This is a genomic window from Streptomyces sp. NPDC000404 (assembly GCF_040300365.1).
Taxonomy (GTDB): domain Bacteria; phylum Actinomycetota; class Actinomycetes; order Streptomycetales; family Streptomycetaceae; genus Streptomyces; species Streptomyces ramulosus.
Genome location: NZ_JBEPDN010000007.1, coordinates 57,672 through 115,342 on the forward strand (window position 1 = coordinate 57,672; position 57,671 = coordinate 115,342).

Here is a 57,671-nt window from a genome sequence, read left to right on the forward strand (position 1 = left end):
ATCGTGGCGGCATGGATCTGCGGCGGCTGTCTTCTTTTCTGGCGGTGGTCGAGGAGGGCCACTTCGGCCGGGCCGCGGCGCGGCTGTTCCTGTCACCGGCCGCGGTGACCGGGCACGTCCAGCAGCTGGAGCGGGAATTCGGGACGCGGCTGCTGGAGCGCGGCCGGGGCACGGTGGTGCCGACGGCGGCGGGGCGGCGGCTGGTCTCGCACGCCCGGACGCTGCTGGCGGCGGTGAACGCGGCGGTCGAGGACGTCAGCGAGGTGGCCCTCGGCAGCGGTCCGGCCGCGCGGGGGCTGCGGGTCGGGGTGATGGGCCACGGTTCGGGCGAGGTGACGCCCGCCGCGGTCAACGCCTTCCGGCGGGCGCGGCCCGAGGTGGAGCTGCGGCTGGTCCAGCTGAACTTCACGGAGCACTGCAGCGCGCTGCGCGAGGGCCGGGTGGACGTCGCGTTCGTCCGTCCGGCGTTCGAGGCGGAGGACATCGAGGTGGACGTCCTCACGACGGAGCGGCGGATCGTCGCGGTGTCGGCGGGTTCGGTGTACGCGGACGCGCAGCGGGAGGGGCTGCGCGTCGCCGATGTGCTGGATCTGCCGTATCTGCGGCTGCCGTCCCACACCCCGCGGCCGTTCACGGACTACCTCTACTTCGACGCGGGCGAGCGGCGGGCGCCGGACTGCGCGCTGACCCCGCAGGACGTGCTGACCAGCGTGGCCGCCGGGCGCGGGGCGGGCTCGGGGCTGGCGTCGTTCGCGCGGTACTACCCGTGGCCGGGGGCGGTGTACGTACCGGTGCTGGACGCGGCGCCCGCGCACAGCGTGCTGGCGACGCGGGCCGGGGATCCCCATCCCGAGGTGCGGATCTTCCGGGCGCTGACGGTGGCGCTGGCCCGCGAGATGGCGCCGTTCACGGAGCGGGGGCCGGGGCCGGAGCCTGGGCTGGAGTGAGGGGCCCGGCCCCGCGCGCTCACGGTGTCAGTCCCGCTTGCAGATGCGGTCGAGGAGGTTGGCCGTGGCGCGCTGGATGCGGGGGTCGACGTGGCCGGGGCGGTCGAGCGCCGGTGACCAGGCGAAGGTGCCGGAGGCGAAGACCAGGGCGCCGCTGGGGGCGCGGTGGAGCGAGGTCTCCTGATGGCGGCGGTGGCCCTCGGTGTCGCGGTACGGGGAGTGGGCGAGCAGCACCCGGTCGGTGTGCTCGGGGAGGCTGGTGCGCGGGAAGTAGCGGTCGGCCTCGCCCGCCACCAGACCAGGGAGCTTGTCGCCCTCGCCGGCGCCGGTGGCCTCCCACAGCCAGTGGGCGCCGTTGCGGACGACGAGCGGCGCGGGCTCCGGCACCCGGCCCGCGTACTGGACGCCCATCAGCCGCTGCTCGGGGTCGCCCGCCTCGCGCCAGAGGGCGGGGCGGCCCGGTCCCTGGCGTTTGCGGCAGCTGAGCAGCGCGTCCGGGCCGGAGGGCGACGGGGAGAGGTCGACCTTCCAGTACATGGTGTTGGCGGAGAGGAAGACCAGCGAGGTGCCCTGGTCGCGGGCGCGCTCGACGGTGCGGCGCATCGGCGTCGTCCAGTACTCGTCGTGGCCGGGGAAGATCAGGCCGCGGTAGCGGGACGGGTCGACGCGTCCGGCGTGCAGATCGCGGGCGTCGGCGTAGGCGAGGTCGTAGCCGTACCGCTCGGCCCAGCGGATGAAGTCGTAGGCGTGGCCGACGTGCAGGGGCAGTCCGGCGCCGGCGTAGGGGCGGTCGAAGGAGACGGTGGTGGCGGCGTCCTGCTCGCCGAGGAGCGCGCCGTCCTCGTCCCAGGCGTGGTAGAGGCTGGCGCCGGTGCGGCCGTCCTCCGGGTAGAGGTTGTACGCCTGCCAGGTGATGTCGGGCAGCAGGAGCAGCAGGTCGGCCGGGTGGTCGTCGCGGACGGTGAAGGGGATGTGGCTGCGGTAGCCGTCGGCGGTGGTCAGGACGGCCACGTAGGCGCCGAGGTTCCAGTACGCGGGGACCTGGAGGCGCCAGGAGAGCCACCAGTGGTGGCAGGAGACGGTGCGCTCGGCGGCGAGCGGGGCGGGCTGGACGATGCCGGAGAGCCGCGGGCTGGTGGTGATCTTGAAGGCGCCGGCGCCGCCGTAGTGGCCGATGCGGTAGATGTCGATGCTGAACGGCTGCGGCGGGTCGACGGAGACCCGGAAGTCGATGGCCTCGCCCGGGGCGACCGCGCCGGTGGTGGCGAACCCCTTGATCTGGCGGTGGACGTCGTCGGCGGTGCGCGGGCCGTTGTGCTTGCGGGGCGGCGGGACCCGCGGGTCGCCGTGGGCGGTGGCCTGCTCGACGTACCAGGGCACGAGGTGGCCGGAGTCGAAGTAGCTCTCGCCGCCGCGCAGCCAGGGCAGCGGGCCCTGTCCGAACGGGTCCGTAACCGCGTGGGCGAGGGCGCCGGATTCCCAGCGCCTGATCTGATCCGTCCCCACCATCAGCTCCCCTCCCGCGTCCCCCGTGGGCCGGCCTCGTTCCGTACACCGCCGGTCGGGCACCCGCGGCGGGCCGGCGTCGCGGGCCGCCCGCACAGGGCCGCTACGGCGTGCGGGACCGGCGCCGCGGGGTTCCTCCGAACCGGCGCGGCCACTCCCAGCACATCACATTAAGCACTCAGTTCGTCACCCTTCGTCGCGAATTCAACGGACTTGACGAGAGAAACAACCCGACAGGTACACGGAACGGATCTTTAGGGGGTGTCGGGGAAAAGACGTTCGGATCGGGGCGGCCATTCGGGGAGGGGTGGGAGGTCGGGGGGCGAGGGTCGCGGGGCCGGTGCCGTGGGGCCGGTGCCGTGGGGCCGGTGCGCCGTGGGGCGGCGGTGCGGTGGCCCGGGGTGCCGGGCGGGGCGCCTGTGGGTCGGTCTCGCCGGGCGGTGGGCGGCCGGGGCGGCTGCGGTGCGGGGCCGGGCGGGCCGGTCCGGCGTGCGGCCGGGGGCGGGTGCCACGGGAGCGGGGCCGCTGCGGGCCGTCGGGTGGCGCCGGGGCGCGGAACAGGCCGGAGGGCCAAGGGAGCGAGGCTCAGGGTTCGGGGCTCGGAATTCGGGTTCAAGGTGTGGACGTCGGATCGGCGCTCGGGGCTTCGTGCCCGGCGCTCCCGGTGTGCGGCGCTCAGGGCAGGCGAACCGGTTTTTCGGGTCGGGCGCCTATGGTCGCGAGCCAGGCGCGGAGCGGGGCGGCGTCGCCGTCCTCGACGAGGCTGCGGACGGGGGTGCCGAGGTCGGCGCGGCGGGCGCCGTCGATCAGCAGGGCGGGGCCGTCCAGCCAGTCGAGGCCGGGGGCCGCGCCCGCGGTGTCCACGGCGGCGCAGCAGACCATCGCCGTGACGTGGTCGGCGAGCAGCTCGCGGCCGGTGCGGGGCGGCTGGAGCGGGAAGAGCGGCAGCTCGCCGTCGGCGAGGCCGTCCGCGCCGTCCGGCTCCGGGAGGGCGGGCGGCTCCGGCAGGGCGGGCGGCTCGGTGCGGTCCGCCGCCGGGGAGCCGGGGCCGTGGGCCGCCTCGGCGGGGCCGGAACGATCCGCCGCCCCGGGGAGGCCGGAACGGTCCGTCGTCGCCGGGCGGGTGGGCGCGTCCGCCATCGGGGAGGCGGGCGCGTCCGTCGCCGGGAGGGCCGCCGTGTCCGTCGGCTCCGGGTGGGACGGGTGCCCGGGAGCGGCGCCCTCGGTGGCGGCGGTGCGGGCCTCGCGGGCCAGCTCCGCGTCCAGGCGGGCGGCGACGAGGTCGCCGGCCGCGGTGTCACCGGACAGCCGCTCGATGACCCGCTCCAGCGTCGGGCCCAGGAACGCGGCGGCCGGCGCCGGGGCGGTGGCCAGGGCGGCCGGGTGGCGGACGGCGCCGCCGACGGCCGTGCCACCGACGGCGGTGCCGCCGGTCCCGGTGGCCGCCGCGGGGCCCGCCACCGGGGCGGCCGGCGCGGGGCCGGGCTCCGCGGGCAGGGCGTCGGGGCCCGGGCCGGCCACGGAGGCGTCCGGGCGGCGGTCGTCGGGGCCGGGCGGGGGTGTGGCGGGCAGGTCGTCGAGGACGCGGTGGAGGCGGGCGGCCTCCAGGCGCCAGGTGCGGTCGACGACCTCGTCCGGATACTCGCCCCAGCCGACGGGCGACCAGCCCGGTCCGGCCGTCGCCGGGCCGCCGTGGAAGAGCCGGGCGGCCAGCAGGGACGTCGCGCCGTCGATGACGCCGGGCTCCTCCAGGAGGTCGCAGGCGGGGCGCTCGCCGAGCCGGGCGGTGAAGCCGTCGGCCAGGCGGTCGCGGCGGGAGAGCTCGGTGAGCGCGGAGACCACGCCGGAGTCCAGGTGCGAGGGCCAGCGGCCCAGCCGCCAGGCGGGCAGCGCGACGCGGGTCAGCAGCCGGTCCCAGCCCGCGTAGGCCAGGCCGACCTGCTCCTGGGCGACGGTCCGCAGGCGGTGGTCGACGTCCTGGGCGCGCTCGGACGCGGCGGCGGCCACGGCGCGCTCCATGAGCGTGGCGTGGTCGCGGCAGGCGCGCAGCATCAGCCGGGCCACCCGGCCGACGAGGCGGAGCACGGGGGCCCGGACGCCCCGGGCGCGGGCGGCGACGGCGACCGCGGCGTCCAGCCCGCGGATGAAGCGGCGGGCCGCGGCTATGTCCGGATCCGCGGCGGGGCCGGTGCCGGCGACGACGGGGGCGAGGAGGGCGCGCAGCTCGCCGACGCGCATCCACCACAGGAACGGGGAGCCGATGACCAGGACCGGGGCCGTCGTCCGCCGGGCGGCGCGGCGGACGCCACGGGGCGGGCCGAGCGCGCGGTGGGTGCGGTCCTCCAGCCAGCTGTCGCAGTCGGGGGTGAGGGCCAGGGCGGACGGCGGGGGGACGTCGAGGCGGTCGGCCAGCTCGCGGACCAGGCGGTGCAGGTCGGGCGCGGCCTCCTCGGAGACCGGGACGGAGGGGCTGAGCGCCGGCCTGGCCCCGGCGACGACCGCGCCGACCAGCGCGGCGAACGCCAGCGCCAGCACCGCGACGCCGCACACGACCAGCCGGGCCAGGCCCCAGCCGGAGCCCGCGGCGGCGTCCGGCGCGCCGAGGCGGCCGGTGGCGCCGCCGACCAGCAGCACCACGGCGACGGCGGCGGGGAGCAGCGCCACGGCGAGCGCCGCACCGCGGATCCGCAGCACGGCCAGGGCACGGGAGCGCGCCGCGAGGGCACCTGTTTCCGGACCAGCCATGAGCCTGCACACCCCCTGCTGTCCTCGTGGAGACGGACGGAGACATCGGAGAGATCACGCGTATCGAGCCGAACATCGGGAGCGCCCGGCGCCTTGGGCTCGCACGGACACCGTGCCCGAGCCGTCGCGCGCTCCCCACCACTGTGGCACCGGCCACTGACATCGCAACGCCGGTGAGCCACTTGCCGCACGTCCCCGTGACCGCCGTACCGGAGAGCAGCACGGCGCGCACAGAACGCTTGCGCGGCACCCTAGTTGGGGGCCCGGCTCCCGTCAGCAGGTCGCCGGATCGGTCACTCGATGGTATGGCTTTGGGCAAAGCCGGGAACTGCCTCCGGGGCGGGCCCGGAAAGCGGCGGGCGGCAACGGCCCAGCCCGCCCCGGACCGCTCCGGTCCCGCTCCCGGCCCCGCCCCGGCGCGCGCCCGGCGCGCCCCGCACCGCTCCCCCGCCGCCGTTTCCGCCCCCGGACCCGCGGGCGCAGGACGGGCCGCCGGGCCGAACGGACCGAGCGGTCCCGAACATGCCGACGGCCCCGGTGCCGCCGCCGTGGCAGGCGGGCGCCGGGGCCGTCGGGTGGTGCCGGGCGGGAGCGGGGTTACGCCGTCGCCCCCGTGTTCGCCGCCCGAGCCGCGTCCGCCGCGGCCTTGCGGGCGATGTCCGTGCGGTGCTGGGAGCCGTCCAGGGAGATCCGGCCGACGGCGCGGTAGGCGCGGTCGCGGGCGGCGGTGAGGTCGGCGCCGGTCGCGGTCACCGACAGCACCCGGCCACCCGCGCTGAGGACCGCGCCGGACGCGTCCTGCTTCGTGCCGGCGTGCAGCACGTACGCCTTGGGGCCGTCCTGCTCGGCGACGGCGGCGAGACCCTCGATGGGGTCGCCGGTGCGCGGGGTGCCCGGGTAGTTGTGCGAGGCGATGACGACGGTGACCGCGGCGCCGTCGCTCCAGCGCAGCGGCGGGAGGGCGGCGAGCGTGCCCGTCGCGGCGGCGTGCAGCAGCCCGGCCAGCGGCGTCTTCAGGCGGGCCAGGACCACCTGGGTCTCCGGGTCGCCGAAGCGGGCGTTGAACTCGATGACCCGCACCCCGCGCGAGGTGATCGCCAGGCCCGCGTAGAGCAGTCCGGAGAAGGGGGTGCCGCGGCGGCGCAGTTCGTCGACGGTGGGCTGCAGGACGGTGGCCAGGACCTCGTCGACGAGCTTCGGGTCGGCCCAGGGCAGCGGGCTGTAGGCGCCCATGCCGCCGGTGTTGGGGCCGGCGTCGCCGTCGAGGGCGCGCTTGAAGTCCTGGGCGGGCTGGAGCGGCACGACGCTCTCGCCGTCGGTGACCGCGAACAGCGACACCTCGGGGCCGTCGAGGAACTCCTCGATGACGGTCTGCCCGCCGCCCTCCACACAGGCCAGCGCGTGCGCCCGGGCGGCCGCGACGTCCTCGGTGACGACGACGCCCTTGCCCGCGGCCAGCCCGTCGTCCTTGACGACGTACGGGGCACCGAAGGCGTCCAGCGCCGCGTCGATCTCCTCGGCGGTGGTGCAGACGTAGCTGCGGGCGGTCGGGACGCCCGCGGCGGCCATCACGTCCTTGGCGAACGCCTTGGAGCCCTCCAGCCGGGCGGCCTGCGCCGAGGGGCCGAAGACCGGGATGCCGCGCTCGCGGACCGCGTCGGCGACACCTGCCACCAGCGGCGCCTCGGGGCCGACGACGACGAGCCCGGCCCCCAGTTCGGCGGCGAGCGCGGCGACGGCGGTGCCGTCGAGGGCGTCGACGGAGCGGAGTTCGGCCACCTCGGCGATACCGGCGTTGCCGGGGGCGCAGTACACCTTGGTGACGTCGGGGTCGAGGGACAGGGAGCGGCACAGGGCGTGTTCGCGGGCGCCGCCGCCGATGACGAGGACCTTCACGGGTGGCAGCCTAGTCGTCCGGGGTGCCGGCCCGGCCCGGCGCCCCTGCGGGCACGCTCCCCCGGCAACTCCGCGCCCACGGGCGCGGCACCTCTTTCGGGTGAGGGGCCCGGTTGGCCTATACCCGATGGGCGGCGACTTCCTGCCGGGAATCCCGTGATCTTGGGGGCAAACCCCACCGTTCGGCGGTAGGAAGGGGTGTTCGCGCATCCGCTTTTCCTACGCACCGGGCGCACCGTACGTAGCCGCAACGAGGGAGTCCACGGTTGAGTCAGCCGGAGATGCAGCCGGAGGGGACGCCCGGGGACGGCGGGCGGGGCCAAGAGCCGCGGCGCGCCTGGCAGCGGGCCGCCGCCCTGCTCGGGTCCCGCTCCCAGGGGCGCGGGCCCGGCGACCTGACCGGCCGGCCCTTCCCGCACGGCGACTGGGGCGAGCCCGCCGACCGGCTGGACGCGCTCTACGCGTGGACGGAGGAGAGCGCGCTGCGCGCCGCCGACTGGTATCTGCGCGACCGGCGCGGCAAGCGGCGCGCGGCGCGGGCGCTGCGCGCCGGGGTCGCCGCCGGGGTCTCGGTGGGCGCCGCGCTGCCGCTGATCGATCTGGCGGGCGGCTGGCACGGCGGGGCGCCCTGGGGGTACGCGGCGCTGCTGATAGCCGCCGTCTGCGGGGGCTGCGACCGGTACTTCGGGGCGACGGCGGGCTGGATGCGGGACGTCGCGACGGCGCAGGCGATCCAGCGGCGGCTTGAGGCACTGCAGTTCGACTGGGCGTCGGAGAGCGTGCGCGAGGTGCTGGGCCCGGCGGAGGGCACGGCGAGCGAGGCGGCGGAGCGCTGTCTGGGGGTGCTGCGCCGCTTCCACGAGGACATCGGGGAGCTGGTGCGGTCCGAGACCGGCGACTGGATGACGCAGTTCCGGGCCGGGTCGGTGCCGCGGACGGACCGGTCGGCGCCGCCGTGGTCCGGGCCGCGGGCCGCGGAGGCGCCCGGGCAGCCGGGCGGCGGGCGGTTCACGCTGCCGCCGGGCGCCCGGCCGAACATGCCGCGGCAGCGGCCGCCGGAGCCGCCGCGCTGACGGCCGACGGAGGCGCGCCCGTCGGCCGGGCGCGCCTCCAAGGCCGGTGGGCGCGTCAGCTGAAGACGATCATGGAGCCCTGGCCGAGGCTGCGGGTCGCGGCCGCGTGCAGGCCGAGCCAGACGTGGCGCTCCCGGGCGAACGGCCCGTCGCCGGCGGGCGGGCTCACCGACCGCTCCTCCAGACCGGTGGGTCCGGACGGCGGCGCGGGCGGGGCCGGCGGGTTCGCCGGATCGATGCCCAGGGCGGGGGCGACCAGTTCGAGGTCGCGCAGGAGTCCGTGGGAGGAGCCCAACGGGCCGCCGCCGTCGAGGAGTTCGTCGGTGGACAGCGGGTGCGGGAAGTCGACCGGGACGTACGCCCCGGCGTGGTCGTAGTGCCAGACCAGGTGCGACTGCTGGGCCGTCTGCTCGAACATCTCCAGCAACTGCTCGTAGTCGCCGCCCAGTTCGTCGACCGGGGTCACCTCCAGGCCGCACAGGCGCAGCAGGTAGGCGCGGCGCAGGAAGTGCAGCGCGTCGTAGTCGAAGCCGGCGACCGGCGCCACGTCGCCGGAGAGGCCCGGCATGTAGCTGAAGACGGGGACCGGTGGCAGACCGGCTTCCGTCAGGGCCTTGTCGTAGGCGGCGATCTCTTCGGAGAAGGGGTTGTCGGGGCTGTGGCACAGCACATCGACGAGGGGTACCAGCCACAGGTCACATGCCACGAGTGAGTGCTCGCTTCCGGTCGGGGCCACTGGCACGGGCGCGCGTGTTGCGAAGGGGGCGGACGGGGTCGGGGACGGGGAGCGTACGGGTGGGGCGGTCCGCGGTGGCGGAGGCTTCGGCCGACGGTCGGGACAGCGTAGTGCTACCCGGGCGTTCCCACGAGGGTGAGGGCGTGCGCGTTGTACTCCGCGATCAGCCGTTGTGCCTCGGCCGGATCGTGCCGGGCGACGGCCTCGGCGAGGGCGCGGTGGCCCTGCCACAGGAGGCCGCGCAGCTCGTGCCGCTCGCGCAGCAGCGGGACGGCGAACATCCAGGTCTGCACCCGGAGGCGGTCCAGGAACTCCCGGATGTACGCGTTGCCGACCAGGCCGCACAGCTCGCGCCAGAAGCGCAGGTCGTAGCCGATGAGGACGTCCAGATCGCCGGCGCGGGCGGCGCGTTCGGCCTCCTCGGCGCGGCGGCGCAGGGAGAGCAGGTCCTCGTCGGGCGGGCGCGGTACGTGGACGCCGGGGCCGCGGAAGATGCCCTCGACGACGAGGGTGCGGGCCTCGACCATGGCGCGGTAGTCGTCGGCGGTGAAGGCGCGCACCCTGAAGCCGCGGTGTTCCTCGACGTCGAGCAGCCCTTGGGCGCAGAGGTCGAGGAGCGCCTCGCGGACCGGGGTGGCGGAGACGCCGTACTGTTCGGCGATCTCCTTCACCGTGAAGCGGTGGCCGCACGGCAGCCGCCCGGCCAGCACCTCGTCGCGCAGCGCATCGGCGATCTGCCGGCGCAAGGTGTTGCGCCGTACGACCGTGCCGGGCCAGTCAGCGGCCATGGTGTCCGTCCGTCCCCTTCGACGACCTGGTGCCGCGCGGCGGGCGGGCGGCCCGTCCACGATAGGCGAGGGCCGTCCTGACCTGGCCGGGGGCCGGTGCGGGGGCGGTTTCGGAGACCGCGCGCACGGGGCGCGTACGGTCCGGGCGCGCGCCTCCCGGCGCAGGGGTGCGGCGGGAGGCGGCGCCCGTGGGGACCGATGTGCCGTCAGACCGTGTGCGCGTCCGCGGTCTCCAGGGCCGTGTCGAGGATCGCCAGGCCCTTCTCGGCCTCGGCGGCGGTCACGGTGCAGGCCGGAACGACGTGGGTGCGGTTCATGTTGACGAAGGGCCACAGGCCGCCGCGCTTGCAGGCGGCGGCGAACTCCGCCATCGGCGCGTTGTCGGCGCCCGACGCGTTGTACGGCACCAGCGGCTCGCGGGTCTCCTTGTTGCGGACCAGCTCGACCGCCCAGAAGGCGCCCAGGCCGCGGACCTCGCCGACGGACGGGTGGCGCTCGGCCATGGCGCGCAGCGCGGGGCCGATGACCGTCTCGCCGATCTCCGCGGCGTTCTCCACGATCCGCTCCTCGGCCATCGCGTTGATGGTCGCGACGGCGGAGGCGCAGGCCAGCGGGTGGCCGGAGTAGGTGAGGCCGCCCGGGTAGGGGCGGGTCTCGAAGGTCGCGGCGATCTCGGCGCTGATCGCGACGCCGCCGAGCGGGACGTAACCGGAGTTGACGCCCTTGGCGAAGGTCAGCAGGTCGGGGGTGACGCCGAAGTGGTCGGCGGCGAACCAGTGGCCGGTGCGGCCGAAGCCGGCCATGACCTCGTCGAGGATGAAGACGATGCCGTGGCGGTCGCAGATCTCGCGGACGCCGGCGAGGTAGCCGGGCGGCGGGACCATGATGCCCGCGGTGCCCGGGATGGTCTCCAGGATGATCGCGGCGACCGTCTGCGGGCCCTCGAAGGCGAGGGTCGCCTCCAGGTGGGCGAGGGCACGCTCGCACTCCTGGGCCTCGTTCTCGGCGTGGAAGGGCGAGCGGTAGAGGAACGGGCCCCAGAAGTGGACGACGCCGGCCGACGCGGTGTCCGAGGGCCAGCGGCGCGGGTCGCCGGTGAGGTTGATCGCGGCGGCGGTGGCGCCGTGGTACGAGCGGTAGGCGGAGAGGACCTTGGCCCGGCCGGTGTGCAGCCGTGCCATGCGGACCGCGTTCTCCACGGCCTCCGCGCCGCCGTTGGTGAAGAAGATCTTGTCGAGGTCGCCGGGGGTGCGCTCGGCGATCAGCCGGGCGGCCTCGGAGCGGACGTCGACGGCGAAGCCCGGGGCGATCGTGCAGAGCTTCGCGGCCTGCTCCTGAACCGCCGCGACGACCTTCGGGTGCTGGTGGCCGATGTTGGTGTTGACCAGCTGCGAGGAGAAGTCGAGGTAGCGGTTGCCGTCGTAGTCCCAGAAGTACGAGCCTTCGGCGCCGGCGACGGGCAGCGGATCGATCAGGCCCTGTGCGGACCAGGAGTGGAAGACGTGCGCGCGGTCGGCGGCCTTCACGGCCGCGCCGGTGGCGGCGGAGGGGGCGGGGGGCGTCGTGGTCACGGTCAGTACCTCGGATCGGTCGCTCGGGTCCGCCGGGGACAGGCGCGGCGAACCTCTTCACCCTAGGGATCACCGCCCGCGCGCCGGTACCGACAGTCTGTACGGCAGCCGGGGCGGGCGCGGACAGTGTGTCGACGTGGGGAGGGGCCGCCGGCGGGGCGGATGAGCCGGGGCGCGCGGGTGCCGGGTGCGCGCCGGGGCCGGGCGGGTGCGCGCCGGGGCCGGGGCGTTCCGCCGTGGCGAGCCGGCGGCCCGCCGCCCGCCGGTCCCGCTCCGCCGCCCGCCGGTTCCGGCCCGCCGCCCGCCGTTTCCGGGGCGCGCGGGGCGTGACACGGTACGTGCATGCCACATCTTCTAGTTGTCGAGGACGATCCCCAGCTGCGCGGCGCGCTGGTGCGGGCGCTGCGCGACCGGGGGCACGCCGTGGCCACCGCGGCGACCGGCATGTCCGGGCTGGACGCCGCCGTCACCGACCGCCCCGACCTCGTCGTGCTGGACCTCGGCCTGCCGGACGTCGACGGGACGCAGGTGCTGCGGATGCTGCGCGCCGTCAGCGACGTCCCGGTGATCGTGGCGACCGCCCGGGACGACGAGCCCGACATGGTCGCGGTGCTGGGGGACGGCGCCGACGACTACATCGTCAAGCCGTTCGGCGCGGCCCAGCTCGACGCCCGGATCAAGGCCGTGCTGCGCCGCCTGGGCACCGCCGAGCCGGAGCCCGCGGTACGGATCGGGGAGCTGGTCCTGGACGCGGCGGCCCGTGAGGTGACGCTGGCCGGGGCGCCGCTGGACCTCACCCCGCGCGAGTTCGACCTGCTGGCGTACCTCGCGCGCCGCCCCGGCCAGGTGGTCTCCCGCCGCGAACTCCTGGCCGAGGTGTGGCAGCAGCCGCTGGGCGGCGCGGACAAGACCGTGGACGTCCATCTGTCCTGGCTGCGCCGGAAGTTGGGCGAGACGGCGCAGCGGCCGCGCTATCTCCACACGGTCCGGACGGTGGGCGTGAAGCTGGCGGCGCCGGACGCGCCCGGGGAGACGGCGGAGCCGGGCGGGACGGAACCCGGCTCCCCGGAAGCGGCGAAGGTCCCGGGCTCTCCCGGCGGGGCGGCGGATGCGGGCTCCCCCGGTGCGGCGGCCCCGGGCGCGGCGGGCGGCGGACCGGGCGGCACGGCGAGCGGCGCGGCGGGCCCCGGCGCGCGGCGGTCCTCGCCCGGCCGGGCGTAGCCGTGCGCCGCTCCATCCTGCTGGTCACCGCGGCGACCACCGCGCTGATCCTCGCCGCGCTCCTCGTCCCGCTGTCGCTGCTGGCGCGCAGCCACGCCGCCGACCGGGCCACCGCCGACGCCACCTCGCGGGCGCACGCGCTCGCCGCCGGGCTCGGCAAGACGCTCGCCGCGGACCCCGGTCCGGCCGCGTCCGACCGGTCCGCCGCGGAGGCGCTGGTCACCGCGGCCAACGGCCCGGGGCTGCCCCGCACCTCGGTGATCCTCGGCAACGGCACCGTCCTGGGCCCCCCGGCGCCAATCTCCGACGCGGTCCGGCTGGCGCGCTACGGGCGGGCGTTCACCTACGAACCGGCCGGCGGCGGGCGCACCGTGCTGCTGCCCGTCCAGGGCGTCGCCGGCGGCACCGCCGTCATCCACATCGCGATCGGCGACGACCGGCTGTACGACGGGACGCTCGCCTCGTCGCTGGGGTTCGCGGGGCTCGGCGCCGGGCTGATGGTGCTGGGGCTGCTCTTCGCCGACCGGCTCGGCGCGCGGCTCGTCGGCGCCACCCGGCGGCTTTCCGCGGTCGCCGACCGGCTGGCCCGCGGCGATCTGACGGCCCGCGCCGAACCGTCCGGCCCGCCCGAACTACGGCTGGTGGCCCGGGAGCTGAACCATCTCGCCGAGCGCATCCAGACCTTCCTGACCGCGGAGCGGGAGAACGCCGCCGACCTCGCGCACCGGCTCCGTACGCCGGTCGCCGCGCTGCGGCTGGACGCCGAGGGGCTGCGGGACCCGGCCGAGGCGGAGCGGATCGGGGCGGACGTGGCGGCGCTGGAGCGGAGCGTCGACGAGGTGATCCGCACCGCCCGCAAGCCGCTGCGGGAGGACCGTTCGGGCCCGCCGCGCGCCGATCTCGCCGCCGTGGTGCAGGGCCGCGCCGCCTTCTGGCTGCCGCTCGCCGAGGACCAGGGCCGCACCCTGGAGTGCACGCTGCCGGGCGGCGGGGTGCCGGTCCGGGCCGAGGAGACGGAACTGGCCGCCGCCGTCGACGCGTTGCTCGGCAACGTCTTCGACCACACGCCGGAGGGCACCGGCGTACGGCTCGCGGTGGTCCGCGCCCCGGATGGCGACGGCGGCCGGCTCACCGTCGAGGACGACGGCCCCGGCTTCCCCGAGGGCCACGTCCCCGAACGCGGCCGCAGCGGCGGCGGCTCCACCGGCCTCGGCCTGGACATCGTCCGCCGCGCCGCCCAGGAGGCGGGCGGCACGGTGGAGTTCGCCCGCGCCCCCGGCGGCGGCGCCCGGGTGACGGCGGCGTTCGGCGGGCAGGAGGCGCGCCCGGAGCGGGGCGCGCGGATCAGGATCCGCGCCCGTACGGGGACGGAATCCGGCGGAGCCGCGGAGCGCGGGGCGCGCCGCCCGGGGTGGGGCGGCTGACGCGGCGGGGCGCGCCGGACGGACGCCCGGTCGCCGCGCCGCTCCTGTCGGTGGGCCGGGCAACGGCCCCGCTCACCGCCCCGTACGCCCCCTCACGCCCGGGCCGGGAACGGCGTCCCCGTGCGCGGTCCGGGGGCGGCGGCGAGATCGGGGCGGAGGGCCGTGAGGGCGCCGCAGTACGTGGTGAGCGGGGCGGCGCGCAGCCCGTAGCCGTGCAGCAGACGGTCGGCCTCGGAGCGCCGGGCGGTGGTCTTCGTCTCGACGAGGACCAGCCCGCCGTCGGCGCGGACGCTGCGGCCGGTGCGGGCGTCCTCGCCGACCAGCGCCACGTCGCAGGTGATGCGCTGGCCGTCGGCGACGAAGGTGGCGCGCTGGTGGTCGGTGGTCAGCGAGGGGTCGAGGTCGGCGGGGGCGTCGATGCCGTAGGCGCGGTCGAGGACGCCGGCCAGGAAGTCGCGCTGACCGGTGCCGAGCGCCGCGTCGTCCGGCAGCAGCGGGCGGCGGTGCTTGACGGTCCGGCCGCCCGAGCCGCTCAGCTTGACCTCGAACTGCCGCTCCCCGGTGTCCCGGTAGAGCCGCTCGCGGACCTTGAAGCGGCCCCCGCGGCCTTGCTGGTGGTCGTGGAAGGAGCGCAGGTCGGGGGTGTCGTAGTAGACGGAGCGGTAGCGGAACCAGCGGCGGCCGTTGATGCAGAGCGCGGCGAACGGGCCGCCGGGGCGGCGCCGGTCGGTCAGCTCGGCGGCGAACTCGGCGAAGACGTCGACCGGCACCAGGTAGCGGCTGTCGTACCGGGCGAGGAGTTCGGCGCGCGCCTGGACGTCGGCGAGCGGAACGGGGCGGGCGCCCATGGCGGCGCGGGCAAGGGCTCGTACGGCGGGGATCACGCGGGTCTCCTTGGCGTTCGTGCGGCGGCGGCCTGCGGTGGGAGCGGGTGGCGGGGGTTCGGGGAGGACGGGGCGGCGGCGTTCCGGGGCGGGCAGACCGCCGGGCGGGGCCTTCCGGTGGCTCGCCCGGACCGGCCCGCCCGGAGAAAGCGCCGCGTACCGGGCCGCATACCCGCTTTCCGGCACCGGGCACCCGACCGGCCGTCCGGATATCGGGACGGAAGCGGGAACGGGAACGGGCCCCTCCCGCAGGGAACGGGGCCCCGGGCGGTGCCGGCCGGGCCGGGGGCGGCGATGGCCGCGCGGACCGGTCCCGTGTGAACCGGTGCCGGTGCCGCTCGCACCGGCCGGCGTCCCTGGCGCTCCATGCCGTCCCTCCTCTCCCGTCGTACGACCGTCCGTGCGGCGGCCCCGTCGGCCGCTCTCCGGTACGCCCCGACGCTAGGCAGCCGCGGGTTAAGCGCGCCCCCTCCCCGGGTTAAGCGCACCCCTCTCCCGGGCGTCCCGCGGCGGAGGGGCACACTCCGTCGGGTGCCTGCCCCGGGCACCGCCGGACGGTCGATATCCTCGGGGCGGCTCCGGGGGTGGCTTCGGGGGAAAGGGCGGCGATCGTGGAACTGCACCCGGGACGCGCGGGACGGCCGGTACGCACCGGTGGGCCGGTGCCGCTCAGGGACCAGGACCCCCGCCGGATCGGCGACTACCGCCTGATCGGGCGCCTCGGGGAAGGCGGCATGGGCCATGTCTACCTGGCCCGCTCGGACCGCGGCCGGACGGTCGCGGTCAAGCTGGTCCGCGCCGAACTGGCGGGCCAGGAGGAGTTCCGGACCCGCTTCCGGCGCGAGGTGCGCGCCGCGCGGCGGGTCGGCGGCGAGTGGACGGCGCCGGTCCTGGACGCCGACACCGAGGCCGAGACACCGTGGGTGGCCACCGGTTACATCGCCGGGCCGTCCCTCCAGCAGACCGTCGGCGGCGGCACCAAGCTGCCCGAGCGGACCGTCCGCATCCTGGCGGCGGGGCTGGCCCGCGCGCTGGAGTCGGTGCACGCCGCGGGCATCATCCACCGCGACCTCAAACCCTCCAACGTCCTGCTGACCCTCGACGGCCCCCGCGTCATCGACTTCGGCATCGCCCGCGCCCTGGAGGCGGTGACCGACCACGGTGTGACCCGCACCGGCGAGGCCGTCGGCTCGCCCGGCTTCATGGCGCCCGAGCAGGTCCGCGGCGACGACCTCACCCCCGCCTGCGATGTGTTCTGCCTCGGCTCGGTGCTGGCGTACGCGGCGACCGGGCGCTCCCCGTTCGGTACGCCGGAGAGCCAGGTGCACGCGGTGATGTACCGCATCGCGGAGTCGGAGCCGGATCTCACCGCGGTGCCCGAGGGGCTGCGCCGGCTGATCTCCGCCTGCCTGGCGAAGGACCCGGCCGCGCGGCCCTCCCCCGCGCAGCTGGTCGCCTGGGCCGAGCGGGACGCGGCGGCGCTCGCCGGCCCGGCGGCGGACGACGAACCATGGCTGCCCGGCGCGCTGGTCGCGCGGCTGGGCCGCGGCGCCGTGGAGCTGCTGGAGGCCGAGCACCCCGAGACCGAGCACCCCGCCGGCGCCGGCCCGGAGGCGGGCCCGGAGCCCGCGCCGGCGCCGCGTCGCCGCCGCCGCGCCGCCACCACCGCGCTGGTCCTCGCCTCCGCGCTGGCGCTGGCCGGCGCCGGGGCGGGCGGTGCGTACTTCCTGCTGCGCAATGACAGCGCGGCGGCGGAGGACAACTCCGCGGCGGGCGGCGGTAGTTCGAGCGGGACGCAGACCACCGGGATCCCGGCGGCGTACCTCGGCACCTGGGAGGTGCCGAGCGACGGTTCGGCGGACGTCCGCCGCTTCACCCTCACCCAGGGCGCGGCCGGGGACACCGTCATGACGATGACCGCGTCCGGCGCCGCCTACAGCTGCACGTTCTCCGCGGTGCTCCGCTCGGCGGGCCCGCCGGTCCAGCTGGGGCCCTCCCGGGTCGTCTCCGGACCGGCCACCAGCTGCCGCCCGGGCGGGCCGAGCACGCTGGAGAAGACCGCCGAGGGGCTGCGCCGCTCCTTCGACGACGGCGGGGCGCCCGCGCTGACGTACCGCAAGGCGCGGTGAGCCGGGCGTCCCGTTTCGCGTGCGGTGGGGGAAATCCGCCGGTCAGCGCGGGTGCCCCGACACCCGTGCGGCCACCGATCGTTCTCCCGTCGTAACGACTTGGCGGCCGGTGTGCGATCCGGGTGCACCTACGCTCGGAAGGGGCGCCGGACGACGGCGGCGGGCACGGCAACGACACGGGAGGCGCCCGGATGGAGGGCCTGCGCGGGCTGATGGCCGGCGATCCGGCGTGGATCGGGGACTACCGGCTGCTCAGCCGGCTCGGCAGCGGCGGCATGGGCCGGGTCTACCTCGCGCGTTCGGAGGGCGGCAGAACCGTCGCGGTGAAGCTGATCCGTACCGAGCTGGCGGCCGAGCAGGAGTTCCGGGACCGTTTCCGGGCCGAGGTGGCGGCCGCCCGCAAGGTCGGCGGCCGCTGGACGGCGCCGGTCCTGGACGCCGACACCGAGGCCGCCGTGCCGTGGGTGGCCACCGGCTACATCGCCGGGCCCACGCTGAGCGAGGTGGTCGGCGGCGGCTTCGGCGGCCCCGGACTGCACGGCCCGCTCCCGGAGTACGCACTGCGCCGCCTCGCCTACGGGCTGGCCTGCGCGCTGATCGACATCCACGGCGTGGGGCTGGTCCACCGCGACCTCAAACCGTCCAACGTCCTGCTGACCATCGACGGGCCCCGCGTCATCGACTTCGGCATCGCCCGGGCGCTGGACGCGGTCGGCGAGCAGACCCAGCCGCGCACGACGGGAACGGTCGTCGGCTCGCCGAGCTTCATGTCGCCCGAGCAGGTCCAGGGGCACCGGGTCGGCCCGGCGAGCGACCTCTTCTGCCTCGGCTCGGTGCTGGCGTACGCGGCGACCGGCCGGGCGCCGTTCGGCAGCATGGACTCCGGTGTGCACGCCGTGATGTTCAAGATCGCGCAGGAGCAGCCGGATCTGGCGGCGGCGCCCGAGGGTCCGGTGCGGGAGCTGATCCGCGCCTGTCTGGCCAAGGAGCCGCGGGACCGGCCGACGCCCGAGGAGATCGCCGCCCGGATAGATCCGCTGCGCGAGGGCGATCCGGCCGCGCCCTGGCTGCCCGCCGGGCTCATCGCCCACCTGGGCCGCCATGCGGTGCGCCTCCTCGACACCGACACCCCGCCCGGCGACCCGCCGCGCACGGCTCCGCTGCCGCCCCGGCACCCCGTCACCGCGGTGGACGCGGAGGCGACCGTACGGCCCGGGCGGCAGACGCCCGCCGGGCCGCCGCCCGTCCCGGACGCGGGCGCGCCGACCGCCGTTCCGGGCGCCACGGCCGTTCCGCAACCGGCGGGCGCGCCCTCCGGTCCGCGTCGTCGGCGGCGTCGGCGGGTGCTGCTGATCGCCGCGGCCGTGTGCGCGCTGGCCGCCGGGGCGTTCGCGCTTCCGGCGCTGCGCGGCGACGACAGCGCGGACGGCGACGACTCCTCCGACATCACCGGCCGCTACGTCGGCGTCTGGGCCGGACCGGTGCTGCGCGACGGGGTGCCCACCGGGCAGCGGCGCCGGTTCGTGATCAGCCACGGCAAGATCGGCGAGGTGGTCGCCAACAGCACCAGCCTCGGCGGGACGTACGAGTGCCGCAGCGACGCCAAGCTGGTCTCCGTCCGGGATCCGGAGAACCGGCCCGCGCTGCGGCTGGACACCGATGTCGTCCGGTCCCTGCCGCCCGGCCGGTGCGCCGCGCTCGGCGAGCACACGCTGCGGCCCGGGCCCGAGGGGACGCTGCGGTGGACGGCGGCGGGCCGCACCGCGACGCTGCGCCGTGTCGCGCCGGCGGCGGAGCGGGTGCCGGACGGCTTCCTCGGCGCGTGGGAGCGGCCGACCGGCGGTGGTTCGACCCAGCGGCTGACGATCACCCGGTCGCCGGTGGGCAGCCAGGTCGCCACGTTCGTCGCCACCGGGCCCGAGGGCACCTGCACCGCCCACGCCGACCTCTACTCCGGAGGGAATCAGCTGGTCATCGGCCCCACGGTGGTCGACCACCGTGGGCCGCAGTGCCGCCCGGGCCACTCCTCCGTACTGCGGCTCACCGGCACCGGCGCTCTCCGCCGCGACTTCCTCGGCCGCGATCTGCGCCCGCGGAACTACTCCCGCGCGAGCTGACCGGCCCGGCCACGAAAGCCGCTGTTTCACGTGAAACGGCAAGCGGGGTGCGGGAGTTGACGTTTCACGTGAAACAGCGGCCGGATCGAAGGGGTTGCCGTTTCACGTGAAACAGCACTCCGGGCAAGGGAGTTGGTGTTTCACGTGAAACGGCCGGGCCGGTGGACGTGGTGCGTCCACCGGCCCGGCCGTTCGCCTCGTCGGGGCGGCCCGCAGGCGGCCCCGCGGGGCTCAGGAGAGGAAGGAGTTGATCTCGATCGTCTCGTCGCGGCCCGGGCCGACGCCGATCGCGGAGATCGGGGCGCCCGACATCTCCTCCAGCGCCTTCACGTACGCCTGCGCGTTCTTCGGCAGGTCGGAGAAGGTCTTGGCCTTGGTGATGTCCTCGGACCAGCCCGGCAGCATCTCGTAGATCGGCTTCGCGTGGTGGAAGTCGCTCTGGCTGTAGGGCAGCTCCTCGACCCGCTTGCCGTCGATCTCGTACGCGACGCAGACCGGGATCTGCTCCCAGCCGGTGAGCACGTCGAGCTTGGTGAGGAAGAAGTCGGTCAGACCGTTGACGCGGGTGGCGTAGCGGGCGATGACCGCGTCGAACCAGCCGCAGCGGCGGTCGCGGCCGGTGGTGACGCCCCGCTCGCCGCCGATGGTGCGCAGCGCCTCGCCGTCCTTGTCGAACAGCTCGGTCGGGAACGGACCGGCGCCGACGCGGGTGGTGTACGCCTTCAGGATGCCGATGACGCGGCTGATCTTCGTCGGGCCGACGCCCGCACCCGTGCAGGCGCCGCCCGCGGTCGGGTTCGAGGAGGTGACGAAGGGGTACGTGCCGTGGTCGATGTCGAGCAGCGTGCCCTGGCCGCCCTCGAAGAGCACGACCTTGTCCTCGTCGAGCGCGTTGTTGAGGATCAGGGTGGTGTCGGCGACATAGCCCTTGATCTTGTCCGCGTAGCCCAGCAGCTCCTCGACGACCTGGCCGGCGTCGATCGCACGGCGGTTGTAGAGCTTGGTGAGCAGCTGGTTCTTGACGTCGAGGGCCGCCTCGACCTTCTGGGTCAGGATCGACTCGTCGTAGAGGTCCTGCACCCGGATGCCGGTGCGGTTGATCTTGTCGGCGTAGGTCGGGCCGATGCCGCGGCCGGTCGTGCCGATCTTGCGCTTTCCGAGGAAGCGCTCGGTGACCTTGTCGACCGTGATGTTGTACGGCGTGATCAGGTGCGCGTTACCGCTGAGCAGCAGCTTGGACGTGTCGACGCCGCGCTCGTTGAGTCCGCTCAGCTCGGAGAGCAGGACCGCCGGGTCGACGACGACGCCGTTACCGATGACCGGGGTGCACCCCGGCGAGAGGATTCCGGAAGGGAGGAGGTGCAGCGCGTACTTCTGGTCGCCCACGACGACCGTGTGACCGGCGTTGTTGCCGCCCTGGTAACGCACCACGTAGTCCACGGACCCACCGAGCAGATCGGTGGCCTTTCCCTTGCCCTCATCACCCCACTGAGCACCGAGCAGCACAAGTGCGGGCACAGGCGTACACCCCTTCCGGGCGGGGCATGTCCAACGTGCGTGGATGGCGTGAGCATGCGGTCGCACGCGGATGTCATCACTGCAGCCGTCGAACCGGTGCCCCGGAATAGACGAAGCCCCTGGCGCAATAGCGCAAGGGGCTCTTGCACCGAGATGCTACCTGAGGAAGGACCGAGGTGTCGGCGCAGCCTTCTGGGCACTCTTCATCGGACTCCGTCCGGGGGACCCCTCTGCTCGTGGTCATCGACCCCGCAGCCCGCACCGCGGACGGCGAGTCCGTCCGTATCGCCAAGGACGTCCTGTGTGCGGGCGCGGGCGCGAAAATCTGCCTTCCGGACGGCCCCGAGGAGTTCGCCCGCGCGCTCTCCCGGCGGGGCCGCAGGCGGCCGGTGGTGATCGGCGACGACCGCGCGCTGCGCTTCGCCGTCGGCGTGCTGCACAAGGAACGGGAGCTGGCACGGGTCGCCGTGTCGGTGGTGCCGGTCGGCGCGGCGGACGCGGTGGCGCTGACCCGGGCGCTGGGCGTACCCGGGAGCACGGTGGCCGCGGCCCGGACCGTCCTGGACGGCGACGCCCGCCCCCTCGATCTGCTCACCGACGACAGCGACGGCATCGTCCTGGGCGGGCTGCGCATCCCGTACGGGGACGGCGCCGCAGCTCCCGGGACGCCTCCGGGTCCCCGGGCGCCCGCCGCGTCCGGGAGCGGCGGGCAGCCCTGGTGGCGCCCGGCGGCGCGCACCGCACGCGCCGCGCTGGCGGCGCTCGCCGCGCAGGCCACCGGGCGGGAGCGGCGCGCCGCACCGGGGCAGCGGCTGCGGATCGAGGCGGACGGCGTGCTGCTGGCGGATCTGGACCAGCCGGTGCAGCGGGTCCGGGTGGTGCCGGGCGCCCGCTCCGGGGACGGCGGGGCACCGGACGGCGCGGCGCCGGGCGCGGGCGACGGCCTGGCCGAGGTGGTGGTGGACCGCCCCGGCTGCGACCGGCCGCTGCGGGCCCGCGCCCGGGCGGTGACGGTCTCCGGCCCTGACTTCCGCTACCGCGCGGACGCGGTGGTCGGCGGCCCGGTCCGGACGCGTACCTGGACGGTGCAGCCGGGCGCGTGGTGGCTGACGCTGCCACGGGAGTGACGGGGGCGGCGGCGCCGGAGTGACGGCGAGGCGGTGCGGCGCGTGGCGCCTTGCCGTCCACAGGCTGTGGACGGTTTCACGTGAAACACCCGCGCGCGGCCCGCCGCGGCCCGAGCGATCCGGCATGCCCGCCCCGGCCCGGCCACCCACGCACCGTCCCGCACCGCGCCCGTCCGGCCCGGAACGCCCGCTCAACCCGGCGCACCCGCCCGGCCCGGCGCACCCACGCACCGTCCCGCACCGCCCACCCGGCGCACGGCACCCGCCGCCCGGATACCTGGGCCCCACAGCCCGGACGCCCCGGTCCCGCCGTCCTCAGCCGCCCGGCGTCACCAGCCGCACCTCGTACGCGAACACCGCCGCCTGGGTGCGGTCCCGCAGTCCGAGCTTCACGAGGATGCGGCTGACGTGCGTCTTCACCGTCGACTCGGCCACCACCAGATGCTCGGCGATCTCGCCGTTGGACAGGCCCTGGGCGACGAGGACCAGCACCTCCGTCTCCCGTTCGGTCAGCTCGCCGATGCGTTCCTGGGCGGGCGCCCGGGGCGTGCCCAGCCGGGAGAACTCCGAGATCAGCCGCTTGGTGACGGTCGGCGCGAGCAGCGCCTCGCCGGAGGCGACGACCCGCACGCCGTCGGCGAGCTGCCCGGCCGAGGCGTCCTTGAGCAGGAAGCCGCTCGCCCCGGCCCGCAGCGCCTGGTAGACGTACTCGTCGAGGTCGAAGGTGGTCAGGACCAGCACCTTCGCGTCCGCGTCGGCGGCGACGATCTCGCGGGTGGCGTCCAGACCGTTCATCTCCGGCATGCGGATGTCCATCAGGACCACGTCCGGCCGCAGCTCCCCGACCTTCGCGACCGCCTGCCGCCCGTCCACCGCCTCGCCGACCACCTCGATGTCCGGCATCGCGTTGAGCAGCACCGAAAAACCCTCGCGGACCATCACCTGGTCGTCGACGATCAGCACCCGGATCATGACTGCGCCTCCCCCGCGGCGGAGACCGGAAGGAACGCCGCGACCTCGAACCCGCCGTCCTCGGTGTGGTCGGCGGTCATCTCCCCGCCCAGCATCTGCACGCGCTCACGCATCCCGAGCACGCCGTGGCCCGCGCCCGGTGACGGGGTGGCGAGCCGGCTGGGCTTGCCGTTGACGATACGCAGCCCTATCCCGCCGAGCACATAGGAGATCTCCACCTTCGCCTCGGCGCCCGGCGCATGGCGCAGCGTGTTGCTCAGCGCCTCCTGGACGATGCGGTACGCGGACAGCTCCACGCCCTGCGGCAGCGGGCGCGCCGCACCGGTGATGACCGCCTCGACGGTCAGCCCGGCGCCGCGCACGCTCTCCAGCAGCCCGTCGAGCCGGTCCAGGCTCGGCTGCGGCGCCTCGGGGTCGTTCTCGGCGAACGCGTCCGGGTCCTCGGAGCGGACGACGCCGAGGATGCGGCGGAGTTCGGTGAGCGCGGCGACGGCGTTCTCCCGGATGGTGGCGAACGAGGTCGCCAGCTCCGGCGGGGTGTGCTCGACGCGGTAGGGCGCGGCCTCGGCCTGGATGGCGATGACCGACATGTGGTGCGCGACGACGTCGTGCAGCTCACGGGCGATGGTGGCCCGCTCCTCCAGCAGCGTGCGGCGGGAGCGCTCCTCCGCGGTGACCGTCTGCGTCTCGACGACGTGCCGCCGCTCCTCCCGCCAGGCACGGACGGCGGCTGCGGCGGTGAGCATGAAGGCCGAGGGCACGGCGAGCGAGATCAGCTCGGGGTAGCCGAAGCCGCCCGTCGCCGTGGCCAGCAGCCCGCCGGCGACGAGCGTGACCACCCACATCTCCAGCGCCAGCCGCGGCCGGGTACGCAGCACGACCAGCGTCATCACCACGACATGGGTGGGCAGCGACACCATCGGCCACGTCGCGTCGTAGTGGCCGATGGCGGCGTCCAGCATCGCGAGGACGAACCCGGCGAACGACACCCAGAACGCGCCGATCGGCCGGAAGAGCGTGAGCACCACCGGCGCCGCGACGATCAGGCAGAAGACGACGGAGAACGGGGAGCGCACAAGGCCGTAGCTGAAGGAACCGTCGTGGCCGACCGTGGCGGAGAGTCCCAGCAGGAGGTTCAGGACCGCGGCGAGCGTGACCACGATGTGCGGCGCCCACCGCACATAGCGCCGGACCCGCTTCGGCAGCCGCTGCCGCCAGCCCGGTACGCCGGGGTCGTCGAGCGGCAGCATCGGGCGGAAGACGAAGGCGTCCTCGACGAGGTCCTTGCGCAGCAGGTGCAGCGCGCCACGGGCGATCCGGGCCTCGGAACGCAGGTCGTCCTGCGACTGGGTCTCTTTCACCCCACCACGGTAAGCAGCGCGCCCCGCCGAATCGTCCCCACGGAAGGGGATCTGCCGAAGTCCGCCTCAAGTACTACGCGGGGTGTCCGGCCGGTCTCAGGAGCCGCCGCGCACCGCGTCCAGCAGCATGCGGAACGCCGCGGCGGACGGGACGAACGGCGCGTAGTGCCCCACCCCGGGCAGCTCGCGCAGCACCGCCGCCGCCCCGGCGGCCCGCGCCGCGGCGACGAAGCTCCGCGAGAGCTGCGGCGGCACCTCCGGATCGTCCGTGCCGTGCAGCACCGTGACCGGGACGCCCACCGGGGGACGGCGTACGGGGTCGGCGGCGGCGAGACGGTCCGCGAAGCCGGGCCCGTCGCCGAGCAGGGCCGCGACAGCGTGATCGCTCAGCCCGAGCCGGTGCGCCGCCGCGAGATCGGCAACCGGTGCGACCGCGACCACCCGCCCGATCCGCCCCGGCTCCGACCGCGCCGCGGTCAGCAGCGCCAGCTGCCCGCCCGCCGAGTGCCCGACGAGCACTGGCGCGGGCGCCGGGCCCGCCCCCCGCCAGACCGCGGTGGCCGCCGCGAGGGCCGCCGCCGCGTCGTCGAAGGTGCGCTCCCCGCCGCCGCCCCCGCCGACCCTGCGGTACTCGACGAGGGCGACGGGCAGCCCCCGCCGGGCCAGTTCGGCGGCGGCGGGGGAGAGATGCGTCCGGTCGTACGCGGCGCGCCAGAACCCGCCGTGCACCAGGACGACGTGCGGGCCGCGGGCGGCGTCGGGCGGCGGGTCGTAGAGGTCGACGCGCTGGTCCGGATGGGGCCCGTAGGTCACGGAGCGGTGCGGCGCCACCGGGGCGAGCCCCAGCAGCGCCGCCTCCTCGCCGGCGCCGCTCACGCGGCGGGGCCGCCGGGCGCCGGGCCGCCGGCCGGACCGGAACCGTCCTGGTCACCGGCCTCGCCGCCGCCGGCCTCGCCGTCCCCGGTCTCGCCGCCGGCCGGCTCCTCCGCCGGCCGCTCCCGCAGCACCTCGCCCAGAACCCGGGCGGCGCGCTCCACGTCGGCGAAGGAGGTGTAGAGCGGGGTCAGCCCGAAGCGCAGCACGTCCGGTTCGCGGAAGTCGCCGACCACCCCGCGCCGGATCAGCTCCGCCATCACCTCGCCCGCCCCGGCGCACTCCAGCGACACCTGGCTGCCGCGCCGCGCATGGTCGTACGGCGTCACCGAGCGGACCTCGCCGGGCGGTACGTACGCGGCCACGCAGTCGAGGAAGAAGTCGCTCAGCGCCAGGCTCTTGGTGCGGACCGCCTCGACGGTGACGCCGTCCCAGGCGTCCAGCGCCGCGTCCAGCGCGAGCAGCGACAGGATGTCGGGGGTGCCGACCCGGCCCCGGATGATGCCGTCGGCCGGTTCGTACCGCGTGGCCATGCCGAACGGTTCGGCGTGTGAGTTCCAGCCCGGCAGCGGCGAGTCGAACCGCTCCTGGAGGCTCTCGCGGATGTAGAGGTACGCGGGCGAGCCGGGCCCGCCGTTGAGGTACTTGTACGTGCAGCCCACCGCGAGGTCGACACCGTGCGCGTCCAGACCGACCGGCAGCGCGCCCGCGCTGTGGCAGAGGTCCCAGACCGCGAGCGCGCCCGCGGAGTGCAGCGCGGTGGTGATGCCGGGCAGGTCGTGGAGGCGCCCGGTGCGGTAGTCGACGTGGTTGACCAGCGCCAGCGCGGTCCGTTCGGTGACCTCGTCGGCGATCCGCGCGGGCTCCACCGGGCGCACCGCCAGGCCCGTGAGCCGCGCCGCGGAACGGGCGATGTAGCCGTCGGTGGGGAAGGTCGTGGCGTCGACCAGGATCTCGGTGCAGCCGGGACCGGCCATCCGGATGCCCGCGACGACCGCCTTGAAGACGTTGACGCTGGTCGAATCACCGACGACGACCCGCCCGGGGGCCGCGCCGATGAGCGGCGCGATGCGGTCGCCGACCCGCTGTGGCGCCTCCCACCAACCGCCCTCGGTCCAGGACCGGATGCGCATCTCGCCCCACTGCCGGGTGACGGCGTCGGCGACCTTGCCGGGTACGGAGCGGGGCAGCGCGCCCAGGGAGTTGCCGTCGAGGTAGACGGTGTCGTCGAGGACGAAGCGGTCGCGGATCGCGGCCAGCGGGTCGGAGGCGTCGAGGGTGGCGGCCTCCGCACGGTGGTCGCGGGGCGCCGGGGGCTCGTGGTTCTCGCGGTGATCAGACATGGCTGCGTGCCGTCCAGAGCTCGGGGAAGACGTTCTTGCGGGCCCGCTTCTCCAGCCAGGCCACGCCCGCGGAACCGCCGGTACCCATCTTGGCGCCCATCGCCCGCCGGGTCGCGACCAAATGGTCGTTGCGCCATCGCCAGACCAGCTCGGCGACGTCGGTCAGCGCCTCCCCCAGGGTGACCAGATCGGAGCTCTGGTCCCCGGCGTACACCTCGGCCCAGACCGCCTCGACCGCCGGATCCGGCTCGTACCGCTCGGCCGGATCGCGCTCCAGGACGGCGGCGGGCACCGCGTATCCGCGGCGGGCCAGCAGCCGCAGCACCTCGTCCCACAGGCTCGGCTCCTGCAGCGCCTTCCCCAGCTCGGCGTGGGCGCGGGGCGAGCCGCGGTGCGGCACCAGCATCGACGCGGACTTCTCACCGAGCAGGAACTCCAGCCGCCGGTACATCGCCGACTGGAACCCGGAGCCCTCGCCCAGCGCCCCGCGGTACGCGTTGAACTGCGCCGGGGTCAGCCGGGCCAGCGGCTGCCAGGCGGCGTTCAGCGCGGTCAGTTCGTGGGTGGAGCGCCGCAGCGCGTCCAGCGCCACCGGCACGTCGTCCCGGCGCAGCGCCTCGCAAGCGGTCTGCCACTCGTGGACGATGACGGTGAACCACAGCTCCATCACCTGGGTGGTCACCAGGAACACCATCTCGCCGGGGTCGTCGGAGAGCGGGTGCTGCAGATGCGTGAGGAGGTCGGCGCGGACGTAGTCCTCGTACGGGGTGGTGGCGTCGGCGCCGATGGAGAGATCCGGCGCGAGCGGCGGATTGCCGGAGGCGGCGGGCGAGCCGTGCGCGGACGGCGAAGGGTGCGACATGAGGGACTCCTCAGGCTGCGAACTCCGGGTAGCGGTCCGCCCCTTCCTGATCGGCTCGGGAGCCCCGGTCCCCTCGGGACGGATCAGCCGCCCCACTCGCATCATCGGTGCTGGTCCCCTGCCGCGCAAGAGCCGACCGGACGTACGGCCGGTTCCGGGAACGGGGCCCCGGACACGCCGGGGGCCGGCCGCGCACGGCCGGCCCCCGGGCCGGGTCAGGAGAGGGTGTCCGCCGCGGTCGGGGACGAGTCGCGCAGGAAAGTGGTGCAGCGCTCGTACTCCGCGTCCTCGCCGATCGCGCGGGCGGCTCGGGCCAGCGCGTGCAGCGCCCGCAGGAAGCCACGGTTCGGCTCGTGCTCGAACGGCACCGGTCCGTGCCCCTTCCAGCCCGCCCGCCGCAGGGCGTCGAGCCCGCGGTGGTAGCCGGTACGGGCGTACGCGTACGACTCGACGGTCCGGCCGCCCTGGAACGCGTCGTCGGCGAGCTGTGCCCAGGCCAGCGAGGAGGTCGGGAACTTGGCCGCGACATCGGCCGGGGCCGTACCGGCGGCGAGCAGCTCGCGCGGGCCCGGGTCGTCGGGCAGATGGGTCGGGGGCGGTCCCCCCAGAAGGTTCTCGTGAATGGCCATGCCCCAAGTCTGCCTGGTCCCGGGGACCGCGCGGCGAGGGCCCGGAGGGGACCCGTACGGGTGGCCGAAAAGGGGCGGTGCGGGGCCGGTGCGAGGCCGGTGCGAGGCCGGTGCGGGGTGCGTACCCGGCGGCCCGTGGCGAGGCCCGGCACCCCGCCGGGGGCCGGTCCGACCGAGACCCGGCACCCGCCGCGGAGACGTCGCCGGGGCTGACGGAGCCCGCCCTACGTCTCCCGGTCGCCCTCCTGACCAGGCCGCTCCTGGCGAGACGGCCCGGACGAACCGGACTGCCCGGACGCCTCCGCCCCGGGCCCGTGCGACAGCCCCGGCGATGTCCCCGCGCCCGCCGGCGGTTCCTCCGCCGCGTCCCCCGGGTCGAGCGGCGGCGCCCCCACCCCGCAGTGGTACGTGCACTCCGGGTGGCACGGCGCCCCGTGCCGCGCCCCCTCGTGCACCACGCTCGCGCCCCCGGCGGTCGCCGCCGCACCGGCCGCTTCCGGCGCCGCGACCGCCTCCGGCTCCTCCGGCGCCGCGGGCACCGTCCGCACCGCCAGGAACGCGATCACCGAGCCGGCCACCAGCACCACGGCGCACCACGGCATGGCCCGGCGGAAGGCCGCGTCGAAGGCGGCGGCCGAGCGGTACGCCTGCGGGCCCATCCCGGCCAGCAGCGGCAGCGCCGCGATCGCCACCAGGCCCGCCGCCCGCGCCGCCGCGTTGTTGATACCGCTGGCCAGCCCGGCGCGGTCCACGTCGACCGAGGCCAGCACCGTCGCGGTCAGCGGCGCGACCAGCGCCACCATCCCGGCGCCCAGCACCACCAACGCCGGGAGCACGTCCACCACGTACGACGCGCCGGCGCCCGCCCGCGTCATCAGCAGCATCCCGACCGCGCACAGCAGCGGCCCCACGGTCAGCGGGATGCGCGGCCCGATCCGCTGGCCCAGCTCGCCCGAGCGGGCGGAGAGCAGCAGCATCAACACCGTGGTCGGCAACAGCGCCGTGCCCGCCTCCAGCGCCGAGTACCCGGCCACCACCTGGAGCTGTACCACCGCCAGGAAGAAGAACCCGCTGAAGGCCGCGTAGACGCAGACCGTCACCGCGTTGACCGCGGTGAACTGCCGGATGGCGAACAGCTCCGGCGGCAGCATCGGGTCCGCCCGCCGCCGCTCCACCGCGACGAACGCCGCCCCCAGCAGCAGCCCGGCGAGGCCCGGCACCACCACCCACGCCGACAGCCCCCGCTCCGGCGCCGCGATCAGCGCGTACGTCACCCCGCCGAGCGCCAGCGCCCCCAGCACCGCGCCCGCCACGTCGAAGCCACCGCGCGCCGCCGCCCGCTCCCGGGTCTCCGGTACGTACCGCAGCGCGATCGGCACGCAGAGCAGAGCCAGCGGCACGTTGAGGAAGAACACCCAGCGCCAGCCCGCGCCGTCCACCAGCCAGCCGCCGACGAACGGGCCGATCGCGGTGGCCACGCCGCCGAGCCCGGACCAGGCGCCGACCGCCCGCGCCCGGTCGTCCGGCCGGAACACCGCCTGGATCAGCGCCAGCGACCCGGGCGTGAGCAGCGCCCCGCCGATGCCCTGGAGCGCCCGGGCGGCGACCAGCACGCCCGGCGTCGGCGCCAGCCCGCACAGCAGCGACGCCACCGCGAACCACACCACCCCGACGAGGAAGATCCGCCGCCGCCCGTAGCGGTCCCCCAGCGCCCCGCCCAGCAGGATCAGCGAGGCGAGCGTGAGCATGTACGCGGTGATCGTCCACTGGAGAACGCCCAGGTCGGCGTGGAGATCATCGCCGATGTGCGGCAGCGCGACGTTCACCACCGTGCTGTCGAGCATCGCCATGCCCGACCCCAGGACGGCGGTCAGCAGCACCCACCGCCCCTGCGGCGAGACCAGGCGAACACCCTCGGGCGGAGCAGGCATCGTCATACGGCGAGCATGCCCGCGATCGGCACCGGATTCCCGCCGGACATGCGCGAGGACCCCGCACCAACCCGGGTGCGGGGCCCTCGTCCGTACGGCGTCAGCTCACTTCGTCCGTACGGCGTCAGCTCACTTCGTCAGCGTGGTGCCCGTGGAGCGCAGGTCCGCGCAGGCCTTGGTGACCCGCTCGGCCATCCCGGCCTCGGCGAGCTTGCCCCAGCTGCGGGGGTCGTAGACCTTCTTGTTGCCGACCTCGCCGTCGACCTTCAGCACGCCGTCGTAGTTGCGGAACATGTGGTCCGCGATCGGGCGGCTGAACGCGTACTGGGTGTCGGTGTCGAGGTTCATCTTGACGACGCCGTTCTCCAGCGCGGTGGTGATCTCCTGCTCGGTGGAGCCGGAGCCGCCGTGGAAGACGAAGTCGAACGGCGACTGCTTGCCGTACTTCGCGCCGACGCCCTCCTGGAGGTCCTTCAGCAGCTCGGGGCGGAGCACGACGTTGCCCGGCTTGTAGACGCCGTGGACGTTGCCGAAGGAGGCGGCCAGCAGGTAGCGGCCCTTCTCGCCCAGGCCCAGCGCCTCGGCGGTGCGCAGCGCGTCGTCGACGGTGGTGTACAGCTCGTCGTTGATCTCGTGGCTGACGCCGTCCTCCTCGCCGCCGGTCGGGGTGATCTCGACCTCAAGGATGATCTTGGCGGCGGCGGCCTTGGCCAGCAGCTCCTGACCGATGGCGAGGTTGTCCGCGAGGGTCTCGGCGGAGCCGTCCCACATGTGGGACTGGAACAGCGGGTTCTGCCCCTTGGCGACCCGCTCGGCGGAGATGTCGATCAGCGGGCGGACGTAGCCGTCCAGCTTGTCCTTGGGGCAGTGGTCGGTGTGGAGCGCGACGTTGATGCCGTACTTCGCGGCCACGACGTGCGCGAACTCCGCGAGCGCCACCGCGCCGCTGACCATGTCCTTGCTGTACTGGCCGCCCAGGAACTCCGCACCGCCGGTGGAGATCTGGATGATGCCGTCGCTCTCCGCCTCGGCGAAGCCGCGCAGCGCCGCGTGCAGCGTCTGCGTCGAGGTCACGTTGATGGCGGGGTAGGCGAACTTGCCCGCCTTCGCCCGGTCGAGCATCTCGTTGTAGATCTCGGGAGTTGCGATGGGCATCTGTCCGCTCCTTGTGAAGTACGGGTATGCGTTTAGGCCCTGACCAGGGGGCGACGACCTCGCCGTCCTCATCTTCCCAGACGGCCCGGATCGGTCGGCATCCCCCGCCGTGCCGGATATGCCGGGGGCGGCCGTTTCACGTGAAACGGCCGCCCCCCGAGGAAAACCACTGGCCGGCGCGGTGGCGTGGAGAAGGTCCCGGCACCACCCGCCGGTTGCCGGGCGGCCGCGCAGCGGTCCCGGCGGCCCTGGCTCAGGCCAGTCCGAGGTCACCGAGACGGTAGCCGGTGAGGTACGGCAGACCGGCGCCGGCGATGGCGTCGGCGGCACCGCGGTCGACGATCGTCGCGACCGCCACGACCTCGGCGCCCGCCTCCCGGGCCGCCTCGACGGCGGTCAGCGGCGAACCACCGGTGGTCGAGGTGTCCTCCACCACCAGCACCCGGCGGCCCTTGATGTCCGGCCCCTCGATACGGCGCTGCATGCCGTGGGTCTTCTGCGCCTTGCGGACGACGAACGCGTCCAGCCGGCGGCCGCGCGCGGCGGCGGCGTGCAGCATCGACGCGGCGACGGGGTCGGCGCCCAGCGTCAGACCGCCGACCGCGTCGTACTCCAGCTCCGCGGTCAGGTCCAGCATCAGCTGCCCGACCAGCGGCGACGCCGCACCGTCCAGGGTGATCCGGCGGAGGTCGATGTAGTAATCGGCCTCCTTGCCGGAGGAGAGCGTCACCTTGCCGTGCACCACGGCCTTGTCCTTGATCTGCTGCAGCAGCGCGCCGCGTACGTCCTCGGTCATGGCCACGAGCTTAAAGGGGCAGGCCCCGGGCACCGCGGCGGGCCGGGCGCGGTCAGCCGAGCGTCCGCCAGCTGAAGGTGGTGGAGACCTCCAGCGGATCGATCGGGGTGACCAGCCGCGGCAGGGTGTTGAGGCCGTTGGGCGGACCGGACTGCGGCTCGACACAGACCGCCGCCTCCTGCTCGTCGTAGACCACGACCCACTCGGCGCGGCTGGCGACGGTCAGCTCCAGGCGGCCGGGCCAGGTCACCGTCGCCCGGACACCGTCCGGCATGCCGAAGCAGTCGTCCCAGGGGCCGGGCAGCGGGTCGATGCGGCGGCCGGTCGGCAGATGGTCACCGCCGCGCTCCTCCTGCCACGCCGCGTCGAAGGACAGCTCCACCGGCGCCCCGCCGCCGTCGAGCCGCCGCACGAACCACGGGTGCCAGCCCGCCTGCGCGGGGAACGAGTCGGCCGCCGCCTCCACCCCCAGCGTCAGCGTGAGCGACCCGCCGTCCTCGGCCAGCTCCACGAGCTGGGTGACGGTGCCCGGGTACGGCCAGGGAGCGGCCGGGTCGGCGAGGTCGTAGGTGAAGACGGCGGTGCGGTCGTCGCGGCGGGCGGTGCGCCAGCGCAGGTCTCGGCCGGTGCCGTGGATGGCGTGCGGCGGGGAGTTGACCGGCATCTGATGCAGTTCGCCGCCGTTGCGGAACCGCCCTTGGTCGATCCGCCCGCACCAGGGGACCATCGGGAAGCAGCCGTACTTCGCGCCCTGCCGCAGCAGTTCAGTGCCGCCGACCCGCAGCCCGGAGAGGCGGCAGCCGTTGTCCGGCTCGATGTCGACCTCGGCATCGCCCGCGGCCAGCCGTACGGCCTCGTGCCGGTCCTGCCGCGCCTGTGTGGTGTTGTCCGTACTCACACCGCCCGACCCTAGGCGATGGCGGCGGGGTCACCGCGGAGCGGTGACCCCGGGATCAGCGGCGGCGGCGCAGCGCCCGGCCGAGGACGACCGCGCCCGCCAGCACCACGGCGGCGGCCGGTGCGGCCCAGCGCAGCGTCGCGGAGGCGGCGTAGGTCTCGGGCGCGGGCACCGGTGCGTACCGGCCGCGCGGCGGGGCGTGGTCGACCTCCTCGGCGCTGCGGCCGATCATCGTCCGCCGGGCGTGCGCGGCCTCGGCGGGCACCTCGTCCTCGTCGTCGCCGAAGTCCTGGCCGTCGTAGGTCTGTCCGTCGTAGTTCTCCCCGTCGACGACGGCGCCGGGGCCCTCGTCGGGGAGCGCTCCGCCGTCGTCGGAGCCCGTCCGGCCGCTGCCGTCCGCGTCCGCCTCCGCGGCGTCGTCCGCCTCCGGGTCGAGGGACGGCGGCGGGACCTCGGCGTCGAAGACGGAGCCGCGCGGGCGGTCGCCGTCGTCGGCCCCGCCGTCCTCCGCCACCGGCTCCCGCGCCACGTCCGCCGCGAGGTTCGCCGCGAAGCGGTCCAGCAGCCGCCGCCCGGCGCTCAGCGCGGTCTGCGGCTCGGCCTCGGCCAGCCGTCCCTCGCTGCGGACCGTTGCGGTGCAGGTCAGCGTCGTGCCGGAGGGGTCGGCGGGGGACAGCCGGACGGCGAGGGTGACGGCGGCGGAGCCGGCGCCGCGGGTCTCCGTGCCCTGCGCCTCGACCGTGACGTCCGCGTCCGCCGCGCCCGGCGAGGCGACCGTCAGCGCACCGCGGTAGGTGATGGTGGAGCCGCCGATCCGCAGCCGCAGCCGGCCTTCGGGGCGCGCGGCACCGGCCTCGGCGTCGAGTTGGGCGCCGGGGACGCAGCGCGCGACCCGGGCCGCCTCACCGAGCGCCCGCCGGACGGTGCCGACCGGAAGCGGAACGTACATCTCATGCTCCATGGCATGCCAGCCTACCCAGCGCCCCCGGGCCCGTACCCGTATCGCGGCGACTTTCCCGGGCCGCCCGGGCGCCGCGGTCAGCCGTAGCGCGGGTGCATCAGCGTCGACGGTGGCAGCCCGCCGATCCGGGCGCCGGACAGCGGCCGGACGCCGCCCGGCAGCGGGGCGCGGACCGCGGCCGGGAGCCGGGGCCCGGGCGCCGCGGCCAGGTCGCGGGCGTGGTGTCCGGCCAGGATGAAGCCCCAGTACCGCGCCGCGGGGCCACTCGCCCCGGAGCCGCCGGCGGACACCGGGCGGGCGCTCTCGCCGCCGTGCCGCCCGGGCGCCTCATACGGCACGGTCGCCAGCCCCGCCGACCGCAGCGTCGACTCGACCGTCCAGAACACCCGGGGCCGGGCCTCGGGCGGCCCGGCGTGCACCGCGAACCGCCCGCCCGGCGCCAGCAGCCGCGCCACCAGGCCGTAGAACTCCTGGGAGTAGAGCTTGGTCCCGGCGGTCATCCGGGGGTCGGGAAGATCGGAGACGATGACGTCGTACGGGCCGTCGCACCGGCGTGCGCAGCGGGCGCTCGCCGCGCGCAGCCAGTCGAAGGCGTCGGCGGTGACGACCGTGACCCGCGGATCGTCCAGGGCGTGGTGGTTGAGGGCGGAGAGCCCGGGGTCGGTGCGGGCCAGATCGCTCATGCCCGGGTCGAGTTCGACGACGGTCACCGAGCGGACCGCGCGGTGGCGCAGCACCTCGCGGACGGCCAGCCCGTCGCCGCCGCCGAGGACCACGACGCGGCCGTGCGGACCGCCGGCGACCGCGGGGCCCACCAGGGCCTGGTGGTAGCCGCTCTCGTTGTCCGCGCTGACCTCCAACCGGCCGTCCAGATAGAGCGCGAGCGGCCCGCCGGAACCTTTCCTCGCGTCCTGCGCACCCTCCGGGCCGCCGGTCATCACCACCTCCTGGACGCCGGTCTGCACCGCGACCCGGGCCGCGGATCCGTACACCGCGTGCCGGGCCGCGCGCTCGAACGGCGCGACCAGCAGGACGCCCGCCGCGAGCAGGACCAGGACGAGCGCGTTGACGGCCAGCAGGCGGCGGCGGGCGCGGCGGGTCAGATCGCGGCGGAAGAGCCACAGGACCAGCGCCCCGCCCGCGGCGGCGTTGACCGTGCCGGTGGCGAGCGCGCCGGTGAGCTGGCCGAGCACCGGCAGCAGCAGGAACGGGAACGCCAGCCCGCCGACGAGGGCGCCCACGTAGTCGGCGGCGAAGAGGTCGGCGACCGCGCCGCCCGCGTCCTGCTGCCGCACCCGCTGGATCAGCGTCATCAGCAGCGGCACCTCGGCGCCGATGAGCACCCCGATGACCAGCGAGAAGCCGACGAGCACCGCACGGGACTGGCCGAACCAGGCGAAGCAGGCGTACAGCGCCATCGCCGAGCAGCCGCCGACCAGGGCGAGCCCCGCCTCGATCGCGCCGAAGCCGACCGCCGCCCGGCAGCGCAGCCGCTTGGCCAGCAGCGCCCCGATGCCCATCGCGAAGACCATCACCGACAGCACGACGGAGGACTGGGTGACGGAGTCGCCGGTCAAATAGGAGGCGAGGGCGACCAGTTCGAGTTCGTAGACCAGACCGCAGGCCGCGCAGACGAAGACCGCGGCGAGGACGAGCAATCGGCCGGGGCCGGACCGCACCGGCAGCCGTGCCGGTCGCATGACCTCCGGTGGCCCGTAGGCGACGGTTGGGACGGGCTCCTGCGGATCGATCATGAAATGAACGCTACGTGACGATTCCGTGCGTATTCGTCACCCACAAGAGTGCAGTCCGCTTTCTACACACGGGAGTTGGGTGGTTGTGGTGCACAGGGGGCGCTCGCCCGTCGTCGCGCGCGGGGCGGTTCGCACCGGGCGCCGGACGGCGGTCCGCGTCCGCGCCGGACGCGGGGCCGGACCGGGGACGCACCCCGGCCGCCCCCGGCGAACCGCCGCGTACGACCGCCCGTTTCACACCGCGGCGGGGATGCGGACACCCACCCTCGTCCGGGTGGTGACCAGGCGCCCCTCCTGGGGATAGGAGTGCCAGGTCCGCCAGCAGACCTCGCCGTGGCGGCGCTGGGCGAGCATCGCGGTGAAGGCGTGCGGTGAGCCGGGGAACGTCCCGGCCAGACCGTGTGGATGATCGGAGACCAGCGCCAGCAGCTCCTGGGCGCGACCGGCGAACGAGCCGCGGGAGAGCGTCTCGACATGGGCGGCGAATTCGTACTCCCACTCCCCGAGGCGCTTGGCCACGCCGAGGGGAAGGGGGGTGCTGCTGCCCGGCATACAGGCGACGGTTTCGGAGCAGGTGCCGCGCTCCTCTTCCAGCAGCACCTGATGGGAGGCCCCCAGCAGCCTCAACTGCACCTGGGCGCCTGCCAGTTGGAGATCGAGAACCGCGAGGGCCGGCAGGGGTTCCCTGCCGAGCGCCCAGGCGAGATCTGATGCACGGGTATCGGTATAGGCCGTTGTCAGGGTCGTGAGCATGGGTTCGGCTCCGCAAGCACGCAGTGGATGGGTGGGCCGGTCCGTCCCGGAGAACGTCGGGGAAATCTGTGCCGGCTCGCGCCCACGCGGGATCCGAGAACTGGGGGATTCTCACTGAAGAGGGAATCACGAATGGCAGGCGACCACAGCGGAATTACCCATGTTCGCGGGCTTTCCATCCCTCAGAGGGCCCATCAGATCATTTGTTCAACCGCCAAGCACACAAGGGCGCTTCGCCCGTCGCCGGAGACGCCGCTACGCGCGATGACCCACGGGCCGTACGGCGGTGGGGGCGAAGGCGGTGGCCACGGTGCGTAGGCGGGCGGCCGGGCCGCGGCGGGGCCGGTGATCCGGCGGGCCGGGCGGCGCCACGGCCGCGGCCTCGCGCAGGTCCGGGGCGACCGGCGGCGCTCCCCGGCGCACGCCGGTGCCCCGGAAGGCGTCCCCGCGCCCCGGCCCCGGAAACCGTCTCAGCAGGAGCCGCCGCCACCGCAGGACGAACCGCCGCCACCGCAGGAGGACGAGCCGCCGCAGCCGTGGTGGCCGCCGTGGTGGCCCGAGCCGGATCCTGAGTCGCCGCCCGCGGCCCACCAACTGGAGCCGCCCGACCGCTTCCCGCCACCGCCGGAACCGCGGGACGCCGCGGACACGATGCCGAGCACCGCCACCACGATCAGCAGGAACAGCGTCACACCCATCTGCCTCACACTCCTTCCGCTCCCCCGAGTGAGGCGTCCGGCGCCGGTGTCCTGGGCGCCGGTGATCCTCCCGTGCCCGGCTGCTGCCCGACCGCCGCTGACTCAAAGCGCAGTTGAGGAAGTCCAGAGGTTCGGCGCAGGATGGCGCGCATGGACCGACCGCTGCTCAACCGCCGCCTGGCCGAATTCGGTACGACGATCTTCGCCGAGATGTCCGCGCTCGCCGTCCGGACCGGCGCCATCAACCTCGGCCAGGGCTTTCCCGACACCGACGGCCCCGAGGAGGTCCGCGAGGCGGCGGTGCGCGCCCTGCGCGACGGCCGCGGCAATCAGTACCCGCCCGGCCCCGGCATCCCCGAACTGCGCGCCGCCGTCGCCGCCCACCAGGAGCGCTTCTACGGCCATCTGGGCCTGACCTGCGACCCCGACACCGAGGTCCTGATCACCACCGGCGCCACCGAGGCGATCGCCGCCGCGCTGCTCGCGCTGGTGGAGCCCGGCGACGAGGTCGTCGCGCTGGAGCCGTACTACGACTCGTACGCCGCCTGCATCGCGATGGCCGGGGGCCGGCGCGTCCCGGTGACGCTGCGGCCGCAGCCGGAGTCCGGGACGTACGCCCTCGATCTGGACGAGCTGCGCGACGCGATCACCGACCGCACCCGGATCCTCCTCCTCAACTCCCCGCACAACCCCACCGGCACCGTGCTCAGCCGCGCGGAGCTGACCGAGATCGCCCGGCTCGCCTGCGAGCGCGATCTGCTGGTCGTCACCGACGAGGTCTACGAGCACCTGGTCTTCGAGGGCGCGCATCTGCCGCTCGCGACGTTCCCCGGGATGCGGGAGCGGACGGTGACGATCGGCTCGGCGGGCAAGACGTTCTCGTTCACCGGCTGGAAGGTCGGCTGGGTCACCGCCGCACCGGAGCTGGTGGCCGCGGTCCGCGCCGCCAAGCAGTTCCTGACCTTCACCTCCGGCGGCCCGTTCCAGTACGCGCTCGCCGAGGCGCTGGCGCTGCCGGACAGCTACTACCGCGGCTTCCTGGACGATCTGCGCACCAAGCGCGATCTGCTCTCCGACGGGCTGCGCGCGGCCGGGTTCGAGGTCTACCGGCCGCAGGGCACGTACTTCGTCACCACCGACATCCGGCCGCTCGGCCACACCGACGGCCACGCCTTCTGCCGGGCGCTGCCGGAGCGCGCCGGGGTCGTCGCCGTGCCCAACGCCGTCTTCTACGACCACCAGGAGCAGGGCGCGCCCTTCGTGCGGTTCGCGTTCTGCAAGAAGACGGAGGTCCTCCAGGAGGCGGTGGACCGGCTCAAGAAGCTGGCCGCCTGACGGGGTCCGCGCGGGGCGGGCCCCGTCAGGGGTGAGGGTCAGCCGGTGACGGTGACCGGCCGGTCCGCGCGGAGTTCGGCGAACAGGCGGCGCGACTTCGCCTTGTCCCAGACGACGACGCTGCCCTTCGAGGTGCCCACGCCGAAGCCGGAGATGGGCACGTTGAGCTGCTTGCCGCGGCCCGAGGACGCGTCCTGCAGCGCCTCGAAGAGGCGGGTCAGCCGGGGCAGCCCGGTGGCCGAGTCGACGATCAGGGTCCTCAGGCCCGCGCCGGCCGTGCCGACGAGGGCGGACGGATTGAACAGGACGTCCCGGGAGGCCGCCTTCGCGGCGAGGGCGGCCAGGAACTTCCGCTGGTTGCGGGAGCGCCCGAGGTCGCCCTGCTTCTCCTGGTGACGCTGGCGGACGAAGGCCAGCGCCTGGCGGCCGGAGAGGGTGTGGCAGCCGCGGGTCAGGTCGAGGCCGGACTTCTCGTCCACGACATGGCGGTCCACGCACATCCGCACCCCGCCGACCGCGTCCACGATGCCGACGAAACCGGCGAAGCCGATCTCGGTGTAGTGGTCGACGCGCAGGCCGGTGTTGGACTCGATGGTGCGGACCAGGAGTTCGGGTCCGCCCAGGGAGAACGCCGCGTTGAGCTTGTTGCGGGCCGGCCGGTGGTGGATGCCGGTGCGCGGGTCGACATAGGCGGGGATCACCACCCAGGAGTCGCGCGGGAGGCTGGTGATCGTGGTGCCGTGGGCGCCGGTGTGCAGCACCATCATCGAGTCGGTGCGGCGCCCCTCGGCGTCGATGCCGGAGCCGGTGTGCAGGTCCTGGGCCTGCTTCGCGGAGAGCCCGGCGCGGCTGTCGGAGCCGACGATCAGGTAGTTGGTGCCCTTGCCGGGGGCGGGCCGGTCCGGCAGCGCGGACAGGTCGACCGTGCTGTCCAGCCGGGAGTCCGCCCAGGCGTAGGCCCCGGCGCCGCCGCCCAGCGTAAGGACGAGCAGCACACAGCACGCCCGGACGGCGCGCCCGAGGCGGGAGCGGCGGCGCCGCGAGGGCCGGCGCACCCGCCGGGGCAGCCCGGCGACCGGCGGTGCGTCCGGCAACGCGGCGTCCTCGTCCGCCGGATCGAGCGGATGCGGCTCGGCCGGCGGCGCGGCCTCGGTTTCGTGCGGCGCCGGGTGCGCGGGCGGGTGCCCGCCGTGCTCCGGGCCGTACGGCACCAGGGCGTCCGGGACGTGTGTCCCGTGCTCCGGTATGTACGCGGTCAGCGGCTCCGGGGCGTACGCGATCAGCGGATCGGTCGCGTAGCCGTCGGGCCCGGGTGCGTACGCCGTCAGCGGTTCGGACGCGTAGCCGTCGGGCCCGGGTGCGTACGCCGTCAGCGGTTCGGACGCGTAGCCGTCGGGCCCGGGCGCGTACGCCGTCAGCGGTTCGGACGCGTGGCCGGCCGGCTCGGGGCGGTGGGGCGCCACGGGCTGCGGGACGTAGGCGGCCTGGGCCGGGACGTACAGCGGGTCGGTGGTCGGGCCGTGCCCCTGGCCGTACCCCGGTCCGTACTCCTGGTGCCCCGCGACGTGGGGGTTCGCGGGCCACGGGAGGTATCCGGTGGTGGGGGTGAGGGGATCGGTGAGGGGGTCGGGAGGGGGTGGTGGGGTCGGTGGGGATGTGGGGGGATACAGGGTCGTCACCTCGTAACGGTCAGACTGCGGCGGTCGTGGGGTCCGCCGATGTGCTGGGCCGCCGCGGCGGCCGTACCGGAGCGGTGCATGCGCTGCCACTTCAGCCGGCTGCCGGTCACGAAGGCGACCACCGACTGGAGGACGACGAGGTACATCAGCTGCCGGTAGACCAGCAGTTGGAAGGGGAGCGCCCACAGCGGACGCCGGGATTCCCCGTCCAGCCGCAGCGCGTAAGCGGCCACGGCGATCTGCACTGCCAGGAACCCGACCCACGTCACGACCGACTTCACCGGGCTGTCCGTGAACAGCACGCTGTAGAGCATGAAGACGTCGATGACGGGGGCGAGCAGCGGCAGCAGTACCTGGAAGAGGAGGAGATAGGAGAGTCCGCGGCGCCCGAAGCGGCCGGCGTGGCCGACCTCCCGGACCGCGCGGCGGTGCTTCCACATCGCCTGGAGCGTGCCGTAGCACCAGCGGTAGCGCTGGCGCCAGAGCTGCCGCAGCGTGGTGGGCACCTCGGTCCAGGCGATGGCGTTCTCCTCGTAGACCACCCGCCAGCCGGCCCGCCACAGCGCCATGGTCAGGTCGGTGTCCTCGGCGAGGGTGTCCTCGCTGAGACCGCCGACGCCCATGAGCGAGTCGAGCCGGAACGCGCCGATCGCGCCGGGCACCGTCGGCATGCACTCCAGGACCTCGAACATCCGGCGGTCGAGGTTGAACCCGAAGACGTACTCCAGGTGCTGCCAGCGCCCCAGAAGGCGGGTGCGGTTGCCGACCTTCGTGTTGCCGCTCACCGCGCCGACCGCCGGATGGGCCAGCGGCTGGATCAGGCGCTCGATCGCGTCCGCCTCGAAGACGGTGTCCGCGTCGACCATCACCACGTACGGGGAGCGGGTGTACGCCAGACCGTGGTTGAGGGCGGCCGCCTTGCCCGCGTTGGGCTGGCAGAGCACCTGCACCCGCGGATCGCGCTCCGCGTACCCCTCCGCGATCTCCACCGTGCGGTCGGTCGATCCGTCGTCGATGACGAGGATCTGGAGCCGCTGGTGGGTGGAGGCGAGGAGCGAGCGCAGCGTGCCGCCGATGCCCGCCTCCTCGTTGTACGCGGGGACGAGCACGGTCACCGGGTCGGTGATCTGGCGCAGCCGGGGCGCGCCGGGCCGCTCCCGCTCCAGCCGTCTGACGTGCGCGCGGGCGAAGAGCACCAGCGTGAACAGCCGGATCAGGCCGAGCGCGGCGGCGATCGTCAGCACCCAGGTCAGGGCGGAGACGGAGCTGCGGCCCAGCTGCTGGAACCAGATCAGCGCGGTGCCCAGCCAGCGCTGCGGGGCGCCCACCTCGGTCATGGCGGGCTCGGTGGCTCCGGTGCCCGCCGAGATGGTGGTGAAGCGGCGGGCGCCCGGGTCGGCCAGCAGCTGCTGGGTCTCGCGGTAGGCGAGGGAGGTCAGGCTGAACTGCCGCACCAGGCCATGGGCGGGCTTGCGGTGGGAGCGGTCCGCGGCGACCAGGGTGTAGCCGTGCTCGGAGGCGCGCTGCGCCGCGGGCCATTCGGCGCCGCACAGCGTGGCCACCGTGGTGGTCATCGGCATCCGCAGCAGCTTCGTCCGGAAACCGTCGGCACCGGCGAACGCGCCCTGAGTGAGCCGGAGTTCGAGGGCGCGGCGCACCCCGGAGGCGTTGCCCAGGTCGGCGCCGGTGTAGGAGTGGGAGCCGATTTCGTGACCCTCGGCCCGGATCTGCCGGACGAGGTCGGGGTACTGCGCGGCGTCCGCACCTTCGAGGAAGAAGGTCGCATGGGCACGGTGCTTCTTCAGCAGGGCGAGCAGCCGCGGGGTCCAGTAGGGGTCGGGGCCGCCGTCATAGGTGAGGGCGACGGTGCCGGCGGGCATCGAGGTGGAGCGGGCACCGTCGCCGTTGACGGTGAGGACGGGTCCGGCGTCCGCCGCGGCGGCGGGCACCGGCCGGGTGCAGTCCTGCTTGATCTTGGAGCCGTCGACCTCGTTCTCGGTCCAGCCCTGGAACAGCAGGGCGCCGAAGAGGACGGGCAGGGTCAGGGCGAGGAAGAGCCAGTGGGCCCGGGGATCCCTCGCCTGCTTGTGGCGGGCGGCGCCGTTGCCGGTCGCTTTACCGCGGGCCGCCATCAGCGGCGGACATCGGGACTGTGCGGGTCACCGGTGCCGTCCGATCTGTTCCGGTCCTGCCGCGGCGCCCGTATTCGCCACCTGGTCTCCACTGTCCGTTCACGCATGGCAGGGGAGTGTATCCGGGCCCTACCGGCCAGTTGGAGATCCGGTTCCCGCCATGGTGAGACAGTCGTACCGGAACGGGCAGCCGCTCCCATACGGCGGGAAAAGCGGGCGTTCCGCGCCGGTCGGGCAGCCCGCCGGACGCGCCGCGGGCCCCCGGAGCGGAAGCGTTCCGGGGGCCCGCGGCGGGCGGTGGAGAGGGCTCAGCCCTCGTCGTCCGGCTTGTCGTCGCCGGAGTCGTCGATCTCGGACTCCAGGCCGAGCTGCTCGACGATCCACTTGTCGAACTCGATGGAGGCACGGACCCAGCTGACCGTGCTCGACACGAAGTGCTCCAGCGCGACACCGGTGCCGACCAGCATCGACGCCTCACCGATCAGCCGGACGGTGCCGTCGTCGTGGGTGTGGGTGTACGCCTTGGGCCACAGGGTGCGGCGGTTCCAGTCGTCGATCGCCTCCAGCAGCTTGGCCTTGTCCTCCAGGCCGTGCGGGCGGTCGTAGAAGGTGCGGACGGAGAAGATCTGCTGCTCCTCCTCGCCGCGGAACATGAAGTACGTGCGGAACTGCTCCCACGGGGCGGCGAGGTCGCCTTCCTCGTCGATGACGTACTTGAGCTCCATCTGGTCGAGGAGCTGCTTGACCAGATCCTGGTCGGGCACGACGGGACCCTCGGGCCCGGTCGGCTGCGGTTCGGGCTGGCCCCCGAAATTCGGAATCGAGGAGGGGTCGATGCTCACCGTGGAATTCCCTTCGTATGGTCTGCGCCATCCTCCACCATGCCCGCCCCGTCCTGGCAACCCCGGACGGGGCGGAGCGTGGCGCGTCAGGCGGAGGCGGACGTCACGGCGAGGTGGTCGCCGTCCACGTCGACGCGGACGGTGTCGCCGTCCAGCACGTCGCCCGCCAGGATGGCGCGCGCCAGCTGGTCGCCGATGGCGGTCTGCACCAGGCGGCGCAGCGGCCGGGCGCCGTACGAGAGGTCCGGCGCCGGGGCGTTTGCCACCGGCTCCTGGCCGAGCCAGGCCAGCCAGGTCAGGGCCGCGTCGCTGACGTCGAGGGTCAGACGGCGGTCGGCGAGGCGCTTTTGCAGGTGGTCGATCTGGATCGAGGCGATCCGCTGGAGCTGGTCGGTGCCGAGCGGGTGGAAGACGACGAGGTCGTCGAGGCGGTTGAGGAACTCCGGCCGGAACGATGCCCGGACACTCTCCAGCACCTTCTCCTTCTTCTGCTCCTCCTTCAGCAGCGGGTCCATCAGGAAGTTCGAGCCGAGGTTGGAGGTGAGGATGAGGATGGTGTTCCGGAAATCGACGGTCCGGCCCTGGCCGTCGGTGAGGCGGCCGTCGTCGAGGACCTGGAGCAGCACGTCGAAGACCTCGTGGTGGGCCTTCTCCACCTCGTCCAGCAGCACCACGCTGTACGGCCGGCGGCGGACCGCCTCGGTCAGCTGGCCGCCCTCCTCGTAGCCGACGTAGCCGGGCGGCGCGCCGACGAGGCGGGCGACGGAGTGCTTCTCGCCGTACTCCGACATGTCGATGCGGACCATCGCCCGCTCGTCGTCGAAGAGGAAGTCGGCGAGCGCCTTCGCCAGCTCGGTCTTGCCGACGCCGGTGGGGCCGAGGAAGAGGAACGAGCCGGTGGGCCGGTCCGGGTCGGCGATGCCGGCGCGGGTGCGGCGCACCGCGTCGGATACCGCGCGCACCGCCTCGCCCTGGCCGATCAGCCGCTTGCCCAGCTCGTCCTCCATGCGCAGCAGCTTCTGCGTCTCGCCCTCCAGGAGGCGGCCGGCCGGGATGCCGGTCCAGGAGCCGACGACGTCGGCGATGTCGTCCGGGCCGACCTCCTCCTTCACCATCGACTCGGCGGACGCCTCCTGCTCCGCCTCGGCGGCAGCCGCCGCCTCCAGCTCCTGCTCCAGCTTCGGGATCTCGCCGTAGAGCAGCTTGGAAGCGGTGTCGAAGTCGCCGTCGCGCTGCGCCCGCTCGGCCTGTCCGCGCAGGTCGTCGAGGCGTTCCTTCAGCTCACCGACGCGGTTGAGGCCCTGCTTCTCCTTCTCCCAGCGGGCGGTCAGCCCGCGCAGCTCCTCCTCCTTGTCGGCGAGGTCGCGGCGGAGCTTCTCCAGCCGGGCGACGGAACCGGCGTCGGTCTCGTTCTTGAGCGCCAGCTCCTCCATCTTCAGCCGGTCCACCGAGCGCTGGAGCTCGTCGATCTCGACGGGCGAGGAGTCGATCTCCATCCGCAGCCGGGACGCGGCCTCGTCCACCAGGTCGATGGCCTTGTCGGGCAGGAAGCGGGAGGTGATGTAGCGGTCGGAGAGGGTGGCGGCGGCGACCAGCGCGGAGTCGGCGATGGCGACCTTGTGGTGCGCCTCGTAGCGCCCCTTGAGACCGCGCAGGATCGCGACGGTGTCCTCGACGGTCGGCTCGGCGACCAGCACCTGCTGGAAGCGGCGCTCCAGCGCCGGGTCCTTCTCGATCCGCTCGCGGTACTCGTCCAGCGTGGTCGCGCCGACCATCCGCAGCTCACCGCGGGCCAGCATCGGCTTGAGCATGTTGCCGGCGTCCATCGCGGAGTCGCCGCCGGCGCCCGCGCCGACGACGGTGTGCAGCTCGTCGATGAAGGTGATGATCTGGCCGTCGCTGGACTTGATCTCCGCGAGGACGGTCTTCAGCCGCTCCTCGAACTCACCGCGGTACTTCGCGCCCGCGACCATCGCGCCGAGGTCGAGCGCGACCAGCCGCTTGTTCCGCAGCGACTCGGGCACGTCGCCCTTGACGATGCGCTGGGCCAGCCCCTCGACGACGGCGGTCTTGCCGACGCCGGGCTCGCCGATGAGCACCGGGTTGTTCTTCGTCCGGCGGGAGAGGACCTGCACCACGCGGCGGATCTCGTGGTCCCGGCCGATGACCGGGTCGAGCTTGCCCTCGCGCGCCGCCGCGGTGAAGTCCGTACCGAACTTCTCCAGCGCCTTGTACGTGCCCTCCGGGTCGGCGTTGGTGACCCGGCGCTCGCCCCGCGACTCCTCGAACGCGGCGAGCAGCTTCTTGGCGGACGCGCCCTGCTCGTCGAGGAGCGCACCGGTGGCGCCGCCCTTGGCCGCGATGCCGATGAGCAGGTGCTCGGTGGAGACATAGGCGTCGCCCAGCTCCTTGGCGCGGTGGGCGGCGTCCGCGAGGACGGCCAGCAGCTCGCGGTCGGGCTGCGGCGGCGCGACCGTCGAGCCCTGCACGCTGGGCAGCGCGGCCAGGCGCCGCTCGGCGCCGCCGCGCAGCACCGCGGCGTCCGCGCCGACGGCGGCCAGCAGATCGGTGATGTTCGCGTTGCTGTCGGCCGGCCCGGCCAGCAGCGCGAGCAGCAGATGGGCGGACGTCATGTCCGCGTGCCCGGCGGTGATCGCCCGCTCGTTGGCGGCGCTCAGCGCCTCCCGGCTCTTGTTGGTCAGCTCGGCGTCCACGGTCGCGGGGTCCTCCTCGTGCTCGGCGTTCTCGTCCTGTACTGCCGGTCCGCCCGTCGGCGGGCGCGTACGGCGCTTCCGCACATGCCCTGACCGACGGCCAGTAAGTTGAGTCTACGACACTCAAGGACGAAGTTGAGCGGGGTTGACTCAAGATTACGGAAAGGGCGGCGGCACCCGGACGGCTTTCGCGGTACCCCGGCGCCGAGCCTGCCGCGCGGCGGCGGCGTCCGGGTTCCCCGCGACGCACGACGCCACACCTACGGGTGAACGGGTTGACATATGCCAGTGGCAGCCGCCGTCGGGCGCCGACACTGACCTGCAACGCAATGGAGGTGCAGCATGACGGCTATGGCATACGAGCCGACGGCGACCGACCAGCAGACCCTCCTGGACTTCTTCCTCGGCATGGACACCCCCCATGGGTTCCGCGCCGAGTTCATCGAGGGGGAGATCGTTGTGTCACCGCCGACCGACGGGGATCACGAGGACTACCTGAGCACGCTGGTCAGGCAGCTAATCCGGTCCCCGGCGACCGAGATGGATGTTTCGGGGAACAAGGGCCTGGTTCTGCCGAGCGGAGGGCGGTGCACCAAGAACCACGTCATCCCCGACGCCACGGTTGCACCGCGTCGCCTCCGCCGCTTCCGGGGCGCCGAGCCCTGGATGTCACCCGACGGCGTCGCCCTTGTCGTCGAGGTGACCAGCAGCAAGGCGGAGGGGGACCGCATCGCCAAGCGCCACTGCTACGCCCGCGGCGCCCTCCCCCTCCATCTCCTCGTCGACCGCGAGACCTCCACGGTCACGCTGTTCAGCGAACCCGAAGGCGACGACTACCGCGAGTCCCACTCCGTCGCCTTCGGCATGCCGCTGCCGCTCCCCGCCCCCTTCTCCTTCACTCTGGAGACCGGCGACTTCCTCTGAGCCGCGTACGGCGAGGAGCGGCCCGTCGCCCGTTTCGTACGCTTCCCCCATGGCCCACGATCTCGCCGCCCTCAGCCCCGCCTACCTCGCGTTCTGGGGTGAGCACGTCATGTCGACGCTGACCACACCGCGGCGCGACGGATCCCCGCACGTCGTGCCGGTCGGCGTGACGTACGACGCGGAGCAGCGGATCGCGCGGGTCATCACGCGCGGCGGCTCCACCAAGGCGCGCAACGTGCTGGCCGCCGGGGCGGACGGGGCGCGGGTCGCGGTCTGCCAGGTGGCCGGGCGGCGCTGGGCGACGCTGGAGGGGATCGCCCGGGTGCGGACGGACGCGGCGGCGGTCGCGGACGCCGAGCGCCGGTACGCCGAGCGGTACGGCCGGACGCCGACGCCCAACCCGGAGCGGGTGGCGATCGAGATCACCGTGACCCGGGCGCTCGGCAAGGCCTGAGCGGGCACGACGCGGCTTGTGCGGCGGGTGAACGCGCCGTTACCGCGGGCGCCGTACGCCGGTATCGTCGCCCGCACACCGACCCCGCCCGGAGGGCACGATGAACCCGGTCCGCGCCACCGCCCTCGCCTGTCTGATGCCGCTGTCGGAGCTGGGCGACGAGCCCTTCCTCGTCGACGACCGCGGTCAGCACGCGATGTGCGAACGGTGGGCGGCGGCCCGCGGCTACGCCCTCACCTGCCGGCTGAGCCTGCACCGGCTGCCCGCCGGCCACCCCACGCTCTGGCGCGATGTGGACCGCGGACTGGTCGATGTCTTCGTGGCCCCGCACCGCCGCGCGCTGGAGCACGCGGTGGACGACGCCGACGCCTTCGCCGCCCGCTGCGCCGCCGCCGGCGTCCGCCTGGCCACCGCCGACCTCGACGAACCGGTCTACGACCGCACGCTGACCTCGGGCGTCCACCGCCGCCTGTCGATGCCGACGGCGGGATACGGCGGACGCTGAGCGGCGGCAGACCCGGGCGGCCGGGCGGACCGCGAGGCCCCGGACACAACCGGCCCGCGCGCCCCGGCCCCGGACATGCGAAAGGGCCGGGTCGCCCCGGCCCTCTTCGCCGCTCACCACCGCACCGCGGCGGTCACTCGCCCCGCTTGGGGCGCCACACCACCAGTGCGCTGGTCTGCTGCACATCCTGATACGGCACCAGATCGCGGCGGTAGGACGCGTGCACCGCGGCCTCCCGCTGCCGCATCGCGCTGGCCGCGCCCTCCAGGGCTCCCTGGAGTTCGGCGACCCGCTGCTGGAGGGCCGTGACCTGGTTCTCCAGCTCGATGATGCGCTTGATGCCGGCGAGGTTGATGCCCTCGTCCTGGGACAGCTGCTGCACCGTGCGGAGCAGTTCGATGTCCCGGGCGGAGTACCGGCGGCCCCGCCCGGCCGTGCGGTCGGGCGAGACCAGGCCCAGCCGGTCGTACTGACGCAGGGTCTGCGGATGCAGGCCGGAGAGCTGAGCCGCGACGGAGATGACGTATACCGGCGAATCTTCGGTCAGTTCGTACGGATTCCGACGGTGACCCCGGCTGTCCATCTCATGCTCCCTTCGCGGCCTGGAACAGCTCCGCCCGCGGATCCTGATCCGCGGTCGCCTCGCGATAGGACTCCAGCGACTCCTTCGCCTTGTCGCCGAGGTCCTTGGGAACGATCACCTCGACGGTGACCAGCAGGTCACCCCGGGTGCCGTCCTTCCGCGTCGAGCCCTTGCCCCGCGCCCGCATGGTGCGGCCGTTGGGCGTACCCGGCGCGATCTTGAGCGTGACGGGCGGGCCGCCGAGCGTCGGCACCCGCACCTCGCCGCCGAGCGCCGCCTCCGGGAAGGTGACCGGCACCGTGACGGTGAGGTTGTCGCCCTTGCGGCCGAAGACCGGGTGCGGCTGGACGTGCACCACGACGTAGAGATCGCCCGCCGGACCGCCGTGCTCGCCGGGCGTGCCCTTGCCGCGCAGCCGGATGCGCTGCCCGTCCAGGACGCCCGCCGGGATGCGGACCTGCATCGTCCGGGCGCTGCTGGCCCGGCCGCTGCCCTTGCAGACCTCGCAGGGGTTCTCCGCGATCAGGCCGCGGCCCTTGCAGTCGGCGCACGGATCGGTGAGCGAGAAGCCGCCGCCCGCGCCCCGGCTGACCTGACCGGTGCCCACGCAGGTCGGGCAGACCCGCGGGGTGCCGTTCTTGTCGCCGGTGCCCGAGCACGCCTTGCACGGCTCCTTGCTGGACATCCGCAGCGGGACCGTGGCCCCGTCCACCGCCTCGGTGAAGCTCAGCGTCACCTCGGACTCGATGTCCTGCCCCCGCCGCGGCTGGGTACGGGTGCCCGCCCCGCCGCCGCGGTTGAACAGGCCGCCGAAGACGTCCCCGAGGCCCCCGCCGAAGCCGCCGCCACTTCCCTGCTGGCCCGGCGTGCCCCCGAAGAGGTCGCCGAGGTCGAAGTTGAAGTTGCCGCCGCCCCCGCCGGGACCGGGACGGAAGCCACCGTTGCCGAACAGCGCCCGCGCCTCGTCGTACTCCTTGCGGCGCTTGGGGTCGCCGAGGATGTCGTTCGCCTCGGAGATCTCCTTGAAGCGCGCCTCGGCGCCGGAGTCACCGGTGTTGGCGTCCGGGTGGTTCTCCCGGGCGAGCTTGCGGTACGCCTTCTTGATCTCGGCGTCGGTGGCGTCCTTCGGGACGCCGAGGACCTTGTAGTAGTCCTTCTCGACGAAGTCCTTCGTGCTCATCCCCGACGTCCCTCCTTCCGTGTCTTCTTCTCTGCCGTCCGCACGTCAGCCCTCGTCCGGGCCACCGTTTTCCTCGTCCGAAGCCTTGGCGCCGTCCTCGGATGCGGACTTGCCGGCCTGCGCACCCGGCTGCGGCTCGGCGACGGCGACCCGCGCGGGGCGGATCGTTCGCTCACCGATGCGATACCCGGGCTGCAGGATGGCCACGCACGTGGTCTCCGTGACGTCCGGTGCGTACGAGTGCATCAGGGCTTCGTGGATCGTCGGGTCGAAGGGCTCGCCCTCCTTGCCGAACTGCTGCAGGCCCAGCTTCGCGACCACGGTCTCCAGCGATTCGGCCACCGACTTGAAGCCGCCGACCAGCTCGCCGTGATCGCGGGCGCGGCCCACGTCGTCGAGGACCGGGAGCAGCTCGGACAGGAGGTTCGCCGCGGCGATCTCCTTGACCGCGACGCGGTCCCGCTCCACCCGGCGCCGGTAGTTCTGGTACTCGGCCTGGAGCCGCTGGAGGTCCGCGGTGCGCTCGGTGAGCGCGGAGCGGGCCTGGTCCAGCTGCGCGGTGAGCGCGACGTCCTGCGCGCCCTGCTTGTCGTCCCCGGCCGGGGCCGAGCCCGCCTTGTCGGCGGACTCGGCTCGTGCCGCGTCGTCAGCTGCGGACTCGGCGGAGACGTCGGGCTTCTCGTCGAAGCCCGGGGTCTCCTCGGTCACGCCGCACCGTCCTTCTTGGGCTTCTCGTCGTCGACGATCTCGGCGTCCACGACGTCGTCCTCGGCCTTGGCCTGGCCCGCACCGGCGCCGGCGGCACCGGCCTCGGCGCCCGCGGCCTGGGCGTCGGCGTACATGGCCTGGCCCAGCTTCTGCGAGACGGCAGCGACCTTCTCGGTGGCGGTGCGGATCTCGGCGGAGTCCTCGCCCTTGAGCTTCTCCTTCAGCTCGCCGACGGCGGTCTCGACCTCGGTCTTCACCTCGGCGGGAACCTTGTCCTCGTTGTCCTTGAGGAACTTCTCCGTCTGGTAGACGAGCTGCTCGCCCTGGTTACGGGACTCGGCGGCCTCGCGGCGCTTCGCGTCCTCGTCCGCGTACTGCTCCGCCTCCTGGCGCATGCGGTCGACCTCGTCCTTCGGCAGCGAGGAGCCGCCGGTGACGGTCATCTTCTGCTCCTTGCCCGTGCCCAGGTCCTTGGCGGTCACGTGCATGATGCCGTTGGCGTCGATGTCGAAGGAGACCTCGATCTGCGGGACACCGCGCGGGGCCGGCGGCAGACCCGTCAGCTCGAACATCCCGAGCTTCTTGTTGTACGCCGCGATCTCGCGCTCGCCCTGGTAGACCTGGATCTGCACGGACGGCTGGTTGTCCTCGGCCGTCGTGAAGATCTCGGAGCGCTTCGTCGGAATCGTGGTGTTCCGCTCGATGAGCTTGGTCATGATGCCGCCCTTGGTCTCGATACCGAGGGACAGCGGGGTGACGTCGAGGAGCAGAACGTCCTTGACCTCGCCCTTGAGGACACCGGCCTGGAGGGTCGCGCCCATGGCGACGACCTCGTCCGGGTTGACGCCCTTGTTGGCCTCCTTGCCGCCGGTCAGCTCCTTGACGAGCTCGGCGACGGCCGGCATACGGGTCGAACCGCCGACCAGGACCACGTGGTCGATCTCGGACAGCGAGATGCCGGCGTCCTTGATGACGTTGTGGAACGGGGTCTTGCAGCGGTCGAGGAGGTCCGCGGTCAGCTGCTGGAACTGCGAGCGCGTGAGCTTCTCGTCCAGGTGCAGCGGGCCCTCGGCGGAGGCGGTGATGTAGGGAAGGTTGATCGTCGTCTCGGTGGAGGACGACAGCTCGATCTTCGCCTTCTCGGCGGCCTCGCGCAGGCGCTGGAGCGCCATCTTGTCCTTGGACAGGTCGACGCCGTGGCCGTTCTGGAACTGCTTGACCAGGTGGTCGACGACGCGCTGGTCCCAGTCGTCACCACCGAGGTGGTTGTCACCGTTGGTGGCCTTCACCTCGACGACGCCGTCGCCGATCTCCAGCAGCGAGACGTCGAAGGTGCCGCCACCGAGGTCGAAGACCAGAATGGTCTGGTCGTCCTTCTCCAGGCCGTAGGCCAGCGCGGCCGCGGTGGGCTCGTTGACGATGCGCAGGACGTTCAGACCCGCGATCTCACCGGCCTCCTTGGTGGCCTGGCGCTCGGAGTCGTTGAAGTAGGCGGGGACGGTGATGACCGCGTCCACAACCTTCTCGCCCAGGTACGCCTCGGCGTCACGCTTGAGCTTCTGCAGGATGAAGGCGCTCATCTGCTGCGAGTTGAAGCCCTTGCCGTCGATGTCGACCTTCCAGTCGGTGCCCATGTGGCGCTTGACCGACCGGATGGTCCTGTCGACGTTGGTGACCGCCTGGCGCTTCGCGACCTCGCCGACCAGCACCTCGCCGTTCTTGGCGAAGGCGACGACGGACGGCGTGGTCCTGGCGCCCTCGGCGTTGGTGATGACGGTGGGCTCACCGCCTTCGAGAACACTGACGACGGAGTTCGTCGTGCCCAGGTCGATGCCGACCGCACGTGCCATGTCGATTCCTCCAGCTGACTTGAGTGGAACGGACTCAAGCATGCATGAGCCCCGGAAACCTGTCAACAGACTTGAGTCGCGACCGCTCAAGTTTTATGTCGGCCTTATCCTCAGTGGCGTGATCAAGGCGCGCGGCACGGGGTGCGCCGCCCGTCCGGCAGGCGCCCGCCGGCCTCGCGCGGGGGCGCCCGCGCGACGCAGATCACCGGCCGGGCGGCTTCATGGGGCCCGGGATACTGGGTAACCTCAGCGCAGACCCGAAAAGTTACTGCTTAGTAGTCGCAGTAGTCCCCGCTCTCGCAGGCCCGAGGAGCCATCAATGCAACTCGCCGCGATCATCGTGTCGCTGGTCCTAATCGCGGTCGGCGTCGCGCTGTTCGGCCGTGCCATCGCACAGATCTACCGCTTCGTACGGCTCGGCCAGAACGTCCCCGCCGGCTCCCGGACCGACGACCCGAAGCAGCGCACCGTCACCGTGGTCAAGGAGTTCCTCGGCCACACCCGCATGAACCGCTGGGGCGTCGTCGGCGTCGCGCACTGGTTCGTGGCGGTGGGCTTCTTCTCGCTGCTGCTGACGATCGTCAACGCCATCGGCCAGCTCTTCAAGGCGGACTGGATCCTGCCGGTCATCGGCGACTGGGCCCCGTACAACGTCTTCGTCGAGTTCATCGGCACGATGACGGTGCTCGGCATCCTCGTGCTGATCGTGATCCGCCAGCTGAGCAAGCCGGGGAAGCCGGGCCGCAAGTCCCGCTTCGCCGGCTCCAACTTCGGCCAGGCGTACTTCGTCGAGACCGTCATCCTCGTCGTCGGCGTCTGCATCTTCATGCTGCACGCGCTGGAGGGCGCCCAGCACCACGTCGACGGCTACGAGGCGTCGTTCTTCATCTCGTACCCGGTCGTCAGCTGGCTGGAGGGGATGGACGTCGCGACGCTCCAGAACCTCACCTACTTCTTCGCCGGGCTGAAGATCGCGACGTCCTTCATCTGGATGATCACCGTCGCGCTCAAGACCGACATGGGCGTCGCCTGGCACCGCTTCCTCGCCTTCCCCAACATCTGGTTCAAGCGCGAGGCGGACGGCGACGTCGCGCTCGGCGCGCTGCAGCCGATGACCAGCGAGGGCAAGGAGATCGACTTCGAGGACCCGGGCGAGGACGACCAGTTCGGCGTCTCGCAGATCGAGCACTTCTCCTGGAAGGGCCTGCTCGACTTCTCCACCTGCACCGAGTGCGGTCGCTGCCAGTCGCAGTGCCCCGCCTGGAACACCGGTAAGCCGCTCTCCCCGAAGCTGCTGATCATGGCGCTGCGCGATCACGCCCACGCCAAGGCGCCGTATCTGCTCGCCGGTGGCGGCAAGGATGCCGAGGGCGCGGAGAAGGCGACCGCCGAGCAGCTGGCGGACGTCCCGGCGGCGGCGCTGGCCGAGGCCGAGCGCCCGCTGATCGGCACGCTCGAAGAGGGCGGCGTGATCGACCCGGACGTCCTGTGGTCCTGCACCACCTGCGGCGCCTGCGTCGAGCAGTGCCCGGTCGACATCGAGCACATCGACCACATCGTCGACATGCGCCGCTACCAGGTCATGATCGAGTCCAGCTTCCCCAGCGAGGCGGGCACGATGCTGAAGAACCTGGAGAAGAAGGGCAACCCCTGGGGCCTGGCCAAGAAGCAGCGCCTGGCCTGGACGAAGGAGGTCGACTTCGAGGTCCCGGTCGTCGGCAAGGACGTCGAGGACCTCACCGAGGTCGACTACCTCTACTGGGTCGGCTGCGCCGGCGCCCTGGAGGACCGCGCGAAGAAGACCACCAAGGCCTTCGCCGAGCTGCTGCACATCGCGGGCGTGAACTTCGCGATCATGGGCGGCGACGAGAAGTGCACCGGTGACTCCCCGCGCCGCCTGGGCAACGAGTTCCTCTTCCAGCAGCTCGGCGCGGAGAACGTCGCCACGCTGAACGCGGCGTTCGGCGAGTCCCTCAACGAGGAGGGCGAGGTGGACGAGTCGACCAGGAAGCCGAAGTCCTCGAAGAAGATCGTCGCGACCTGCCCGCACTGCTTCAACACGATCGCCAACGAGTACCCGCAGCTCGGCGGCGAGTACGAGGTCATCCACCACACGCAGCTGCTCCAGCACCTCGTGGACGAGGGCAAGCTGGTGCCGGTCACGCCCGTCGAGGGCCTGATCACGTACCACGACCCCTGCTACCTCGGCCGGCACAACAAGGTCTACACACCGCCGCGCGAGATCATCGCCAAGGTGCCGGGCCTGCGGAACGAGGAGATGCACCGCCACAAGGAGCGCGGCTTCTGCTGCGGCGCCGGCGGCGCCCGCATGTGGATGGAGGAGCGCATCGGCAAGCGGATCAACAACGAGCGGGTCGACGAGGCGCTCTCCCTCAACCCCGACATCGTCTCGACCGCCTGCCCGTTCTGCCTCGTCATGCTGACCGACTCGGTCAACGGCAAGAAGAACGACGGCAAGGCGAAGGAGTCGATCCAGGTCGTGGACGTGGCGCAGCTGCTCCTCGACTCGGTCAAGACGCCCATCGACCCGGCCGACGACGCCCCGGCCGAGGACGCGCCGGAGCCGGAACCGGCGAAGTGACGCCAAGGCCCGTGGCCCCCTAGGAGCCGGGTTTCCCCGACGGCCGGTCCGCATCAACCTCACCTCGATGCGGACCGGCCGTCGGCGTATCAGGGGCGGGCCCGGAAAACCGGGCGACGCCCGCCCCGCCGTCCGGCACGATGGCGGCCATGACCTCTGCCCCGGCACCCGACGCGCGCCCCGGCGGCGCCACCCCGCACGACGGCGTCCGCATCCGCCGCGCCACCACGGCGGACGCCCCCGCCGTCGCCCGTGTCCACCGCGAGTCCCGGCGGGTCACCATGCCCTACCTCCCGCCGCAGCGGCGCGACCTCGACGACGTCATCGGCTGGGTCCGCGACCATCTGCTGCCCGGCTGCACCACCTGGGTGGCCGAACGCGGCACGGAGATCATCGGCTACGCCGCCGTCCGCGACGACGTGCTCGAAGACCTCTACCTCCACCCGGACGAGCTGCGCCGGGGCCTGGGCACCCGCCTGCTCGAAACGGCGCTCGCCCACCGCCCGGACGGCCTCACCCTGCACGTCTTCGAGGCCAACACCGGCGCCCGCGCCTTCTACGCCCGCCACGGCTTCACCACCGTCGCCTCCGGCTCCGACAACATGGAGGGCCTGCCCGAGCTGACCCTGCACCGCGGACCGGCTCCCCGCTGACGCGCCCTTCCCATCAGGGGCGTCCCCTAGGGGTCATGGCCGGTTTGCGCAGGTAGGGGTGTCCGGTTCCCCCTAGGGGATGTCACAGCTCGGCAGCAAAGGCCCTCCCTTGTCCCCGGGCCACCACGGGGACCGCGCGGAGCAGGTACGTTCGAGGGCGTGGCTGGATTCAGGATGGGTCGCGGACAAGATCCCCGCGCCGCGCACGACAGGCAGCAGCAGGGGCAGCAGGCGCCGTACGGGCAGGGACCCTACGGGCAGCAGCCCCCGCCCCCGCACGCCCAGTGGCAGCAGCCGCAGCCCGGGCAGTACGGCGGGCCGGGCGCCACGCAGCCGGACCGCCCCGGCGAGCCGGAGTACTTCGGCGACGGCGGCTACCAGCAGCCGTACACCCCGTACTCCACCTCCGACGCGCCCGGCCACACCCAGCAGTTCAGCCTCGGCGAGGCGGACGCGTACGGGCAGCAGCCCTATGGCGACGACGGGCAGTACGACGACGGCGGCGTCTACCGCGCCGGGCAGAGCACCGCGCCGTCCGGCCCCCGGCTGCACTGGAAGCAGCTGCTGCCCGGGATCGTGCTGCGGCCGGTCGAGACGTTCTGGCAGATGCGCGACCACCAGGTCTGGGCGCCCGCGCTGATCGTCTCGTTCCTCTACGGGCTGCTCGCGGTCTTCGGCTTCGACAAGGCGCGCGAGGACGTCCTCAACGCCACGCTGGGGCAGAGCATCCCGTGGGTGCTGATCACCGCCGTGATGTTCATCGTCGGTGGTCTGATCCTCGGTGCGGTCACCCACACCCTCGCCCGCCAGCTCGGCGGCGACGGCGCCGCGGCGCCCACCATCGGCCTGTCGATGCTGATCACGGCCATCACGGACGCGCCCCGGCTGCTGTTCGCGATGTTCCTCGGCGGCGACAGCACGCTGGTGACCATCCTGGGCTGGCTGACCTGGCTGGCCTCCGGCTTCCTGCTGACGCAGATGGTCAGCAAGTCCCACGACCTGCCGTGGCCCAAGGCCCTGGGCGCCTCCGCGATCCAGCTGGTCGCCCTGCTCGCCCTGGTCAAGCTCGGCACGCTCTGACCGTACGGCGGCCTGCGCCCGTTTCACGTGAAACAGGCGCCGTGGCCCGTACGGACCGAAGGGCCCCGCCCCCGGAACACCTCCGGAGGCGGGGCCCTTCGCCGTGCTCGACGGACGCCGCGACCGGCAGGCGCCGCGATCGACGGGCTCAGCCGCGGGTGAACTTCTGCGCCGCCGACCCGTCGCAGCTCTCCAGCCGCAGCGGGTCCTTCGCCGCCCGCAGCGTCAGACAGAGCGCGGGGGCGGACGCCGGACGGTAGGTGCCGCCGCTCTCGGTGAAGCGCTGGTTCTCCGCCCCGGAGCAGTTCCACACCACCAGCGCGGCGCCCGCCTCGTAGCGGCCGCCGGGCACGTCCAGGCAGCGGTCATGGGTCAGCTCGGTGTGCAGCGACCGCTCGCCGGAGTCGTACCACCAGCCCTGGTTGCGCTGCCCGAGGCAGTCCCAGCCGCCGACCGCGGTGCCGTTGGCGGAGGCGCCGCCGGTGAGATCCGCGCAGGTCCCGGTGGCCGCGTTGCGCAGCGGGCGGAACGCGTCGTCCCAGGCGCCCGGGTAGAGCTGCGGCTTCCCGGTGCTCGCCGGGTCGGCGCAGGACGCCTCGCGCAGCCCGCTGTCGTAGAACTGCGTCAGGCAGGCGGCGAAGGCGGCGTGGCCCCGCGCGTTCGGGTGGAAGGACTGCCGCACCGAGTTGGCGTCCGGCGGGAACGGGTTGGCGACGTCCACGTAGAGGCCGCGCGCCCAGGTGTCCTCCGTGCAGACCTCGTGGCCGTGGAAGAGCCGCGAGGTGTCGAGGTACTCCGCGCCCGAGGCGTTCGCCGCCTTCCGCACCCCGCGCTCGAACGCCGGGACCGCGGTGTTCCGCCCCCACGCCGAGTCGGAGGTGTAGCCGGTGCAGCCGCCCGGGAGCTTGCCGGGGAAGTTCGGGTTGTCGGTCATGTCCGGCCCGATCGGGCTCGGGTACGACATGAGCACGAGGCGGTAGTCGCCGTCGCCGTACCCGGCGTCGCGCATCACGGTCCGCAGGTCACCGACGGTCTGCTCGACCTTCGGGACCAGAGCGTCGACCCGTGCCTGCCAGCCCGGCTGGTACTTCGGCTCGCAGGTCCCCTGGAGCGTCAGCCACCGCGTCACGCAGTCCGTCATCACCGGCCCGAACTGCAGATCGTCGTTGGCGCCGACCATCAGCACGATCATCTTGACCCGGGTGTTCCGCGCCGCCGCGGCCAGACTGTCGCTCTGCACCTCCTCGTCCGCGTACTGCTTGTCCCCGCCGATCACGATGTTCCGGCTGTACGCGCCCGAGCAGGCCACGTTGTACGTGACGTCCGCCGGGACGCCGGTGCGGTGGATCGCCGAGTCCGGCGAGCGGTGGCACCAGTTGTCCGGCCCGTTGGTGCCCGGCTCGTACGTGCCCACGCCCTCGCCGGATATCTCGCTGTCGCCCAGCGAGATCAGCGAGGTCTTCCGCTCGGCGAGCGGCCGCACCGCCGGGTCGCCGTAGAGCCGGGTGGCCTCCCGGGCGCGGGCCGCCTCCACCCGGGGCGCCAGCGGCGCGCCGGCCCTGGCCTCGGCCTTCGCCGCCGGTTGCGCCGCCGCGGGCGCCGCGACCGCCGCGCCCGTCCCGCCGCCGGTGCCCAACGCCACGGCCAGCGCCGCGACGGCGGCCACCGGCCACCGCCTGCCGATCCGCCCCGGTCCCGCCCGCCGCACCGTTCTCGCCCGTGCCATGAGGTCTCCCCTCCGGTCCGCTGTTACCGCCGGTAT

At 74.1% G+C, this 57,671-nt stretch carries 45 protein-coding genes; 14 read left to right on the plus strand and 31 right to left on the minus strand.

The genetic code is table 11. From position 1 onward, the window contains the following. Window positions 1-11 precede the first annotated feature (11 nt). On the plus strand, window positions 12-947 hold the full coding sequence (locus ABT345_RS14835; protein WP_345088716.1) for a LysR family transcriptional regulator: 936 nt from the start codon (window positions 12-14) through the stop codon (window positions 945-947). A gap of 27 nt (window positions 948-974) precedes the next feature. On the opposite strand, the gene ABT345_RS14840 is transcribed toward ABT345_RS14835, so the two are convergent. The 3 genes from ABT345_RS14840 to purD all read right to left on the minus strand — a co-directional run bounded on the left by ABT345_RS14840 (window position 975) and on the right by purD (window position 7,094). After that, a complete protein-coding gene (locus tag ABT345_RS14840; RefSeq protein ID WP_345089662.1) occupies window positions 975-2,453 on the minus strand; it encodes a N,N-dimethylformamidase beta subunit family domain-containing protein in 1,479 nt (492 codons plus the stop codon). A gap of 675 nt (window positions 2,454-3,128) precedes the next feature. After that, the gene (locus tag ABT345_RS14845; RefSeq protein WP_345088718.1) at window positions 3,129-5,198 is read right to left on the minus strand and encodes a hypothetical protein; all 2,070 of its coding nucleotides are present in this window, start codon (window positions 5,196-5,198) and stop codon (window positions 3,129-3,131) included. Between the two features lie 597 nt (window positions 5,199-5,795). Beyond that, entirely contained in the window at window positions 5,796-7,094 is a 1,299-nt protein-coding gene (purD, locus tag ABT345_RS14850) for a phosphoribosylamine--glycine ligase (protein WP_345088720.1), read from the minus strand. Between the two features lie 266 nt (window positions 7,095-7,360). On the opposite strand from purD, the gene ABT345_RS14855 reads away from it, so the two are divergent. Then, window positions 7,361-8,167 (plus strand): SLATT domain-containing protein, encoded by an 807-nt coding sequence (locus tag ABT345_RS14855; protein WP_345088722.1) that lies wholly within the window; start codon window positions 7,361-7,363, stop codon window positions 8,165-8,167. A gap of 55 nt (window positions 8,168-8,222) precedes the next feature. Here the strand turns inward: ABT345_RS14855 and ABT345_RS14860 are convergent, their stop codons facing one another. From ABT345_RS14860 to ABT345_RS14870, 3 genes are all read right to left on the minus strand, one after another. Then, window positions 8,223-8,873, minus strand: a complete 651-nt coding sequence (locus ABT345_RS14860) for a putative DNA-mimic protein (protein WP_345088724.1) — start codon at window positions 8,871-8,873, stop codon at window positions 8,223-8,225. A gap of 143 nt (window positions 8,874-9,016) precedes the next feature. After that, window positions 9,017-9,691, minus strand: a complete 675-nt coding sequence (locus tag ABT345_RS14865) for a GntR family transcriptional regulator (protein WP_345088726.1) — start codon at window positions 9,689-9,691, stop codon at window positions 9,017-9,019. Window positions 9,692-9,897: 206 nt separating this feature from the next. Then, window positions 9,898-11,262: an aspartate aminotransferase family protein gene (locus tag ABT345_RS14870; RefSeq protein ID WP_345088728.1), complete on the minus strand. Its 1,365-nt coding sequence runs from the start codon at window positions 11,260-11,262 to the stop codon at window positions 9,898-9,900. A gap of 342 nt (window positions 11,263-11,604) precedes the next feature. Here ABT345_RS14870 and ABT345_RS14875 point away from each other — a divergent pair, with 342 nt between their 5' ends. Next, complete coding sequence (locus ABT345_RS14875; protein WP_502965932.1) at window positions 11,605-12,483, plus strand: response regulator transcription factor; 879 nt, start codon at window positions 11,605-11,607, stop codon at window positions 12,481-12,483. 2 nt (window positions 12,484-12,485) lie between these two features. Further along, the gene (locus ABT345_RS14880) at window positions 12,486-13,907 is read left to right on the plus strand and encodes a sensor histidine kinase (RefSeq protein WP_345088730.1); all 1,422 of its coding nucleotides are present in this window, start codon (window positions 12,486-12,488) and stop codon (window positions 13,905-13,907) included. 92 nt (window positions 13,908-13,999) lie between these two features. Here the strand turns inward: ABT345_RS14880 and ABT345_RS14885 are convergent, their stop codons facing one another. Then, on the minus strand, window positions 14,000-14,791 hold the full coding sequence (locus ABT345_RS14885) for a polyphosphate polymerase domain-containing protein (protein WP_345088732.1): 792 nt from the start codon (window positions 14,789-14,791) through the stop codon (window positions 14,000-14,002). Between the two features lie 662 nt (window positions 14,792-15,453). Here ABT345_RS14885 and ABT345_RS14890 point away from each other — a divergent pair. Next, the gene (locus tag ABT345_RS14890) at window positions 15,454-16,920 is read left to right on the plus strand and encodes a serine/threonine-protein kinase (protein WP_345088734.1); all 1,467 of its coding nucleotides are present in this window, start codon (window positions 15,454-15,456) and stop codon (window positions 16,918-16,920) included. Between the two features lie 191 nt (window positions 16,921-17,111). Further along, window positions 17,112-19,037, plus strand: a complete 1,926-nt coding sequence (locus ABT345_RS14895; RefSeq protein ID WP_417833521.1) for a serine/threonine-protein kinase — start codon at window positions 17,112-17,114, stop codon at window positions 19,035-19,037. Between the two features lie 231 nt (window positions 19,038-19,268). Here ABT345_RS14895 and ABT345_RS14900 read toward each other — a convergent pair whose 3' ends face one another. Continuing rightward, window positions 19,269-20,555 carry an adenylosuccinate synthase gene (locus ABT345_RS14900; RefSeq protein ID WP_345088738.1) on the minus strand — a complete coding sequence of 429 codons (1,287 nt, stop codon included), beginning with the start codon at window positions 20,553-20,555 and terminating at the stop codon, window positions 19,269-19,271. Between the two features lie 236 nt (window positions 20,556-20,791). On the opposite strand from ABT345_RS14900, the gene ABT345_RS14905 reads away from it, so the two are divergent. Beyond that, the gene (locus ABT345_RS14905; RefSeq protein WP_345088740.1) at window positions 20,792-21,682 is read left to right on the plus strand and encodes a diacylglycerol kinase family protein; all 891 of its coding nucleotides are present in this window, start codon (window positions 20,792-20,794) and stop codon (window positions 21,680-21,682) included. Between the two features lie 315 nt (window positions 21,683-21,997). Here the strand turns inward: ABT345_RS14905 and ABT345_RS14910 are convergent, their stop codons facing one another. From ABT345_RS14910 to ABT345_RS14975, 14 genes are all read right to left on the minus strand, one after another. Next, window positions 21,998-22,654 carry a response regulator gene (locus tag ABT345_RS14910; protein WP_345088742.1) on the minus strand — a complete coding sequence of 219 codons (657 nt, stop codon included), beginning with the start codon at window positions 22,652-22,654 and terminating at the stop codon, window positions 21,998-22,000. Then, window positions 22,651-24,015 (minus strand): sensor histidine kinase, encoded by a 1,365-nt coding sequence (locus ABT345_RS14915; RefSeq protein ID WP_345088744.1) that lies wholly within the window; start codon window positions 24,013-24,015, stop codon window positions 22,651-22,653. The genes ABT345_RS14910 and ABT345_RS14915 overlap by 4 nt, the downstream gene beginning before the upstream one ends. A gap of 96 nt (window positions 24,016-24,111) precedes the next feature. Next, a complete protein-coding gene (locus ABT345_RS14920) occupies window positions 24,112-24,891 on the minus strand; it encodes an alpha/beta hydrolase family protein (protein ID WP_345088746.1) in 780 nt (259 codons plus the stop codon). Continuing rightward, window positions 24,888-26,231 (minus strand): kynureninase, encoded by a 1,344-nt coding sequence (gene kynU / locus ABT345_RS14925; RefSeq protein ID WP_345088748.1) that lies wholly within the window; start codon window positions 26,229-26,231, stop codon window positions 24,888-24,890. Before kynU ends, ABT345_RS14920 begins: the two co-directional genes overlap by 4 nt. Beyond that, window positions 26,224-27,093 (minus strand): tryptophan 2,3-dioxygenase family protein, encoded by an 870-nt coding sequence (locus tag ABT345_RS14930; protein ID WP_345088750.1) that lies wholly within the window; start codon window positions 27,091-27,093, stop codon window positions 26,224-26,226. The genes kynU and ABT345_RS14930 overlap by 8 nt, the downstream gene beginning before the upstream one ends. A gap of 215 nt (window positions 27,094-27,308) precedes the next feature. Further along, on the minus strand, window positions 27,309-27,722 hold the full coding sequence (locus tag ABT345_RS14935; RefSeq protein ID WP_345088752.1) for a DUF3151 domain-containing protein: 414 nt from the start codon (window positions 27,720-27,722) through the stop codon (window positions 27,309-27,311). 224 nt (window positions 27,723-27,946) lie between these two features. Further along, complete coding sequence (locus ABT345_RS14940; protein WP_345088754.1) at window positions 27,947-29,659, minus strand: MFS transporter; 1,713 nt, start codon at window positions 29,657-29,659, stop codon at window positions 27,947-27,949. Between the two features lie 123 nt (window positions 29,660-29,782). Beyond that, on the minus strand, window positions 29,783-30,808 hold the full coding sequence (gene fbaA, locus ABT345_RS14945) for a class II fructose-bisphosphate aldolase (protein ID WP_345088756.1): 1,026 nt from the start codon (window positions 30,806-30,808) through the stop codon (window positions 29,783-29,785). A 253-nt stretch (window positions 30,809-31,061) separates the two neighbouring features. Next, on the minus strand, window positions 31,062-31,604 hold the full coding sequence (pyrE, locus tag ABT345_RS14950) for an orotate phosphoribosyltransferase (protein ID WP_345088758.1): 543 nt from the start codon (window positions 31,602-31,604) through the stop codon (window positions 31,062-31,064). 52 nt (window positions 31,605-31,656) lie between these two features. Then, window positions 31,657-32,502, minus strand: coding sequence for an aldose epimerase family protein (locus ABT345_RS14955; RefSeq protein ID WP_345088760.1), 846 nt, complete (start codon window positions 32,500-32,502; stop codon window positions 31,657-31,659). Between the two features lie 55 nt (window positions 32,503-32,557). Then, window positions 32,558-33,463: an SRPBCC family protein gene (locus tag ABT345_RS14960; RefSeq protein ID WP_345088762.1), complete on the minus strand. Its 906-nt coding sequence runs from the start codon at window positions 33,461-33,463 to the stop codon at window positions 32,558-32,560. A gap of 77 nt (window positions 33,464-33,540) precedes the next feature. Continuing rightward, window positions 33,541-35,217, minus strand: coding sequence for a polyamine aminopropyltransferase (locus ABT345_RS14965; RefSeq protein ID WP_386460246.1), 1,677 nt, complete (start codon window positions 35,215-35,217; stop codon window positions 33,541-33,543). 234 nt (window positions 35,218-35,451) lie between these two features. Continuing rightward, window positions 35,452-35,970: a DUF2617 family protein gene (locus ABT345_RS14970; RefSeq protein ID WP_345088764.1), complete on the minus strand. Its 519-nt coding sequence runs from the start codon at window positions 35,968-35,970 to the stop codon at window positions 35,452-35,454. A gap of 470 nt (window positions 35,971-36,440) precedes the next feature. After that, window positions 36,441-36,668: a hypothetical protein gene (locus ABT345_RS14975; protein WP_345088766.1), complete on the minus strand. Its 228-nt coding sequence runs from the start codon at window positions 36,666-36,668 to the stop codon at window positions 36,441-36,443. 150 nt (window positions 36,669-36,818) lie between these two features. Here ABT345_RS14975 and ABT345_RS14980 point away from each other — a divergent pair, with 150 nt between their 5' ends. Beyond that, window positions 36,819-38,003, plus strand: a complete 1,185-nt coding sequence (locus ABT345_RS14980; protein ID WP_345088768.1) for a pyridoxal phosphate-dependent aminotransferase — start codon at window positions 36,819-36,821, stop codon at window positions 38,001-38,003. Between the two features lie 38 nt (window positions 38,004-38,041). On the opposite strand, the gene ABT345_RS14985 is transcribed toward ABT345_RS14980, so the two are convergent. The 4 genes from ABT345_RS14985 to clpB form a co-directional block, all read right to left on the minus strand. Then, on the minus strand, window positions 38,042-39,682 hold the full coding sequence (locus tag ABT345_RS14985) for an LCP family protein (RefSeq protein ID WP_345088770.1): 1,641 nt from the start codon (window positions 39,680-39,682) through the stop codon (window positions 38,042-38,044). Continuing rightward, a complete protein-coding gene (locus ABT345_RS14990) occupies window positions 39,679-41,814 on the minus strand; it encodes a bifunctional polysaccharide deacetylase/glycosyltransferase family 2 protein (RefSeq protein ID WP_345088772.1) in 2,136 nt (711 codons plus the stop codon). The genes ABT345_RS14985 and ABT345_RS14990 overlap by 4 nt, the downstream gene beginning before the upstream one ends. 308 nt (window positions 41,815-42,122) lie before the next feature. Continuing rightward, window positions 42,123-42,656 (minus strand): YbjN domain-containing protein, encoded by a 534-nt coding sequence (locus ABT345_RS14995; RefSeq protein ID WP_345088774.1) that lies wholly within the window; start codon window positions 42,654-42,656, stop codon window positions 42,123-42,125. 86 nt (window positions 42,657-42,742) lie between these two features. Next, on the minus strand, window positions 42,743-45,370 hold the full coding sequence (gene clpB, locus ABT345_RS15000) for an ATP-dependent chaperone ClpB (RefSeq protein ID WP_345088777.1): 2,628 nt from the start codon (window positions 45,368-45,370) through the stop codon (window positions 42,743-42,745). A gap of 351 nt (window positions 45,371-45,721) precedes the next feature. Here clpB and ABT345_RS15005 point away from each other — a divergent pair, with 351 nt between their 5' ends. From ABT345_RS15005 to ABT345_RS15015, 3 genes are all read left to right on the plus strand, one after another. Beyond that, window positions 45,722-46,294 carry a Uma2 family endonuclease gene (locus tag ABT345_RS15005; protein ID WP_345089668.1) on the plus strand — a complete coding sequence of 191 codons (573 nt, stop codon included), beginning with the start codon at window positions 45,722-45,724 and terminating at the stop codon, window positions 46,292-46,294. Window positions 46,295-46,343: 49 nt separating this feature from the next. After that, window positions 46,344-46,748, plus strand: coding sequence for a TIGR03618 family F420-dependent PPOX class oxidoreductase (locus ABT345_RS15010; protein ID WP_345088780.1), 405 nt, complete (start codon window positions 46,344-46,346; stop codon window positions 46,746-46,748). Window positions 46,749-46,848: 100 nt separating this feature from the next. Next, on the plus strand, window positions 46,849-47,253 hold the full coding sequence (locus tag ABT345_RS15015; RefSeq protein ID WP_345088783.1) for a hypothetical protein: 405 nt from the start codon (window positions 46,849-46,851) through the stop codon (window positions 47,251-47,253). 133 nt (window positions 47,254-47,386) lie between these two features. Here ABT345_RS15015 and ABT345_RS15020 read toward each other — a convergent pair whose 3' ends face one another. From ABT345_RS15020 to dnaK, 4 genes are read right to left on the minus strand one after another with little or no spacing between them, the layout of a single operon-like run. Further along, window positions 47,387-47,836 carry a heat shock protein transcriptional repressor HspR gene (locus ABT345_RS15020; RefSeq protein ID WP_345088787.1) on the minus strand — a complete coding sequence of 150 codons (450 nt, stop codon included), beginning with the start codon at window positions 47,834-47,836 and terminating at the stop codon, window positions 47,387-47,389. 1 nt (window position 47,837) lies between these two features. Further along, the gene (gene dnaJ, locus ABT345_RS15025) at window positions 47,838-49,016 is read right to left on the minus strand and encodes a molecular chaperone DnaJ (protein WP_345088790.1); all 1,179 of its coding nucleotides are present in this window, start codon (window positions 49,014-49,016) and stop codon (window positions 47,838-47,840) included. A gap of 45 nt (window positions 49,017-49,061) precedes the next feature. Then, complete coding sequence (gene grpE, locus ABT345_RS15030; protein ID WP_345088793.1) at window positions 49,062-49,724, minus strand: nucleotide exchange factor GrpE; 663 nt, start codon at window positions 49,722-49,724, stop codon at window positions 49,062-49,064. Further along, window positions 49,721-51,574, minus strand: coding sequence for a molecular chaperone DnaK (dnaK, locus tag ABT345_RS15035; protein ID WP_345088796.1), 1,854 nt, complete (start codon window positions 51,572-51,574; stop codon window positions 49,721-49,723). The genes grpE and dnaK overlap by 4 nt, the downstream gene beginning before the upstream one ends. Window positions 51,575-51,893: 319 nt before the next feature. On the opposite strand from dnaK, the gene ABT345_RS15040 reads away from it, so the two are divergent. The 3 genes from ABT345_RS15040 (at window position 51,894) to ABT345_RS15050 (ending at window position 55,909) form a co-directional block, all read left to right on the plus strand. After that, the gene (locus ABT345_RS15040) at window positions 51,894-54,176 is read left to right on the plus strand and encodes a heterodisulfide reductase-related iron-sulfur binding cluster (RefSeq protein ID WP_345088799.1); all 2,283 of its coding nucleotides are present in this window, start codon (window positions 51,894-51,896) and stop codon (window positions 54,174-54,176) included. Between the two features lie 149 nt (window positions 54,177-54,325). Continuing rightward, complete coding sequence (locus tag ABT345_RS15045; protein WP_345088802.1) at window positions 54,326-54,829, plus strand: GNAT family N-acetyltransferase; 504 nt, start codon at window positions 54,326-54,328, stop codon at window positions 54,827-54,829. 174 nt (window positions 54,830-55,003) lie between these two features. Further along, on the plus strand, window positions 55,004-55,909 hold the full coding sequence (locus tag ABT345_RS15050; protein ID WP_345088805.1) for a Yip1 family protein: 906 nt from the start codon (window positions 55,004-55,006) through the stop codon (window positions 55,907-55,909). A 148-nt stretch (window positions 55,910-56,057) separates the two neighbouring features. Here ABT345_RS15050 and ABT345_RS15055 read toward each other — a convergent pair whose 3' ends face one another. Next, on the minus strand, window positions 56,058-57,635 hold the full coding sequence (locus ABT345_RS15055; protein WP_345088808.1) for a ricin-type beta-trefoil lectin domain protein: 1,578 nt from the start codon (window positions 57,633-57,635) through the stop codon (window positions 56,058-56,060). Window positions 57,636-57,671 lie beyond the last annotated feature (36 nt).

What these genes read in the sequence shown, in the direction of transcription:
- ABT345_RS14835 (WP_345088716.1), top strand. Translation starts at nt 12, where the DNA reads ATGGATCTGCGGCGGCTGTCTTCTTTTCTGGCGGTGGTCGAGGAGGGC.
- ABT345_RS14845 (WP_345088718.1), bottom strand. Translation starts at nt 5,198, where the DNA reads ATGGCTGGTCCGGAAACAGGTGCCCTCGCGGCGCGCTCCCGTGCCCTG.
- ABT345_RS14865 (WP_345088726.1), bottom strand. Translation starts at nt 9,691, where the DNA reads ATGGCCGCTGACTGGCCCGGCACGGTCGTACGGCGCAACACCTTGCGC.
- ABT345_RS14875 (WP_502965932.1), top strand. Translation starts at nt 11,605, where the DNA reads ATGCCACATCTTCTAGTTGTCGAGGACGATCCCCAGCTGCGCGGCGCG.
- ABT345_RS14895 (WP_417833521.1), top strand. Translation starts at nt 17,112, where the DNA reads ATGGAGGGCCTGCGCGGGCTGATGGCCGGCGATCCGGCGTGGATCGGG.
- ABT345_RS14910 (WP_345088742.1), bottom strand. Translation starts at nt 22,654, where the DNA reads ATGATCCGGGTGCTGATCGTCGACGACCAGGTGATGGTCCGCGAGGGT.
- kynU (WP_345088748.1), bottom strand. Translation starts at nt 26,231, where the DNA reads ATGTCTGATCACCGCGAGAACCACGAGCCCCCGGCGCCCCGCGACCAC.
- ABT345_RS14930 (WP_345088750.1), bottom strand. Translation starts at nt 27,093, where the DNA reads ATGTCGCACCCTTCGCCGTCCGCGCACGGCTCGCCCGCCGCCTCCGGC.
- ABT345_RS14935 (WP_345088752.1), bottom strand. Translation starts at nt 27,722, where the DNA reads ATGGCCATTCACGAGAACCTTCTGGGGGGACCGCCCCCGACCCATCTG.
- ABT345_RS14940 (WP_345088754.1), bottom strand. Translation starts at nt 29,659, where the DNA reads ATGACGATGCCTGCTCCGCCCGAGGGTGTTCGCCTGGTCTCGCCGCAG.
- fbaA (WP_345088756.1), bottom strand. Translation starts at nt 30,808, where the DNA reads ATGCCCATCGCAACTCCCGAGATCTACAACGAGATGCTCGACCGGGCG.
- pyrE (WP_345088758.1), bottom strand. Translation starts at nt 31,604, where the DNA reads ATGACCGAGGACGTACGCGGCGCGCTGCTGCAGCAGATCAAGGACAAG.
- ABT345_RS14960 (WP_345088762.1), bottom strand. Translation starts at nt 33,463, where the DNA reads ATGGAGCATGAGATGTACGTTCCGCTTCCGGTCGGCACCGTCCGGCGG.
- ABT345_RS14965 (WP_386460246.1), bottom strand. Translation starts at nt 35,217, where the DNA reads ATGATCGATCCGCAGGAGCCCGTCCCAACCGTCGCCTACGGGCCACCG.
- ABT345_RS14970 (WP_345088764.1), bottom strand. Translation starts at nt 35,970, where the DNA reads ATGCTCACGACCCTGACAACGGCCTATACCGATACCCGTGCATCAGAT.
- ABT345_RS14975 (WP_345088766.1), bottom strand. Translation starts at nt 36,668, where the DNA reads ATGGGTGTGACGCTGTTCCTGCTGATCGTGGTGGCGGTGCTCGGCATC.
- ABT345_RS14980 (WP_345088768.1), top strand. Translation starts at nt 36,819, where the DNA reads ATGGACCGACCGCTGCTCAACCGCCGCCTGGCCGAATTCGGTACGACG.
- ABT345_RS14990 (WP_345088772.1), bottom strand. Translation starts at nt 41,814, where the DNA reads ATGGCGGCCCGCGGTAAAGCGACCGGCAACGGCGCCGCCCGCCACAAG.
- ABT345_RS15005 (WP_345089668.1), top strand. Translation starts at nt 45,722, where the DNA reads ATGGCATACGAGCCGACGGCGACCGACCAGCAGACCCTCCTGGACTTC.
- ABT345_RS15010 (WP_345088780.1), top strand. Translation starts at nt 46,344, where the DNA reads ATGGCCCACGATCTCGCCGCCCTCAGCCCCGCCTACCTCGCGTTCTGG.
- ABT345_RS15015 (WP_345088783.1), top strand. Translation starts at nt 46,849, where the DNA reads ATGAACCCGGTCCGCGCCACCGCCCTCGCCTGTCTGATGCCGCTGTCG.
- ABT345_RS15020 (WP_345088787.1), bottom strand. Translation starts at nt 47,836, where the DNA reads ATGGACAGCCGGGGTCACCGTCGGAATCCGTACGAACTGACCGAAGAT.
- dnaJ (WP_345088790.1), bottom strand. Translation starts at nt 49,016, where the DNA reads ATGAGCACGAAGGACTTCGTCGAGAAGGACTACTACAAGGTCCTCGGC.
- dnaK (WP_345088796.1), bottom strand. Translation starts at nt 51,574, where the DNA reads ATGGCACGTGCGGTCGGCATCGACCTGGGCACGACGAACTCCGTCGTC.
- ABT345_RS15040 (WP_345088799.1), top strand. Translation starts at nt 51,894, where the DNA reads ATGCAACTCGCCGCGATCATCGTGTCGCTGGTCCTAATCGCGGTCGGC.
- ABT345_RS15045 (WP_345088802.1), top strand. Translation starts at nt 54,326, where the DNA reads ATGACCTCTGCCCCGGCACCCGACGCGCGCCCCGGCGGCGCCACCCCG.
- ABT345_RS15050 (WP_345088805.1), top strand. Translation starts at nt 55,004, where the DNA reads ATGGGTCGCGGACAAGATCCCCGCGCCGCGCACGACAGGCAGCAGCAG.
- ABT345_RS15055 (WP_345088808.1), bottom strand. Translation starts at nt 57,635, where the DNA reads ATGGCACGGGCGAGAACGGTGCGGCGGGCGGGACCGGGGCGGATCGGC.